The organism is Streptomyces sp. NPDC127117 (genome assembly GCF_042677325.1).
Taxonomy (GTDB): domain Bacteria; phylum Actinomycetota; class Actinomycetes; order Streptomycetales; family Streptomycetaceae; genus Streptomyces.
The window spans coordinates 1-55,865 of sequence record NZ_JBHXTM010000013.1 but is presented as its reverse complement, the minus strand read 5'-3'; the positions used below and the strand labels follow the sequence as shown (position 1 = coordinate 55,865).

At 71.3% G+C, this 55,865-nt stretch carries 48 protein-coding genes, 3 pseudogenes and 1 riboswitch (1 of these 52 running past the window's edge); of the genes and pseudogenes, 36 read left to right on the top strand and 15 right to left on the bottom strand.

What is annotated here, in order from left to right; translation table 11 throughout:
* The 12 genes from ACFVH0_RS14135 to ACFVH0_RS14080 form a co-directional block, all read left to right on the top strand.
* Positions 1–1,406, top strand: the 3' portion of a protein-coding gene (locus ACFVH0_RS14135; protein WP_385819836.1) for a beta-N-acetylglucosaminidase domain-containing protein. The gene continues 1,279 nt to the left of window position 1, outside the view; only the last 1,406 of its 2,685 coding nucleotides appear in the window; the start codon falls outside the window, past its left edge; its stop codon occupies positions 1,404–1,406.
* Between the two features lie 197 nt (positions 1,407–1,603).
* Positions 1,604–2,572 (top strand): NADPH:quinone oxidoreductase family protein, encoded by a 969-nt coding sequence (locus ACFVH0_RS14130; protein ID WP_385819834.1) that lies wholly within the window; start codon positions 1,604–1,606, stop codon positions 2,570–2,572.
* The gene (locus tag ACFVH0_RS14125; protein WP_385819832.1) at positions 2,569–3,756 is read left to right on the top strand and encodes an acyl-CoA dehydrogenase family protein; all 1,188 of its coding nucleotides are present in this window, start codon (positions 2,569–2,571) and stop codon (positions 3,754–3,756) included. The genes ACFVH0_RS14130 and ACFVH0_RS14125 overlap by 4 nt, the downstream gene beginning before the upstream one ends.
* Positions 3,753–4,892 carry an acyl-CoA dehydrogenase family protein gene (locus tag ACFVH0_RS14120; RefSeq protein WP_385819831.1) on the top strand — a complete coding sequence of 380 codons (1,140 nt, stop codon included), beginning with the start codon at positions 3,753–3,755 and terminating at the stop codon, positions 4,890–4,892. Before ACFVH0_RS14125 ends, ACFVH0_RS14120 begins: the two co-directional genes overlap by 4 nt.
* A 157-nt stretch (positions 4,893–5,049) precedes the next feature.
* The gene (locus ACFVH0_RS14115; protein WP_385819829.1) at positions 5,050–6,654 is read left to right on the top strand and encodes an ABC transporter substrate-binding protein; all 1,605 of its coding nucleotides are present in this window, start codon (positions 5,050–5,052) and stop codon (positions 6,652–6,654) included.
* A gap of 23 nt (positions 6,655–6,677) precedes the next feature.
* Positions 6,678–7,643, top strand: coding sequence for an ABC transporter permease (locus ACFVH0_RS14110; RefSeq protein WP_385820025.1), 966 nt, complete (start codon positions 6,678–6,680; stop codon positions 7,641–7,643).
* Entirely contained in the window at positions 7,636–8,493 is an 858-nt protein-coding gene (locus tag ACFVH0_RS14105) for an ABC transporter permease (protein WP_385819827.1), read from the top strand. The genes ACFVH0_RS14110 and ACFVH0_RS14105 overlap by 8 nt, the downstream gene beginning before the upstream one ends.
* Before the next feature lie 92 nt (positions 8,494–8,585).
* Positions 8,586–9,503 (top strand): ABC transporter ATP-binding protein, encoded by a 918-nt coding sequence (locus ACFVH0_RS14100; protein WP_385820023.1) that lies wholly within the window; start codon positions 8,586–8,588, stop codon positions 9,501–9,503.
* Entirely contained in the window at positions 9,496–10,191 is a 696-nt protein-coding gene (locus ACFVH0_RS14095) for an ABC transporter ATP-binding protein (protein ID WP_385819825.1), read from the top strand. The genes ACFVH0_RS14100 and ACFVH0_RS14095 overlap by 8 nt, the downstream gene beginning before the upstream one ends.
* A gap of 87 nt (positions 10,192–10,278) precedes the next feature.
* On the top strand, positions 10,279–11,394 hold the full coding sequence (locus ACFVH0_RS14090; protein ID WP_385819823.1) for a ricin-type beta-trefoil lectin domain protein: 1,116 nt from the start codon (positions 10,279–10,281) through the stop codon (positions 11,392–11,394).
* 134 nt (positions 11,395–11,528) lie between these two features.
* Entirely contained in the window at positions 11,529–12,410 is an 882-nt protein-coding gene (locus ACFVH0_RS14085) for a phosphatidylinositol-specific phospholipase C/glycerophosphodiester phosphodiesterase family protein (protein ID WP_385819822.1), read from the top strand.
* A gap of 166 nt (positions 12,411–12,576) precedes the next feature.
* Entirely contained in the window at positions 12,577–12,771 is a 195-nt protein-coding gene (locus ACFVH0_RS14080) for a hypothetical protein (RefSeq protein WP_385819821.1), read from the top strand.
* A gap of 36 nt (positions 12,772–12,807) precedes the next feature.
* On the opposite strand, the gene ACFVH0_RS14075 is transcribed toward ACFVH0_RS14080, so the two are convergent.
* The gene (locus ACFVH0_RS14075; protein ID WP_385820021.1) at positions 12,808–13,797 is read right to left on the bottom strand and encodes a LacI family DNA-binding transcriptional regulator; all 990 of its coding nucleotides are present in this window, start codon (positions 13,795–13,797) and stop codon (positions 12,808–12,810) included.
* A gap of 286 nt (positions 13,798–14,083) precedes the next feature.
* On the opposite strand from ACFVH0_RS14075, the gene ACFVH0_RS14070 reads away from it, so the two are divergent.
* From ACFVH0_RS14070 to ACFVH0_RS14045, 6 genes are all read left to right on the top strand, one after another.
* Complete coding sequence (locus ACFVH0_RS14070; RefSeq protein ID WP_385819820.1) at positions 14,084–15,010, top strand: carbohydrate ABC transporter permease; 927 nt, start codon at positions 14,084–14,086, stop codon at positions 15,008–15,010.
* A gap of 5 nt (positions 15,011–15,015) precedes the next feature.
* A complete protein-coding gene (locus ACFVH0_RS14065; protein ID WP_385819819.1) occupies positions 15,016–15,957 on the top strand; it encodes a carbohydrate ABC transporter permease in 942 nt (313 codons plus the stop codon).
* Positions 15,958–16,071: 114 nt separating this feature from the next.
* The gene (locus ACFVH0_RS14060; protein WP_385819818.1) at positions 16,072–17,412 is read left to right on the top strand and encodes an ABC transporter substrate-binding protein; all 1,341 of its coding nucleotides are present in this window, start codon (positions 16,072–16,074) and stop codon (positions 17,410–17,412) included.
* 43 nt (positions 17,413–17,455) lie between these two features.
* Entirely contained in the window at positions 17,456–19,510 is a 2,055-nt protein-coding gene (locus tag ACFVH0_RS14055; protein WP_385819817.1) for a beta-galactosidase, read from the top strand.
* A 40-nt stretch (positions 19,511–19,550) separates the two neighbouring features.
* A complete protein-coding gene (locus ACFVH0_RS14050) occupies positions 19,551–20,063 on the top strand; it encodes a hypothetical protein (RefSeq protein WP_385819816.1) in 513 nt (170 codons plus the stop codon).
* A complete protein-coding gene (locus ACFVH0_RS14045) occupies positions 20,021–20,131 on the top strand; it encodes an RICIN domain-containing protein (RefSeq protein ID WP_385820019.1) in 111 nt (36 codons plus the stop codon). Before ACFVH0_RS14050 ends, ACFVH0_RS14045 begins: the two co-directional genes overlap by 43 nt.
* A gap of 51 nt (positions 20,132–20,182) precedes the next feature.
* Here ACFVH0_RS14045 and ACFVH0_RS14040 read toward each other — a convergent pair whose 3' ends face one another.
* Both ACFVH0_RS14040 and ACFVH0_RS14035 read right to left on the bottom strand, forming a co-directional pair.
* Complete coding sequence (locus tag ACFVH0_RS14040; RefSeq protein WP_385819815.1) at positions 20,183–20,506, bottom strand: DMT family transporter; 324 nt, start codon at positions 20,504–20,506, stop codon at positions 20,183–20,185.
* Entirely contained in the window at positions 20,503–21,153 is a 651-nt protein-coding gene (locus tag ACFVH0_RS14035; protein ID WP_385819814.1) for an FMN-dependent NADH-azoreductase, read from the bottom strand. Before ACFVH0_RS14035 ends, ACFVH0_RS14040 begins: the two co-directional genes overlap by 4 nt.
* Before the next feature lie 95 nt (positions 21,154–21,248).
* Between ACFVH0_RS14035 and ACFVH0_RS14030 the strand changes: the two genes are divergently transcribed.
* Entirely contained in the window at positions 21,249–21,803 is a 555-nt protein-coding gene (locus ACFVH0_RS14030; RefSeq protein ID WP_385819813.1) for a TetR/AcrR family transcriptional regulator, read from the top strand.
* 44 nt (positions 21,804–21,847) lie between these two features.
* Here the strand turns inward: ACFVH0_RS14030 and ACFVH0_RS14025 are convergent, their stop codons facing one another.
* Positions 21,848–22,546 (bottom strand): response regulator, encoded by a 699-nt coding sequence (locus ACFVH0_RS14025; protein WP_385819812.1) that lies wholly within the window; start codon positions 22,544–22,546, stop codon positions 21,848–21,850.
* On the bottom strand, positions 22,543–24,141 hold the full coding sequence (locus ACFVH0_RS14020) for an ATP-binding protein (protein WP_385819811.1): 1,599 nt from the start codon (positions 24,139–24,141) through the stop codon (positions 22,543–22,545). Before ACFVH0_RS14020 ends, ACFVH0_RS14025 begins: the two co-directional genes overlap by 4 nt.
* 219 nt (positions 24,142–24,360) lie before the next feature.
* Here ACFVH0_RS14020 and ACFVH0_RS14015 point away from each other — a divergent pair, with 219 nt between their 5' ends.
* The 3 genes from ACFVH0_RS14015 to ACFVH0_RS14005 are packed head-to-tail and all read left to right on the top strand — an operon-like array spanning position 24,361 to position 27,116.
* Positions 24,361–25,176 (top strand): ABC transporter ATP-binding protein, encoded by an 816-nt coding sequence (locus ACFVH0_RS14015; RefSeq protein ID WP_385819810.1) that lies wholly within the window; start codon positions 24,361–24,363, stop codon positions 25,174–25,176.
* Positions 25,166–26,029: an ABC transporter permease gene (locus tag ACFVH0_RS14010; RefSeq protein WP_385819809.1), complete on the top strand. Its 864-nt coding sequence runs from the start codon at positions 25,166–25,168 to the stop codon at positions 26,027–26,029. Before ACFVH0_RS14015 ends, ACFVH0_RS14010 begins: the two co-directional genes overlap by 11 nt.
* A 52-nt stretch (positions 26,030–26,081) precedes the next feature.
* A complete protein-coding gene (locus ACFVH0_RS14005) occupies positions 26,082–27,116 on the top strand; it encodes an ABC transporter substrate-binding protein (protein ID WP_385819808.1) in 1,035 nt (344 codons plus the stop codon).
* Between the two features lie 62 nt (positions 27,117–27,178).
* Here the strand turns inward: ACFVH0_RS14005 and ACFVH0_RS14000 are convergent, their stop codons facing one another.
* Together ACFVH0_RS14000 and ACFVH0_RS13995 are read right to left on the bottom strand one after the other, a co-directional pair.
* On the bottom strand, positions 27,179–28,465 hold the full coding sequence (locus ACFVH0_RS14000) for a hypothetical protein (RefSeq protein WP_385819807.1): 1,287 nt from the start codon (positions 28,463–28,465) through the stop codon (positions 27,179–27,181).
* Between the two features lie 11 nt (positions 28,466–28,476).
* Positions 28,477–30,510 (bottom strand): transglycosylase domain-containing protein, encoded by a 2,034-nt coding sequence (locus ACFVH0_RS13995; protein ID WP_385819806.1) that lies wholly within the window; start codon positions 30,508–30,510, stop codon positions 28,477–28,479.
* 490 nt (positions 30,511–31,000) lie between these two features.
* Between ACFVH0_RS13995 and ACFVH0_RS13990 the strand changes: the two genes are divergently transcribed.
* The 4 genes from ACFVH0_RS13990 to ACFVH0_RS13975 are packed head-to-tail and all read left to right on the top strand — an operon-like array spanning position 31,001 to position 36,990.
* Positions 31,001–32,035, top strand: coding sequence for a pyridoxal-phosphate dependent enzyme (locus tag ACFVH0_RS13990; protein WP_385819805.1), 1,035 nt, complete (start codon positions 31,001–31,003; stop codon positions 32,033–32,035).
* 2 nt (positions 32,036–32,037) lie between these two features.
* The gene (locus ACFVH0_RS13985) at positions 32,038–33,261 is read left to right on the top strand and encodes an MFS transporter (RefSeq protein WP_385819804.1); all 1,224 of its coding nucleotides are present in this window, start codon (positions 32,038–32,040) and stop codon (positions 33,259–33,261) included.
* 55 nt (positions 33,262–33,316) lie between these two features.
* Positions 33,317–34,726, top strand: a complete 1,410-nt coding sequence (locus ACFVH0_RS13980; protein WP_385819803.1) for an AMP-binding protein — start codon at positions 33,317–33,319, stop codon at positions 34,724–34,726.
* Complete coding sequence (locus ACFVH0_RS13975; protein ID WP_385819802.1) at positions 34,723–36,990, top strand: M20/M25/M40 family metallo-hydrolase; 2,268 nt, start codon at positions 34,723–34,725, stop codon at positions 36,988–36,990. Before ACFVH0_RS13980 ends, ACFVH0_RS13975 begins: the two co-directional genes overlap by 4 nt.
* Positions 36,991–37,042: 52 nt before the next feature.
* On the opposite strand, the gene glpK is transcribed toward ACFVH0_RS13975, so the two are convergent.
* The 3 genes from glpK to ACFVH0_RS13960 all read right to left on the bottom strand — a co-directional run bounded on the left by glpK (position 37,043) and on the right by ACFVH0_RS13960 (position 40,063).
* The gene (gene glpK, locus ACFVH0_RS13970) at positions 37,043–38,560 is read right to left on the bottom strand and encodes a glycerol kinase GlpK (RefSeq protein ID WP_385819801.1); all 1,518 of its coding nucleotides are present in this window, start codon (positions 38,558–38,560) and stop codon (positions 37,043–37,045) included.
* A 46-nt stretch (positions 38,561–38,606) separates the two neighbouring features.
* Positions 38,607–39,452, bottom strand: coding sequence for an MIP/aquaporin family protein (locus ACFVH0_RS13965; RefSeq protein ID WP_385819800.1), 846 nt, complete (start codon positions 39,450–39,452; stop codon positions 38,607–38,609).
* Between the two features lie 137 nt (positions 39,453–39,589).
* Entirely contained in the window at positions 39,590–40,063 is a 474-nt protein-coding gene (locus ACFVH0_RS13960; protein ID WP_385819799.1) for a MarR family winged helix-turn-helix transcriptional regulator, read from the bottom strand.
* 57 nt (positions 40,064–40,120) lie between these two features.
* Here ACFVH0_RS13960 and ACFVH0_RS13955 point away from each other — a divergent pair, with 57 nt between their 5' ends.
* Positions 40,121–40,945, top strand: a complete 825-nt coding sequence (locus ACFVH0_RS13955) for an alpha/beta fold hydrolase (RefSeq protein WP_385819798.1) — start codon at positions 40,121–40,123, stop codon at positions 40,943–40,945.
* Positions 40,946–41,065: 120 nt separating this feature from the next.
* On the opposite strand, the pseudogene ACFVH0_RS13950 reads toward ACFVH0_RS13955, so the two are convergent.
* Positions 41,066–41,247 (bottom strand): annotated as a pseudogene (locus ACFVH0_RS13950) (amino acid permease); the annotation flags it as partial.
* Between the two features lie 173 nt (positions 41,248–41,420).
* Between ACFVH0_RS13950 and ACFVH0_RS13945 the strand changes: the two are divergent.
* Both ACFVH0_RS13945 and ACFVH0_RS13940 read left to right on the top strand, forming a co-directional pair.
* Positions 41,421–41,864 (top strand): hypothetical protein, encoded by a 444-nt coding sequence (locus ACFVH0_RS13945; protein ID WP_385819797.1) that lies wholly within the window; start codon positions 41,421–41,423, stop codon positions 41,862–41,864.
* A 103-nt stretch (positions 41,865–41,967) separates the two neighbouring features.
* Positions 41,968–42,639 carry a DUF305 domain-containing protein gene (locus tag ACFVH0_RS13940; RefSeq protein WP_385819796.1) on the top strand — a complete coding sequence of 224 codons (672 nt, stop codon included), beginning with the start codon at positions 41,968–41,970 and terminating at the stop codon, positions 42,637–42,639.
* Positions 42,640–42,729: 90 nt separating this feature from the next.
* On the opposite strand, the gene ACFVH0_RS13935 is transcribed toward ACFVH0_RS13940, so the two are convergent.
* Positions 42,730–44,394 (bottom strand): ABC-F family ATP-binding cassette domain-containing protein, encoded by a 1,665-nt coding sequence (locus tag ACFVH0_RS13935; RefSeq protein WP_385819795.1) that lies wholly within the window; start codon positions 44,392–44,394, stop codon positions 42,730–42,732.
* Between the two features lie 541 nt (positions 44,395–44,935).
* A riboswitch (cyclic di-AMP (ydaO/yuaA leader) is annotated at positions 44,936–45,122 on the top strand.
* A gap of 4 nt (positions 45,123–45,126) precedes the next feature.
* Here ACFVH0_RS13935 and ACFVH0_RS13930 point away from each other — a divergent pair.
* Positions 45,127–45,615 (top strand): transglycosylase SLT domain-containing protein, encoded by a 489-nt coding sequence (locus ACFVH0_RS13930; RefSeq protein WP_385819794.1) that lies wholly within the window; start codon positions 45,127–45,129, stop codon positions 45,613–45,615.
* A gap of 55 nt (positions 45,616–45,670) precedes the next feature.
* Here the strand turns inward: ACFVH0_RS13930 and ACFVH0_RS13925 are convergent.
* Positions 45,671–45,919, bottom strand: a pseudogene (locus tag ACFVH0_RS13925) (FAD-dependent oxidoreductase); the annotation flags it as partial.
* Positions 45,920–45,924: 5 nt separating this feature from the next.
* On the opposite strand from ACFVH0_RS13925, the gene ACFVH0_RS13920 reads away from it, so the two are divergent.
* On the top strand, positions 45,925–46,518 hold the full coding sequence (locus ACFVH0_RS13920; RefSeq protein ID WP_385819793.1) for a TetR/AcrR family transcriptional regulator: 594 nt from the start codon (positions 45,925–45,927) through the stop codon (positions 46,516–46,518).
* Positions 46,519–46,529: 11 nt separating this feature from the next.
* Here the strand turns inward: ACFVH0_RS13920 and ACFVH0_RS13915 are convergent, their stop codons facing one another.
* Positions 46,530–46,847, bottom strand: a complete 318-nt coding sequence (locus ACFVH0_RS13915) for a hypothetical protein (protein WP_385819792.1) — start codon at positions 46,845–46,847, stop codon at positions 46,530–46,532.
* Positions 46,848–47,206: 359 nt separating this feature from the next.
* Here ACFVH0_RS13915 and ACFVH0_RS13910 point away from each other — a divergent pair, with 359 nt between their 5' ends.
* The 4 genes and pseudogenes from ACFVH0_RS13910 (at position 47,207) to ACFVH0_RS13895 (ending at position 51,183) form a co-directional block, all read left to right on the top strand.
* The gene (locus ACFVH0_RS13910) at positions 47,207–48,604 is read left to right on the top strand and encodes an APC family permease (RefSeq protein WP_385819791.1); all 1,398 of its coding nucleotides are present in this window, start codon (positions 47,207–47,209) and stop codon (positions 48,602–48,604) included.
* Between the two features lie 190 nt (positions 48,605–48,794).
* Entirely contained in the window at positions 48,795–49,907 is a 1,113-nt protein-coding gene (locus ACFVH0_RS13905) for an NAD(+)/NADH kinase (protein ID WP_385819790.1), read from the top strand.
* 38 nt (positions 49,908–49,945) lie between these two features.
* A pseudogene (locus tag ACFVH0_RS13900) lies at positions 49,946–50,059 on the top strand (diguanylate cyclase); the annotation flags it as partial.
* Between the two features lie 251 nt (positions 50,060–50,310).
* A complete protein-coding gene (locus tag ACFVH0_RS13895) occupies positions 50,311–51,183 on the top strand; it encodes an EamA family transporter (RefSeq protein WP_385819789.1) in 873 nt (290 codons plus the stop codon).
* A gap of 28 nt (positions 51,184–51,211) precedes the next feature.
* On the opposite strand, the gene ACFVH0_RS13890 is transcribed toward ACFVH0_RS13895, so the two are convergent.
* Positions 51,212–52,228: a LacI family DNA-binding transcriptional regulator gene (locus ACFVH0_RS13890; RefSeq protein ID WP_385819788.1), complete on the bottom strand. Its 1,017-nt coding sequence runs from the start codon at positions 52,226–52,228 to the stop codon at positions 51,212–51,214.
* A 226-nt stretch (positions 52,229–52,454) separates the two neighbouring features.
* Here ACFVH0_RS13890 and ACFVH0_RS13885 point away from each other — a divergent pair, with 226 nt between their 5' ends.
* Entirely contained in the window at positions 52,455–55,817 is a 3,363-nt protein-coding gene (locus tag ACFVH0_RS13885; RefSeq protein ID WP_385819787.1) for a glycosyl hydrolase, read from the top strand.
* Positions 55,818–55,865 lie beyond the last annotated feature (48 nt).

Here is a 55,865-nt window from a genome sequence, read left to right as displayed (position 1 = left end):
GCCCGTTCAGCGGACGCGAGAAAGGCCTGCCCGGCAAGCTGGCCGGGATCACGGCGAACCCGATGATCCAGCCGTACGCCTCGAAGCTCGCGCTGTACACCGTCGCCGACTACGCGTGGAACGACGCCGCGTACGACCCCCGCACCTCATGGGGCGAGGGGCTGAAGGAGTACGCGGGCGGCGACCCGCGCACGCAGAAGGCGCTGCGGGCCTTCGCCGACGTGAACTACAGCTCGGCGCTCAACAAGGACCAGGCCCCCGAACTGGCGGCGGAGTTCGCCCACTACTGGAAGTCCGGTGACTCCTCGCGGCTCGCCCGGGTGCTCGGCGACCTCGGCGCGGCCCCCGGCCGGCTGCGCGACGGCCTGACGGACCGCGGCTTCGTCGCCGACTCCGGACCCTGGCTGGATGCCACCGGGGCCTGGGCCACCGCGGCCCGCACCGCCCTGCGCATGGTCGAGGCGGCCCGTGCCGGAAAGGGCGCGCAGGCCTGGCAGCTGCGACAGCAACTGCCCGCGCAGGTCACCGAGGCGAAGTCCTTCACCTACACCGGGCTCGACGGGCGCAAGGTGCCGGTCCTCGTCGGCGACGGCGTCCTGGACCGGTTCATCGAAGCGGCGAACGCCGAGCACGACCGGATCCTCGGAGTGAGCGGTCGCCCCACGGCCTCGACGAACCTCGGCACGTACCAGAGCAACTCCGTCGCCCGGATGCTGGACGGCGACGACTCCACCTATTTCTGGAGCGACGGGGCGCCCGCCGCGGGTGACGCGGTCACCGTGGACCTCGGCCGGGTCCGGGACATCGGCTCCGTGACCCTCGCCATGGGCAAGCCCGGCAGCGCCGAGGACTACCTCCACGAAGGGGTGCTGGAGTGCTCGGCCGACGGGCAGAGCTGGCAGCAGCTCACCGCCTTCTCCGGAAAGCCGGACGTCACCGCGACCGCCCCCGCCGGGACCGAGGCACGCTACGTACGCGCCCGGGCCACCGCCGGCCAGGACAGCTGGCTCGTCGTACGGGAGTTCAGCGTCCCGACCGAGGACGGCGCGGTGACCGGGGGACCGCCCGCCGAGGCCGGATCCGCGCTGCGCGCGGCGTCCGACGGGGACCTGGGCACCGTCTACCGGGCGGCCCGCGCACCGGAGGCCGGGGAGACGCTGGAGCTGGGGCTCGTCGCGGCGCGCGCCGTGCCTGCCGTCACCGTCCTCCAGCCGGCCGGGTCCGCGGCCCGCGCCGACATCCAGCTGCGCGGCACCGACGGAACCTGGCGGACCGTCGGCACGCTCGACGGCCCGTACACCCGGGTGGACACGGCGGGCCGCACGGCCGACGCGGTGCGGCTCGCCTGGCGCGCCGGGTCGCAGGCACCGCGGATCGCCGACATCGTGGTGGCCGGCCAGGACTGACCCCCGCGCCGGCCAGGGCTGCCCCGCCGGCAGCCGCCCCGCGCCCGGTCCGGACCGAGACTCCTCGGTCCGGACCGGGCGCACCCATGTCCGCAGCCGGCGGAAACCGGCACCGGCAGGTTGTTCCCAGACGGGCAAGCGACCGCTTAGTATGCGCCGGAGCAGTGGTAATGCCGACAGTGTTGTGGAGGCCCCTCATGCAGGCATGGCGAGTGCACCGGAACGGCGAGCCGAGCGAGGTGATGCGGCTGGAGGAGAAGGACCGGCCCACGCCCGGCGACGGGCAGGCGCTCATCGAGGTGCTCGCGGCGAACATCAACTTCCCCGACGCGCTGCTCTGCCGCGGCCAGTACCAGGTGCGGCCGCCGCTGCCGTTCACCCCCGGCGTGGAGATCTGCGGCCGGACCGCCGACGGGCGGCGGGTGCTCGCCACCCCCGCCCTGCCGAACGGCGGGTTCGCGGAGTACGTCGTCGCGGACGAGGCGGCACTGCTGCCCGCCCCGGACGCCCTCGACGACGCCGAGGCCGCCGCCCTGCACATCGGCTACCAGACGGGATGGTTCGGCCTGCACCGCAGGGCGCACCTGCGGGCGGGCGAGACCCTCCTGGTCCACGCGGCGGCCGGCGGGGTCGGGAGCGCCGCCGTGCAGCTCGGCAAGGCCGCCGGTGCCACCGTCATCGGCGTGGTCGGCGGGCCGGAAAAGGCCAGGACCGCCACCGAACTCGGCTGCGACCTGGTCATCGACCGCCGCACCGAGGACATCGTCGCCGCGGTCAAGGAAGCCACCGGCGGACGCGGCGCCGACGTGGTGTACGACCCGGTCGGCGGCGACGCCTACGCCAAGTCCGTGAAGTGCGTCGCCTTCGAGGGCCGGGTGATCGTCGTCGGTTTCGCGAGCGGCGTCATCCCCACCCCGGCGCTGAACCACGCACTCGTCAAGAACTACTCGATCGCCGGACTCCACTGGGGCCTGTACAACACCAAGGACCCGGCCGCCGTCCGGGCCTGCCACGACGAACTCACCCGGCTCGCCGCCCAGGGCGTCGTCAAGCCGCTGATCAGCGAACGCGTCGAGCTGTCCGGGGCCGCTTCTGCCGTCCAGCGGGTCGCCGACGGCACCAGCACCGGCCGGATCGTCGTACTTCCGACCGGAGCCGCCCGATGACCACGCCCGACGCGGCCGAACTCCGCCGCCGCACCCAGGAACTGCTCGCAGCGCACCCCCCGGCCGGCACCGGACGCACCGAATTCCTCAAGGCCCGCTTCGACGCCGGACTGGCCTGGGTGCACTACCCGGCCGGCCTCGGCGGGCTCGACGCGCCACGCTCCCTGCAACCCGTCGTCGACGCCGAACTCGCCGCGGCGGGCGCCCCCGACAACGACCCGCGCCGGATCGGCATCGGCCTCGGCATGGCCGCCCCCACCGTCCTCGGCTACGGCACCGAGGAGCAGAAGCAGCGCTTTTTGAGGCCACTGTGGGTCGGCGAGGAGGTCTGGTGCCAGCTCTTCAGCGAACCGGGCGCCGGCTCCGACCTCGCGGCACTGGGCACCCGCGCCGTCCGCGACGGCGAGGACTGGGTGGTCGACGGGCAGAAGGTCTGGACATCCAGCGCCCATCTGGCCCGCTGGGCGATCCTCATCGCCCGCACCGACCCGGACCTGCCCAAGCACCGAGGCATCAGCTACTTCATCTGCGACATGACCGACCCCGGCGTCGAGGTCAGGCCGCTGCGCCAGATCACCGGCGAGGCCGAGTTCAACGAGGTCTTCCTGACCGGCGTACGCATCCCCGACAGCATGCGCCTCGGCCCGGTCGGCGAGGGCTGGAAGGTCGCACAGACCACGCTGATGAACGAGCGGGTCTCCATCGGCGGAGCACGCGTCCCGCGCGAGGGCGGCATGATCGGCCCGGTCGCCCGCACCTGGCGCGAACGCCCCGAACTGCGCACCCACGACCTCCACCAGCGGCTGCTCACCCTCTGGGTCGAGGCCGAGGTGGCCAGGCTCACCGGCACCCGGCTGCGCCAGCAGCTCGTCGCCGGACAGCCCGGCCCCGAGGGCTCCGCAATGAAGCTGGCCTTCGCCCGGCTCAACCAGGAGATCAGTGGCCTGGAAGTCGAACTGCTCGGCGAGGAAGGGCTGTTGTACGACGACTGGACCATGCGCCGGCCGGAGCTCGTCGACTTCACCGGCCGGGACGCCGGCTACCGCTATCTCCGCTCCAAGGGCAACTCCATCGAGGGCGGCACCAGCGAGGTGCTGCTCAACATCGTCGCCGAGCGCGTCCTCGGCCTGCCCGCCGAGCCGCGCAACGACAAGGACGTCCCCTGGAAGGACCTGGCCCGATGACCGCACCGAACGAAGAGTCCCACGCCCCCGATCTGCTGTACTCGCAGGCCGAGGAAGATCTGCGGGCAGCGGTCCGCTCGCTGCTCGCCGACCGGGGTGACGCGCCGACGGTGCTCGCCCGCGTCGAGTCCGGCACGCCGTACGACCCGCAGCTCTGGGAGGCCCTCGCGGTCGGCATCGGCGCCGCCGGGCTGCTGGTGCCGGAGAAGCTCGGCGGGCAGGGCGCGAGCCATCGCGAGGCCGCGGTGGTGCTGGAGGAGCTGGGCCGGGGCGTCACCCCCGCGCCCTATCTGACCAGCGCGGTCGTCGCGACGGAGACCCTGCTCGCACTGACGGCGCAGGAGGGTCCGGCCACCGGACTCCTCGGTGAACTCGCCGCCGGCCGCAGGGTCGCGGTGCTCGCCGTGCCGTTCGCCGCCGCGCGGCCCGGCGCCGCGCAGCCGGTCGGGGTGGTGGCCGACACGCTCGACGGCACGGTGACCGGCGTCGCCGACGCGGCCGCCGCCGATGTGCTGCTGGTGCCCACGACCGACGGCCTGTACGCGGTCGATACGGGTGCCGAGGAGGTCGCCGTCGAGCCGCTCGTACCGCTCGACCTGACCCGGCCGCTCGCCGCCGTCACCCTTCGCGCGGCGGCCGGAACCCGGCTGGCCGACGGCGCGTCCGCGGTCGCAGCCGTGCGCCGGGGCCTGCTGACGGGCGCCGGACTGCTCGCCTCGGAGCAGCTCGGACTCGCCGAGTGGTGCCTGACCGAGACGGTCCGGTACACCCGGGAACGGCACCAGTTCAACCGGCCGGTCGGCTCGTTCCAAGCACTCAAGCACCGTATGGCGCAGCTCTGGCTGGAGGTCGTGTCGGCCCGCGCCGCCGCGCGCAACGCCGCGGACGCCCTCGCGGCAGGCAGCCCCGACGCGCCCCTGGCGGTGGCCGTCGCGCAGGCGTACTGCTCCGGGGTCGCCGTGCACGCCGCCGAGGAGTGCGTCCAGCTGCACGGCGGCATCGGCATGACCTGGGAACACCCGGCGCACCTGTACCTGAAGCGGGCCAAGGCCGACTCGATCGCCTTCGGCACGGCCGGACAGCACCGCGACACCATCGCCGGTCTCGTGGAACTGCCGGCACCACAGGGACGGTAACAACCGGCGGAAGCCCGGGACTTGGAGCGGAGGCGCGCGGAGGCGCACCTCCGCTCCGCCGTTTCTCCGTACGGCGGGGTACCGAGCACCCCTTTACCTGCTGTTTAATTGCGATCGTTTTGCAATAGCATTCGATCTTCAACAAGGGGTGCAGAGTATGACGGCCCGATCGATACGGGGAGCGGCCGCCGCGACGCTGACGACCGTGCTGTTGTCGACCGCGACGGCCTGTTCGCAACCGGGAGGCCCGGACGGCGGCGGCTCCGGATCGGGCGCGGCGGACTCGGCGGTGGTCGGCATCGCCTACGAGCCCGACAGCCTCAGCCCGCTGCTCGGCTACGGCAAGGACGGCAACTCCAAGATCTTCGACGGGCTGCTCACCCTCGACGCCGGCATGAAACTGCGGCCGGCGCTCGCCACCGCCCTGCCCGAGGTGAGCGACGACGGACTGACGTACACGTACCGGCTCCGCGAGGGTGTGAAGTTCAGCGACGGCGAGCCGTTCGGCGCGAAGGATGTGGTCTTCACCTACCGGACCATCCTCGACGAGAAGACCAACAACGCCTCCCGCACCGAACTCGACGCGGTGAGGAGCGTCGAGGCGGCCGGCGACGACACCGTCGTCTTCACGCTCAAGTACCCCTACGCGCCCTTCGCCCAGCGCACCGTCCTGCCCATCGCCCCCGAACACATCGCGGGCAAGCAGGACGTCAACACCGGCGAATTCACCACCCACCCCATAGGCACCGGACCGTATCTGCTCACCAAGTGGTCCAAGGGCGAGAAGATCGCCTTCAAGGCCAACCCCGGCTACTGGGGCGGCGCGCCGAAGGTGAAGAAGTTCACCATGGCGATCATCAAGGACGACGACGTGCGCGCCACCCGGCTGCGCTCCGGCGAACTCGACGGCGCGATCCTGCCGCCCAACCTGGCCAAGGGCTTCGCCCGCGGCAGCGGCACCCGGACGTACGCCGCCACGACGTACGACTACCGCAACGTGACCCTGCCGACCCACAACAAGGTCACGGGCGACATCGCCGTCCGCCGCGCGCTCGATGTCGCCGTCGACCGGAAGGCCATGGTCGACTCCCTGCTCAACGGCGAGGGCAGGCCCGCCTACGGCCCCGTCCCCACCGACAGCGAATGGTTCACCAAGGGCACCGAACGCCCCCACGACCTCGCCGCCGCGAAGAAGATCCTCGACGATGCCGGATGGAAGCCCGGCAAGGACGGCATCCGCACCAGGAACGGCGAGCGCGCCGCCTTCCCGCTCTGGTACCTCACCGGCGACAAGCTGCGCCAGGACCACGCGCTCGCCTACGCGTCCGATGCCAGGAAGGCCGGCATCGACATCACCACCGAAGCCGGGACCTGGGAGGTCATCGAGCCGCGGATGAAGCAGGACGCGGTCCTGGCGGGCGGCGGATCGCCCGCCGACCCCGACTTCGACCAGTACACCCTGCTGAAGTCCTCGCTCGCGGGCGACGGCTTCAACAACATGGCGTGGTACGACAACAAGGCCGTGGACCGGGCCCTGGAATCGGGCCGCAGAAGCGGTGACAGCGCCGAACGCAAGGCCGCCTACGACACCGTCCAGCGCGAACTGGTGAAGAACCCCGGCTACACCTTCCTCACCCACATCGACCACCTCTACGTGGTGAAGGACCGCTTCGGCCCGCTCACCACCCAGGTCGAACCGCACGACCACGGACTGGCGTCAGGCCCGTGGTGGAACGTCGAGGACTGGACGCCGAAGAAGTGAACCACCGCCTCCCCTGGGGGCCGATGGGCAGGATGGCGGGACGGCGGGCACTGCTCGCCGTCCCCGTCCTGGCCGCCGTGACGTTCGGTGTCTTCGCCGTCGCCGCCGCCTCCCCCTTCGACCCGGTCAAGGCGTACGCGGGCACCGCCGGCCTCACCGCCTCGCAGGAGAACCTCGACCAACTGCGGGCCAACCTCGGCGTCGACCAGCCGCTCGTCGCCCGCTGGTGGAACTGGCTGACCGCCGCGCTCGGCGGCGACCTCGGCGACTCCGCCGTGATGCGCCAGCCGGTCGCCGACGTCATCGGCGAACGCCTGGGCTGGTCCGTACTGCTCGCCGCGACCGCCTTCGCCGTCGCGGTCGTCCTCGGCACGGGTCTCGGCGTGCTCGCGGCTCGCAGGCCCGGCCGCCTGCTCGACCGTTGCGTCAGCTCCGCCGCGTACACACTCGAAGCCGCCCCGGCCTTCTGGCTCGGACTGCTCGCCATCTGGCTCTTCGCCCTGGAACTCGACGTGCTCCCGGCCGGCGGCCTCACCGACGCGGCCAGCGACACCGTCACCCCCGGTCAGGTCGCCACCCATCTGGTGCTCCCGGCGGCCGTGCTCGGGATCTCCCAGCTGCCGTGGTTCTTCCTCTACGTGCGCCAGGGCGTCGCGGACGCGCTCGACGAGGACCCGGTGCGCGGCGCCCGCGCCCGCGGACTGCGCGAACGCACCGTACTGCTCGGCCACGCACTGCGCTCCGGAATGCTGCCCACGCTCACCCTCATCGGCTCCCGCGTCCCCGAACTCATCACCGGCGCCCTGCTCGTCGAGACGGTCTTCAGCTGGCCGGGCATCGCCGCCGCCACCGTGCAGGCCGCCACCTCCGTCGACTTCCCGCTGCTCGCCGCGCTCACGGTGCTCGCCACCGCGGCCGTCGTGCTCGGCAACCTGCTCTCCGATCTGCTGTACGCGATCGCCGACCCGAGAGTGGGCTTCGATGGCTGACATCGCTCCGGCATCCGCACGCCGGACCACCCGCCGCGTCCGGGTGGCCGCCTCCGCCGGGATCGTCGGCGCGGTACTGCTCGCGGTCCTGCTGGTGCCGCCACTGGTCCAGCTCGACCAACAGGCCGTCGACCTCGCCGCAAAGCTCCGGCCACCGTCCTCGGAGCACCCGTTCGGCACCGACGACGTCGGACGTGATCTGCTGCTGCGCTGCGTCTACGGGCTCCGCGTCTCGCTGCTCGTCGGCATCGTCGCCGGGCTCACCGCGACCGTCATCGGGACCGCGGTCGGCGCCCTGGCCGCGGCGTTCGGCGGCTGGACCGATCGCGTCGTCATGCGGCTCGTGGACACCTTCTCGTCCGTGCCGCATCTGCTGCTCGGCATCTTCATCGTCGCGATGTTCCGGCCCGGCGTCGGCCCGGTGATCGTGTCCGTCGCCCTCACCCACTGGCTGTCGACGGCGAGGATCGTCCGCGCCGAGGTGTTGTCACTGCGCTCCCGCCCGTTCATCGACGCGGCGGTCTCCGGCGGCGCCTCGCGCGGCCGGGTCGTCGTGCGGCACCTGCTGCCCGCCGTGCTTCCGCAGGCCGGCCTCGCCGCGGTGCTCATGGTGCCGCACGCCATGTGGCACGAGTCCGCGCTCTCCTTCCTCGGGCTCGGACTGCCCACCCATCAGGCGAGCCTGGGCAACCTCGTACAGACGGCCCGGGGCTCGCTGCTCGCGGGCGACTGGTGGCCGACGCTCTTCCCCGGCCTGTTCCTGATCGTCCCGACCCTCGCGCTGGCCGGCCTCGCCGGAGCCTGGCGGGAACGGATCAACCCGCGCCGCCGATCGGAGCTGATGCTGTGAGTACCGTCCCCGGCCCCAAGGCGCCGGTGAGTGCCGCCCCCGTCACGAAGGCGCCGGTGCTCTCCGTGCGCGGGCTCTCCGTGCGGTTCCGGATGCGCGGCGGCCGCCACATCGCCGCCGTCAGCGACGCGCACTTCGACCTCGCCGCGGGGGAGTGCCTGGCCCTGGTCGGCGAGAGCGGCTGCGGCAAATCCGTACTGGCCTCGGCGCTGCTGGGACTGCTCCCCGGCAATGCGCGGACCTCGGGCTCGGCGCTCCTCGGCGACGGCACCGAACTCCTCACCGCCGGTGAACGGACCCTCGCCCGAATGGTACGGGGCCGCCGCATCGGACTCGTCCCGCAGAGCCCCGCCGCAAACCTCACCCCGGTCCGCACCGTCCGCTCCCAACTGCAGGAGACCTTGCGCGAGCTGACCGGCACCCGCGGTTCCGCCGTGCGCCCGGCCGCCGAACGGGCCGCCGCACGCGCCTCCTTCCCGGCCGGACACCTCGACCGGTATCCGCACGAACTCTCCGGCGGCCTCGCCCAGCGGGCCGCGACCGCGCTCGCCCTGATCGGCGAGGCGCCCCTGCTCCTGGCCGACGAGCCCACCACCGGACTCGACCGCGACCTCGTCGAGCGGACCGTCGACGAACTGCGGCGCCACACCGACGGGGACCGGGCGCTCCTGCTCATCACCCACGACCTCGCGGCGGCCGAGCGGATCGCCGACCGGGTCGCCGTGATGTACGCGGGACGCATCGTCGAACTCGCCGACGCCGAGCGGTTCTTCGGGGAGCCGGGACCGCGCCACCCGTACGCGCGCGGCCTCCTGGACGCGCTGCCGGAGCGCGCCTTCGTACCGATCCCCGGCATGCCGCCGGAGCTCGGGGCGCTCCCCGAGGGCTGCGCGTTCGCGGCCCGCTGCGGCCACGCCGACGACCGGTGCGCCGTACTGCCCCCGTTCGACGGCCGTCTCGCCTGCCACCACGAGGTGCGGGCGGACGGGGAGGAGCCGGTCCGTGCTTGAACTCACCCGCGTCACCGCCGGATACGACCCCCGCGATCCCGTCGTACGCGAGGCGTCGCTGAGCATCGCGCCGGGGGAGTCGGTCGGACTGCTGGGCCCGAGCGGCTGCGGCAAATCCACCCTGGCCAGGGTCGCCGCGCTGCTGCACCGCCCGTACGCGGGCACGGTCGTGCTCGACGGCGAACCGGTACGCGGCTGGCGGCACGCCGCCCCGCGTGCGCAGCGCACCGCCGTCGGCGTCGTCTTCCAGCAGCCCCGGCTCTCCGCCGACCCCCGGCTCACCCTGCGCGAACTCATCGCCCAGCCGCTGCGGGCCACCGGCCGCCGCGCGGAGGTGCCGGACCGGGTGGCCGCACTGGCGCCCGCGGTCGGGCTCACGGCCGAACTGCTCGGCCGTCGCCCGCACGAGGTCAGCGACGGTCAGTTGCAGCGCGCCTGCCTGGCGAGGGCGCTGGTCCTGCGGCCGCGCTGGCTGATCTGCGACGAGATGACCGCGATGCTCGACGCCTCGACGACCGCCGCGCTGGTCGCGGTGGTGGAGACCTACCGGCGGGAGTCCGGGGCCGGACTGCTGGCCGTCGGACACGACCGGGTGCTCCTGGAACGCTGGTGCGACCGCACGGTCGGCTGGCGGACGGTGTGCGGCGCGGACGGCAAGGCGCGGGAGTCCATGAGCCCGACCCCGTAAGTCCATACCCCGGCACCTGACTCCCCGTCACCCTTGTGGACGAGTCCATGACAAAGAAGTCCACTCGTCCGGTGAAGGAGCAGGGAAATGCAACGAGCACGCGCCACCGTCGTGGTGGTGATTCTCGCGGTCGCCGTCTGCCTCGGTCTGGCCGGCCCGTCCGGAGCTGCCGGCCAGACCCCGGGTTCGTACAGCAACTACACCTTCCCGTCCGGGACGGCCCCCCTCGACGAGGTCACCTTCGGCACCACCGTCCAGTCCGACCCGGGCCGGGCGAACGTCTTCTGGTCCCACCAGTTCGGCTTCACCAACGGGGTCGGTGGCTACATCGGCATGCAGCGCAACCGCTCCGGCGGCGGCCTGTTCCTCTTCTCGCTCTGGGACTCCACCGGGGGCCGGGCGGGCGACTCCGGTACGTACTGCCAGACCTTCGCCGAGGGCGGCACCGGCTACACCTGCCGGCTCGCCGAGCGCTTCACGGCCGGGCACCACTACCGCTTCCGCGTCGCGCCGGACACCGCCGCCGGCTGGTACCGGGCCACGATCACCGACGCCACGGCCGGGACGTCCTTCGTCCTCGGCAGCCTGCAGATCGGCACCGGCGCGAAGGTCGCCACCGGCGGAATGGTCGACTGGGTCGAGTACTTCGACTGGAACAACAACGCCGCGACCTGCGCCGACTCGCCGTACTCCAAGGCCCTGTTCGACCTGCCCGGCGGCACGGCGGGCGGCGCCGACGTCACCGCCGCACTCGGCGCCACCAGCGTGAGCGGCACATGCTCCGGCGACGCCGCGGTGAAGGGCCAGAGCGGCGGCAGTGTGCACGAGGACGGCATCGGCAACTCCTCGTCCGGATCCGTCGTCGGAGCCGCCGGCGCCTGCGTCGACATCCCCGGCGGCACCACGGGCACGCAGCTGAACCTCTGGAGCTGCACCGGCGGCAACAACCAGAACTGGGTACGGGCCGCCGACGGCACCCTCCGCGCGCAGTTCCAGTGCATGACCGTGAGCGGCACCACCGTACGGACCGCGGCCTGCGACGGCTCGGCCGCGCAGCAGTGGCGGACCGACGGACCGGCCCTGGTCAACCCGGCCACCGGTAAGTGCCTCGACGCCTACGGCGGCGGCAGCGCCAACGGCACCCCGCTCGGCATCTACACCTGCAACGGCGCCGCCAACCAGCGCTGGACGCTCCCGGCCTGATCAAGAAAACGGCAGTCGACGGTCGGACGACGACCGGGGCAACTCTTGTGCGGGCCCTGCCCGCAGAGGTGATCACCGTCGCATACTCGGTCGCGTCCGCCCGTCCGGTCCACCACGCTCTCCCGGGAGAATCCATGGCGTTCCCGACCCGCCGAACCGTCGTCACCACCGCACTCGCCGCCGCGGCCGCAGGTGCGCTCCTGCCTTCCCAGGCCGCCGCCTCCGACGGCGCCGCCACGTCCCCGGCCGCACGGCACCACCGCACCCGCGCCCTGCGCAGGGCCCACGCGCACAACGACTACCTGCACCCGCGCCCCCTGCACGACGCGCTCTCGCACGGCTTCACCAGTGTCGAGGCCGACATCTTCCTGGTGGACGGGGAACTGCTCGTCGCCCACGAGGCCACCGACCTCGACCCCTCCCGCACCCTCGCATCGCTCTACCTCGACCCGCTGCTCGCCAGGGTCCGGGCCAACCACGGCACGGTCCACCCCGGCTACCGCGACCCGGTGCAACTGCTGATCGACATCAAGACGGACGGGGCCGCCGCCTACCTCGAACTCGACCGGCAGCTCCGGCACTACCGACGGATGCTGACGTCGTACCACCACGGCCGGGTACGGCCCGGCGCGATCACCCCCGTCATCTCCGGCGACCGCGCGGCTCGCGTCCCGATGGAGACGCAGAGCACCCGGTACGCCTTCTACGACGGCCGGCCCGAAGACCTCGGCACCGCGGCCGGCGCCTCGTTCATCCCGCTCATCAGCAGCAGCTGGACCGACGGCTTCAGCTGGCTCGGCGCGGGCCCCTTCCCCGCCGCCGAGCGGGACAAACTGCGCGCACTCGTCGCCACGGCCCATCGCGGCGGTCAGCGGATCCGCTTCTGGGCCACCCCCGACACGCCGGGACCGGAGCGGGAAGCACTCTGGACGGAGCTGCTGGCCGCCGGGGTCGACCACCTCAACACCGATGATCTGGCGGGTCTGGAGCGCTTCCTGCGCACCCACGACCGGTAGGGCCGGACCGGGACGGCCCGTCCCCGCGGCCGGCCGGACGTGACACCCCGAGCGTGACAGCCAGTCAACACCCGGATGGCGGACACGCCAGTCGTCCGGATGGCTCCTCCGCTGCGCCACACTGGCGGCCGAATGCCGCATTCCGGCGCGGCGGAGGAGGTTGGCCATGGCCATTTCGATCTCACTGGTGCTGCTTCTGGTGATCCTCGCGGTGATCTTTCTCCGCAACGGGGGGCTGAAGCTCTCGCATGCGCTGGTCTGCGCCATGCTCGGGTTCTTCCTCGCGGGTACGAGCATGGCGCCGACCATCCAGGACGGCCTGGCGGCCACGGCCGACGTCGTCAGCAGCCTCAAGCCCTGAGGCCACCGGACACCGTGTGACGCGCCGCCGCTCCGGCTACCGGACCGGCGGCGCAGCCGTGCTCCTCCGCACCACGAGCCGCGTGGGCACGAGCGTGGTGCCGCGCTCCGTCCCGCTCTGGCGGACCTGCCGCAGAACACCCTCCACACAGCGGCGCCCCACCTCGGCGAAGTCCTGGTGGACGGTGGTCAGCGGCGGCAGGAACGAACCGGACTCCGGAATGTCGTCGAAGCCGATGACGGACACGTCCTGCGGCACCCTGCGGCCGCTCTCCTGAAGCGCCCTCAACAAACCGAGCGCCATCTGGTCGTTGGCGGCGAACACGGCCGTGCAGTCGTCCTGTCCGGCGAGGTGGAGACCGGCGCGGTAGCCCGAGTCGGCCGACCAGTCGCCGCGTACGAGCGGGGGAGCGTCGCGTCCCTCGTCGGCGAGGGCGGCGCGCCAGGCGTCGGCCCTGCGCTGGGCGGCGTACGACTCCTCGGGGCCCGCGAGATGCCACACGGTACGGTGCCCGAGGCCCAGAAGGTGGCGTACGGCGTCGCGGGTACCGCCCGCCTGGTCGGTGTCGACCACGGTGTGACGGTCCCCGGCGTCCGAGTCCGCCACCACGACCTTGACGTGCGGCGGCAGGGACAGGCGGGCCGTGTCGAGGAGGTGGACCTCCATGATGACGATGACCGCGTCGACGGCGAGCTCGCCCAGCCGGGAGAAGGCGCCGCGGACCTCGTCCTGCGTGGGCACGGCGACCGGCAGCAGTGTGACCGCGTAGCCCTCGTGCGCGGCCGACGTGGCGATGGCTTCGAGGGTGCGGACGTTCCCGGTGGTGGAGAGCGAGAAGGTGATGACACCGATGGTGCGGAACTCGCCGCGCTTGAGGGCGCGGGCGGCGCTGTTGGGCCGGTAGCCGAGCTCCTTCATGGCGGCGAGCACCTGCCGGCGGGTCTCCTCGTTCACGCCGGGGAAACCGTTCGAGACGCGGGAGACGGTCTGTGACGAGACGCCCGCGATCCGGGCCACATCGGCCATGGACACGCTCTGCTTCCGGCGGGCCGCCCGGGGCGTGGTCCCCGTCCCGGCTCCTGGAGCGCCCTGCTCCGGGGTGCTGTCCGCTGCTTCCACCGTCTCCCTCTCCAGCTGCCGTCGCCCGGAACGGCTCTTGACCGTCGCCCTGGGGCAGTGTAGACATTCCGCCATCAGATGTTTACGTAAACATAGCACCTCACGGGCCTTTGAAGGCTGCCATGTTTACGTAAACATCGGCCCAGTGCACGGCGCCCGGCGCCGGTCTTGAGATGGACGAGCGAGGAACGACATGACGACGCTTCACCCGCCGGCGGCCGCCCGGCGGCGCCCGGCCCGGCCGCCGGCACGGCGCCGCCGCCGGTCCTGGACCGGCTGGGGCTTCATCGGCCCCTTCGTGGTGGTCTTCGCCCTGGTCTTCCTGGCTCCCCTCGGGTACTCCGTCTACCTCAGCCTCTTCCGCGACCAGCTCATCGGCGGCACCCACTTCGTGGGGCTGGACAATTACCAGCAGGCCCTGCAGGACGCCCGGTTCTGGGACGGGGTGATGCGGGTCGGCCTGTTCCTCCTCGTCCAGGTGCCGATCATGCTGGGGATCGCCCTGCTGGTCGCGCTCGCCCTGGACAGCGGCCGCCTGTACGGCAAGAACTTCTTCCGGATCTCGGTGTTCCTGCCGTACGCGGTGCCCGCCGTCGTCGCCTCCCTGATGTGGGGCTTCATGTACGGCACCCGGTTCGGGCTCGTCGGCGACATCAACGAAGCGTTCGGCGTGGACCTGCCCGACCCGCTCTCCTCCGGCCTGGTCCTCGCCTCGATCGGCAACATCGTCACCTGGGAGTTCGTCGGCTACAACATGCTGATCTTCTACTCCGCGCTGCGCGTCGTCCCGCACTCGCTCTACGAGGCAGCCGCGATCGACGGCGCCGGCCAGTGGCGCGTCGTGTCGGCGATCAAGCTTCCGGCCATCCGCGGCGCCCTCGTCATCGCCACGATCTTCTCGGTCATCGGCAGCTTCCAGCTCTTCAACGAACCGGCCATCCTCCAGAAGCTGGCGCCCAACGCGATCACCACCGACTACACCCCGAACTACTACACGTTCTCGCTGTCCTTCTCCGGCCAGCAGCACAACTACTCCGCGACGGTCGCCATCGTCATGGGCGTGATCACGATGGTCGTCGCCTATGTCGTCCAGCTGCGCGGCATGCGCAAGGGAGCGTGAGCCCGATGACGGGACCGAGCACCACCACCGCCACCCGGCCCACGACACGGCCGAGGACCACCGTCCCGAGGCTGCGCACCCCGGGCCGCCTCCACAACCCCGCCCGCCCCAGGCGCAGCGTGCTGCTGACGGTGCTCACCGCCGTCGTGCTGCTCTACAGCCTGGTGCCGCTGCTCTGGCTGCTGATCAGCGCCACCAAGACGCAGAACGGCCTCGCCCACTCCTTCGGCCTGTGGTTCGACGGGGACTTCGCCCTGTGGGACAACATCACCTCCACACTCACCTACCAGGACGGCGTCTTCGTCCGCTGGCTCCTGAACACCCTGCTCTACGTGGTGGTGGGCGCGGGTGGCGCGACCCTGCTCGCGGTCCTCGGCGGGTACGCGCTCGCCAAGTTCGACTTCCCCGGCAAGCGGGGCGTGTTCGCGGTCGTCATCGGCGCGGTCGCCGTGCCCGGCACGGCCCTCGCCGTCCCGACCTTTCTGATGTTCAGCAAGCTGGGCCTGACCGACACCCCGTGGGCGGTCATCGTCCCGTCGCTGATCTCACCGTTCGGCCTGTACCTGATGTGGGTGTTCGCCACCGAGGCGATCCCCACCGAACTGATGGAGGCCGCCCGCATCGACGGCGCGAGCGAGCTGCGCACCTTCTTCCGGGTCGCCCTGCCGCTGCTCGCGCCCGGCACCGTCACCGTCCTGCTCTTCACCACGGTCGCGACCTGGAACAACTACTTCCTGCCGCTGATCATGCTGAAGGACCCCGACTGGTACCCGCTGACCCTCGGCCTCGACAGCTGGAACAAACAGGCGTCCACGGCGGGCGGCGAGGCCGTCTTCAACCTGGTCATCACCGGTTCGCTGCTCACCATCGTGCCGCTGATCGCCGCTTTCCTGCTGCTCCAGAAGCACTGGCAGTCCGGACTCGCCGCCGGAAGCGTCAAGGAGTAGACCCAGGGTCTTTCGTCTGGATCACGCGAGCCCGGCGTGATCCGAACGAGAGGCCCCAGCCCCGGAGTCCGCTCCCGCGCCTCCGAAGAACCACGACGAAGTGGAAGCATCGCCATGCCCAAGAACACCCGCCGCATCGTGCGCGGCATCGGTCTCGTCTGCGTCCTGGCCCTCGGTGTCACCGCCTGCGGCGGCTCCGACGACGAAGGATCGAGCCGGACGCAGGTCTCCCCGGCCGACGTCCAGGCTGCGCTGAAGAAGGGCGGCACCGTCACCGTGTGGGCCTGGGAGCCCACCCTGAAGCAGGTCGCCGCCGACTTCGAGAAGAAGTACCCGAAGGTCCACATCGATCTGGTCAACGCCGGCACCAACAACGACCAGTACAAGGCGCTCCAGAACGCCATCTCCGCCGAGAAGGGCGTTCCCGACGTCGCGCAGATCGAGTACTACGCGCTCGGCCAGTACGCCCTGACCAAGTCCGTCACCGACCTGAAGCCCTACGGCGCGGACAAGCTCGCCGACTCCTACTCGCCCGGCCCCTGGAACTCCGTGAAGTCCGGCGACGGCGTCTACGGACTGCCCATGGACTCCGGCCCGATGGCGCTCTTCTACAACAAGAAGGTCTTCGACAAGTACAAGATCGCCGTGCCGACCACTTGGGACGAGTACGTCGAGGCCGCCCGCAAGCTCCACAAGGCGAACCCGAAGGCGTACATCACCAGCGACCTCGGCGACGCGGGCCTCACCACCAGCCTGCTGTGGCAGGCGGGCTCGCACCCGTACAAGGTCGACGGCACCGAGGTCGGCATCGACTTCACCGACGCGGGCGCCAAGAAGTACACCGACACCTGGCAGAAGCTCATCGACGAGAAGCTCGTCGCGCCCGTCGCGGGCTGGAGCGACGACTGGTACAAGGGCCTCGGCGACGGCACCATCGCCACCCTGCCCACCGGCGCCTGGATGCCCGCCAACTTCGCCTCCGGGGTGAAGGACGCCGCCGGTGACTGGCGCGCCGCCCCGATGCCGCAGTGGACGAAGGGCGCGGACACCGGCGCCGAGAACGGCGGCAGCTCCCTCGCCCTGCCCACGCTCGGCAAGGACAAGGAACTCGCCTACGCCTTCGTCGAGTACGCCAACTCCGGTGCCGGCGTGCAGACCCGCATCAAGAACGGCGCGTTCCCCGCCACCACCGAGGACCTGGGCTCCGAGGCGTTCCAGAACATCGCGTTCCCCTACTTCGGAGGCCAGAAGGCCAACAAGATCTTCGCCGAGGCCGCCCGGAACGTTCCCACCGACTGGAAGTACCTGCCCTACCAGGTGTACGCCAACTCGATCTTCAACGACACCGTCGGCAAGGCCTACATCTCCGGCACACAGCTGTCGCAGGGCCTGAAGACATGGCAGGACGCCTCGGTCAAGTACGGGACGGAGCAGGGCTTCACCGTCCAGAAGTGACCACGCGCCCGTCCGCCGCACCCGTTCCACCGGAAGGACCCGCATGACCTCCCCCCTCCCGTCCCGATTCCCGTACGCACCGGGCAGCGACGGCACTCCACGCCTCGTGTACGGCGCCGACTACAACCCCGAGCAGTGGCCGCGCGAGGTGTGGGAGGAGGACGTCCGGCTGATGCGCGAGGCCGGCGTGAACACGGTCTCCGTGGGCATCTTCTCCTGGGCCCGCCTCCAGCCCGCCCGGAACACCTGGGACTTCGGCTGGCTCGACGAACTCATGGAGCTGCTGCACGCGGGCGGCATCGGCGTCGACCTGGCCACCGCCACCGCCTCCCCGCCACCCTGGCTCACCACCGCGCACCCGGAGATCCTGCCGGTGACCGCGTCCGGCGAGACGGTGTGGCCGGGGGCGCGGCAGCACTGGCGCCCCACCTCGCCCGTCTTCCGGACCCACGCACTGCGCCTGGTCCGGGAGCTGGCGACGCGCTACGCGGACCATCCGGCCCTGGTCGCCTGGCACATCAACAACGAACTGGGCTGCCACAACGCCTACGACTACTCCGACGACGCGGCCCGCGCCTTCCGCACCTGGCTGCGCCACCGCTACACCACCCTCGACGCGCTCAACCACGCCTGGGGCACCGCCTTCTGGTCCCAGCGCTACAGCGACTGGGAGCAGATCCTGCCGCCGCGGCTCGCGGCCTCGCACCCCAACCCCACTCAGCAGCTGGACTTCAAGCGGTTCTCGTCGGACGCGCTCAAGGAACATCTGCGCGCCGAGCGCGACGTGCTGCGCGAGATCACCCCGGACATCCCCGTCACCAGCAACTTCATGGTGATGGGCGGCACTAAGGGCATGAACTACGCCGACTGGGCGGCCGAGGTCGACTTCGTCTCCAACGACCACTACACACAGCCCGGACCGCAGGACCGGGACGAGCTCTCGTTCTCCGCCAACCTCACCAGCGCGATCGCCGGCCACCGGCCGTGGTTCCTCATGGAGCACTCCACCAGCGCCGTCAACTGGCAGCCCGTCAACCTGGCCAAGAAGCCCGGCGAGCTGGCCCGCGACTCGCTGCTGCACCTCGCGCACGGCGCCGACGCCATCTGCTTCTTCCAGTGGCGCCAGTCGGCCGCCGGCGCCGAGAAGTACCACTCCGCGATGGTCCCGCACGCCGGCCCCGACAGCGAGGTGTTCCGTGCGGTCACCGATCTCGGGCGGACGCTGGAGGCACTCGCCTCCGTGGCGGGCGCCGCGCGCGAGCCGGCCCGGGTCGGCATTCTCTTCGACTGGGACTCGTGGTGGGCGAGCGAACAGGACTCGCACCCCACCGCCCGTCTCGACTACCGCCAGGAGGCGCTGGACTGGTACTCCGCGCTCCTGGCCCTCGGCGTACGGGCCGACGTGATCACACCGGCGACCGACCCCGGTGCGTACGACCTGCTGATCGCGCCCGTCCTGCACGTGGTCCCGGAGGCCCTCGCCAAAGAGCTCACGCGCTACGCCGAGACCGGCGGCCACCTCGTCACCACCTACTTCTCCGGCGTCGTCGACGAGAACGACCACGTCTGGCTCGGCGGCTACCCGGGCGCCCTGCGCGAACTGCTGGGCATCCGCATCGAGGAGTTCGGGCCGCTGCTCGACGGTGACACGGTCGAGCTGGACAACTCCACCACCGGCGGACTGTGGACCGACCGGATCACCGTCGACGGACCGGAGGTGGAGGTCCTCGCCCGCTACCGCAGCGGTACGTACGCGAACCGCCCGGCCGTCACCCGCCGCCCGACCGGGCGGGGCTCGGCGACGTACGTCTCCACCCGCCTCGGCACCGACGGGCTCGCCGCGCTGCTGCCTGAACTCCTCGGCCGGGCAGGGGTGGAGAGCGAGCTGCCCGAGTCCGCGCGGGGCCGCGTCGAGACGGTGGTCCGACGCGACACCGAGAGCCGCTATCTGTTCCTGGTCAACCGGACCGAAGAGCCGGTACCGCTGCCCGGCCTCACCGGGGACCTCCTCGCGGGCGGCGCCGAACAGGGCGCCGGGGCGGAACTCGTCCTGCCGCCGCGGGGCGTGGCGGTGCTGCGAAGCCCCGTCACTTCCTGACCGCTCCACTCTCCGTACAGCGCCACCCCATGACGGGCCCGTGCCGTGCCGCCCGCACGCGGCACGGGCCCTTCTCGCCGTACTCGCCTTCTCCACCAGCGAGTTGGAGGCCCGTCTCGGCGCGCCGTACCCGCACCCCCGGACTCCTCGGAGCCGCCACCACCGCACTGGTCACCGCGGCCGCACTGCTCGGTGCGCCGGCGTCGACGGCGCCACGGCGCCCGGTGACGTCACCGGGCGGCCTGACCCCTCCTGCCGACAGCAGCCGTTCGAGGGCGGGGGCACCGGCCTCGTCCGGTTCGCCAACGCCACCGGCGGCTACCCCGAGGAGATCCGGCAGAAGCCGGCCGGCCTCCTCTTCGACGACGACGGCCTCGCCCTGAACATCGCCTGCTACAACATCGGCGGCGGCAATGCCCCCTGGGTCGACCGGATCGCGGCCACGCAGTTGATCACGCCGACGACCGGCGACGGCACCTGGACCTCGTCCACGCCGCCACCGGCAGTCTCCTGGAGGTCGGCGGCCAGGCCACGCACGACGGCGACGCGGTGACGACCTGGCAGCCCGACTCGGGCGGGAACCAGCGGTGGAGGGTCACGGACCTGACCGGGACCGGCTGAGCCGGGCGCCCGCCCTCCCCACTGGTGTCGGGGAGGGCGGGCACCCGCCGGTCACGCGGACGGTGTCGTCATCCGCGCCAGCGCCACACCGCCGACGATCAGGGTGACCGCCGCCAGCCGCCCCGGACTCACCGGATCGTGATGGACGAGGACGCCCAGGGCGATGGCGCCGATCGCGCCGATGCCGGTGAAGACCGCGTACGCCGTGCCCACCGGCAGCCCCTCCATGGCCCGGGCGAGCAGATATACCGCGCCGATCATGAGCACGGCGCACACCAGCGTCGGCAGCGGCCGGGTGAAACCTTGCGTCGGCCTGATGCTCTGGGACCAGGCGATCTCGACCAGCCCGGCGCAGATCAGCAGCAGCCAGCTCATCGGATGCCTCCGCCCAGTTCCCGTGCGGCCGTCAGGGCGGCCGCACGCGACTCGTCGTGCTGTGGGCGGCGGGCGGCGAGCGAGGGGTCGATCCGGGAGTTCACGAGCTCGGTCGAGAGGAAGACCGGGTCGTCGACCGCGAAGTGGCCCGCGAGGAAGTCCCGCAGATAGCGCTCCTGGTGGTCGTACGGTTCGCGCGGGGTGCCAGGGCCGTAGGCCCCGCCCCGGGCGGAGGCGATCACGAAGCGGCGCCCCGCCAGCGACATCCTGGGGAACGTCACCTGGTCGATCCACGCCTTGAGGGAGGCGGGGACGGAGAAGTTGTACATCGGTGTCGTGATGAGCACGACGTCGGCGGCGGTCAGTTCCGCCAGCAGCGGTCGCAGCACCTCCCAGGCCCGTGCCTGGTCCGGGGTGCGCACCGCCTCCTCGTACCGGGCGATGTCGGTGATGCCGTGCCGCAGGACGTGGTCGCAGAGCTCGGTCCAGGCCTCGTCGATCTGCGGCGCCGGGTCGGTGCGCAGATCGCGGAGCACATAGGTGCCGGACGGATTCGCGCTCCGCCAGGCGGCGGCGAAGGCGTCGCCCAGTTCCCGGCTGAAGGAGTCGCGCCGCGCGCTCGCGGCGATGTGCAGCAGTACGGACATGGGTACCCCCTGGAATCATTAAGTGGACATTGTGTCCGCTTAGCTCGACCAGGTTAACCGGACGTCGTGTCCACTTATTCCTGTACGGTTGGACCATGGAACGGGCGGACGCAGCAAGGAACCGGGCCAAGGTGCTCGCCGCGGCGAACCGGCTCTTCGCCGCGGGCGATCCGCGCAGGGTGACGATGGATGCCATCGCCCGTGAGGCCGGCGTGGGGCGGGGCACGCTCTACCGCCGGTACCCCGACATCGCGTCCATCGCCACGGCACTCCTCGACGAACACGAACGCGCGCTCCAGGAGAAGCTGCTCGGCGGTGAGCCGCCGCTGGGGCCCGGAGCTCCGCCCGCGCGGCGGCTGGCCGCCTTCTACGCGGCGATGGCCGACCTGCTGGAGCAGCACATCCACCTCACCCTGGGCGCCGAGTCCGGCTCCGCGCGGTTCGCCACCGGGGCATACGGCTTCTGGCGCGCGCATGTCCGCATGCTCGTCAAGGAGGCGGGCGTGCCCGGCCCGGACGCCCTCAGCGACATCCTGCTGGCCCCACTGGAGCCCGAACTCTTCGCGTACCAACGAGGACGGGGCCGCGGCATCGACGAGATCAAGTCGGCGCTGGAAACGCTCGCGGAACGGACGCTCGTCGCCGGCTGAGATCTGCCGGGGTCAGCGCCCGGCCGATCCGGCCGGAACGCCCCTCAACTCGCCTTCGCCCACGCGTAACGGTGCTCGGGACGACCAGTGTCGCCGTACTTGAGGCTCAGGCTGATGCGGCCCGCGCCCTCCAGATACTTGAGGTAGCGCTGGGCGGTTGAGCGGCTGAGACCGGCCCGGACGGCGACCTCGTGCGCGGACAGCGGCCCCTCGGCGGCCGACAGCACATGGCGGATGACCTCCGCGGTGGGCGCGGAGTGCCCCTTGGGCAGTCCGGCCGCGGAGCCGGACTCCGTGGTGCGCAGGGCGCCGAAGATCTGGTCGACCTGCTCCTGCCCGGCCTCGCCCCGGCCGCCGCCCACCCCTTCGAGGGTCCGCCGCAGGGCCGCGTAACTCTCCAGCTTGGCGCGCAGACCGCTGAAGCTGAACGGCTTGACCAGGTACTGGAGCGCGCCGTACCGCATGGCGGTGCGGACGGTCGCCACATCGCGGGCCGCGGTCACCATGATCACATCGGCCGGGTGGCCGAGCTGGCGCAGCCGCCGCACCAGCGTCAGCCCCGTCTCGTCCGGCAGATAGTGATCGAGCAGCACCAGATCGACATGGCCGCGCTCCAGGAACGACAGCGCCTGGGCGGCGGTGTGCGCACGCGAGACGACCCGGAAGCCGGGAACCTTGGCCACGTACGCGGCATTGATCTCCGCCACCCGGAAATCGTCGTCCACCACCAGGACATCGATCATCGCGACTCTCCCACTTCTGTCAGCGGCCGGACGTCGAGCGCCTCGGGCAGGACCACGGTGAAGACCGCGCCGCCGCCGGCCCGGGCCGTGACGCGGGCCGCGCCACCGTAGCGCTCGGCCAGCCGGCGCACCAGCGCCAGACCCAGGCCGCGTCCGCGGTGCGCGGGGGACTCCTTGGTGGACCAGCCCTCGGTGAAGATCTGCTCACGCATCCCGGGAGGCACCCCCGGCCCGTTGTCGCTGACCCGCAGCACCGCCGTACTGCCCTCGGCCAGCAGCTCGACCTCGATGAGCGTGGCGACGTCCAGCGCGTTGTCGATCAGATTGCCGAGTGCGGTCACCAGATCGCGCGGGTCCACCACCACGTCCGGGAGCCGGGTGCCCGGCGAGATGCGCAGGGACGCACCCCGCTCCGCCGCGATGGCGGACTTGCCCACCAACAACGCGGACAGCAAAGGGTCGTTGACGCGCTCCGCGACCTGTTCCGCCGAGGCCCGGTGACCGCTGGTCACCTCCTCGACGAACTCCACCGCGGCATCGTGCCGGCCCAGCTCCAGCAGCCCCAGCAGCGTGTGCAGCCGGTTGGCGTGCTCGTGGTCCTGGGCCCGCAGCGCGTCCAACAGGCCGTGCGTGGAGTCCAGTTCACGGCCCAGCAGCTCCAGCTCGGTGCGGTCGCGCAGGGTTACCACCGCCCCGCCGTCGCCGGTGGGCATGCGGTTGGCTATCAACACCCGGCCCCGGCAGACGGTGATCAGGTTCGCCCCGTCCACCCGACCCGCCAGTACCTGCGCCGTACGCCCGGGCGGCAGCACCTCGCCCAGCGCACGTCCGACCGCGTCCTGGTCCAGTTCGAGCAGCCGCTGCGCCTCGTCGTTGAGCAGCCGGATCCGGCCCCGTGCGTCCAGTGCGAGCACTGCCTCACGGATGCTGTGCAGCATCGCCTCGCGCTCGTCCAGCAGTGCGGAGATGTCGGCGAAGGCGAGCCCGTGCGTACCGCGCCGGAGCCGCCGCGACACGGCCAGGGCGGCCAGCACCCCGACGGCGAGCGCCGCTCCGGAGTACAGCAGCAGACCCGGAATCGCGCCCAGCAGCCGGTCGTGGACGCTGTCGTAGGCGATGCCCACCGACACGGCGCCCACGATGTTCTGCCGCTGGTCGCGGAGCGGGACCTTCGCACGCGCCGACCGGCCCAGGGTTCCGTCGTCGATCTGCATGATCTCCCGGCCGCCCAGCGCCGTGCTGGGGTCGGTCGAGACATGCCTGCCGATCTGCGCGATGTCGGTGTGCGACCAGCGCACCCCGCGGGTGTCCATCACGACGATGTACAGCGCCCCGGTGGCCCGCCGGATCCGCTCCGCCTCGGCCTGCACCGGTCCGCCGGGGCTCGGATCGGTGCCTCGCAGATCGCGGACCAGACCGGGTTCGGCGGCGGTGGTCTGGGCGATGGACAGCGCCTGGTGCATCGCCTGGTTGTCGAGCTGATGGCTGAGCGGGGCGAGGAAGAGCCCCGTGACGAGCATGATCACACCGGTGGTGATGACCACCTGGGTGAGGAGGACCTGGGCGGAGACACGGCGCGGCCAGTGAATGCGCATCTGCTCGCCCTCTGCCTTCCGCCTGCCAGGAACATGATGCTCCGTTTCGTCCTCGTGTGAACGCAACGTAAACGTCGCGCGAGCCGATGACCAGTCCTCGTGGGGCATTCGTTGCCGGGGCCGTGAGCAGAACGAGCAGAACCCCGGGATATGAGCAGAACCCGGAGTTGTGGGCGCAAGGGTGCCCGCGTCCTCGGGGCGCCTCTAGCGTCCCGCCCCATGAAGAGCGAAACGAGCCCCGCCATCGAACTGCGGGGCGCGAGCAAAGCGTTCCGGACTCCGTCGGGGGCGCTCCACACCGCCGTACGGGATCTGGACCTCACCATCGGGCGCGGCGAGTTCGTCGCCGTGGTCGGCCCCACCGGATGCGGCAAGTCGACCACGCTGACTCTGGTCAGCGGCCTGGAGGAGCCCACCGAGGGCGAAGTGCTGGTGGCCGGCGAGCCGGTGCGCGGCATCGGCGACAAGGTCGGTTTCGTCTTCCAGCAGGACGCCGTCTTCCCCTGGCGGACCGTGCTGTCCAATGTGATGGCGGGCCCCCGCTTCCGCGGCGTGCCCAGGCCCGAGGCGAAGGAACGGGCCCGGGAATGGCTCGCCAGGGTCGGTCTCTCCTCCTTCGCGGACCGCTACCCCCATCAGCTGTCCGGCGGTCAGCGCAAGCGCGTCGCCCTCGCGGCCACCTTCGTCAACGACCCCGAGATCCTGCTCATGGACGAGCCGTTCTCCGCGCTCGATGTGCAGACCAGGGCCCTGATGTCGGACGAACTGCTGGAGCTGTGGGCCGGCACCGGTGCCTCCGTGGTCTTCGTCACCCATGACCTGGAGGAGTCCATCGCGCTGGCCGACAAGGTCGTGGTCATGACCGCGGGACCGGCCACGGTCAAGGAGGTCTTCGAGATCGACCTGCCCCGTCCCCGCAAGGTCGAGCAGGTGCGGCTGGAGCCCCGGTTCGTGGAGATCTACCGGGAGATCTGGTCCTCGCTCGGCGATGAGGTCCGCATCACCCGCGAGAGGGGTGCCCTCGATGTCGCCTGAAACCATCACCGCGGGCGCCGCCGTGACGAAGACCGGGCGGACCCGGGAGCGGGCCAGGGCCGCCAGGAACCGCAAGTACCTGGTGACCGGGTGCCGGATCGCGGTGCTCCTCGCGGTCGTCGGGCTGTGGGAATGGCTGGCCCGTACCGCGGTCATCGACCCGTTCAACTTCTCCATGCCGTCCAGGATCTGGGACCAGATCCGCACCTGGGTCGTCGACGGAACCGCCCAGGGCTCCCTCTGGGAGCAGATCTGGTACACGCTGTACGAAGCGCTGCTCGGCTGGGTCATCGGTGTGATCGCCGGTGTGCTGCTCGGGATCGCGCTCGGCCGTGTCCGGTTCGCCGCCGATGTGCTCGGCCCGTACATCAAGGTGCTCAACGCACTGCCCCGGATCGTGCTCGCCCCGATCTTCCTCATCTGGTTCGGACTCGGCCCGGCGTCGAAGGTCGCCTCGGCGGTCGTCCTCGTCTTCTTCCCCGTCTTCTTCAACGCCTTCCAGGGCGCACGGGAGGTCGACCGCAACCTCGTCGCCAACTCCCGCATCCTGGGCGCCGGCAACCGCCAGGTCACCCTGCAGGTGGTCATCCCCTCCGCCACCTCGTGGATCTTCACCAGCCTGCATGTGAGCTTCGGTTTCGCACTCATCGGCGCGATCGTCGGGGAGTACATCGGGGCCACCAAGGGGCTCGGCCTGCTGGTCGCCGCCTCCCAGGGCACGTTCAACGCCGCCGGTGTCTACGCCGCGATGGTGATCCTCGCGATCGTCGCGCTGCTCGCCGAAGGCCTGCTGACCTTCCTGGAGAAGCGGCTCTTCCGCTGGAAGCCGGCCGACGCCGACACCGCCCGCTGAAGCTCCGTCACCATCCCTGCTCCGACCGTTTCTTCACAAGGACGTGAATCAGATGCGCACATCCACCCGGCTCCCGGCCCTCGTCGTTGCCGGCGTACTCGCCCTGACCAGCCTGACCGCCTGCGGTGCCGGCGACTCGGCCTCCGGTGGCAAGGGCGACAAGGTCAAGATCATGGTCGGCGGCCTCGACAAGGTGATCTACATGCCGGCGATGCTGACCGAGCGGCTCGGCTACTTCGAGGAGGAGGGCGTGTCGGTCCAGCTCCTCACCGAACCCGCCGGCGTCCAGGCCGAGACGGCCCTGGTCTCCGGTGATGTCCAGGGCACGGTCGGCTTCTACGACCACACCCTCGACCTCCAGGTGAAGGGCAAACAGGTCGAGTCGGTCGTCCAGTTCTCCCAGGCCCCCGGCGAGGTCGAGATCGTCTCCGTCGAGGCGGCGGGGGAGGTCCGTTCGGCGAAGGACTTCAAGGGCAAGAAGCTCGGCGTCACGGGCATCGGCTCGTCGACCGACTTCCTGACGAAGTACCTCGCCGTGAGCAACGGCGTGAAGACCAGCGAATTCACCCCCGTGGCCGTCGGAGCGGGACAGACGTTCATCTCCGCCCTCCAGCAGGGTTCCATCGAGGGCGGCATGACCACCGATCCCACGGTCGCCACCATCCTCGACAAGAAGCTCGGCAGGATCCTCATCGACATGCGGACCCCCGAGGGCTCCGAGCAGGCGCTCGGCGGGCCCTACCCGTCGTCCAGCCTCTACATGCAGACCGAGTGGGTCGACAGCCACAAGGAGACCGTCCAGAAGCTGGCCAACGCCTTCGTCAGGACGCTGAAGTGGATGTCCACGCACAGCGCCGACGAGATCGCCGCGAAGATGCCCGCCGACTACGCCCAGGGCGGCGGCAAGGCCCTCTACGCGCAGGCGATCAAGAGCACACTGCCCATGTTCACCAAGGACGGCGTCATGCCCGCCGACGGACCCGCCACCGTCGAGCGGGTCCTGAAGGCCTTCAACCCGAACCTGAAGAACGCCGAGGTGGACCTCGCCAAGACGTACACCACGGAGTTCGTCGAGAAGGCGAACTGACCGCAGGCGTCCCGGCGCCCGGCCGGTGCGGCTCCCGGAGCCGTCCCGGCCGGGCGCGCCGCCTACTGCTTCCAGCTCGGGGGCTGGGCGGGGTCGAGGGTCCGCCACTGCGCGAGGACCTTGGGGTCCTGCGCGTCGAGCCAGTCGGTCAGTTCGCGGAAGGACACACAGCGGACCTCCTTGCGGGGGCAGACCTCCCGCATCGTGTCCTCGGCGGCGTCCATGTATATCCCGCCGTTCCAGTCCTCGAAGTGGTTCCCGATGAACAGCGGTGCGCGGCTGCCGTGGAACACCCGGTTGAAGCCCGCGACGTACGCGTTCCGTGCTTCCTTGCGCCACGTCTCGTACTTGGCGGGATCGCCCTCGGTGCTGCCCTCGGACTGGTTGTAGAGGAAGTTGAAGTCCATGGACAGCACCTGGAAGTCCTTGCCGGGGAACGGCAGCATCTGCAGCGGCAGGTCCCAGATCCCGTTCTTCTTGGACGGCCAGACCTGGAAGTCGCCCGGGGAGCTCGCGTCGTAGCGCCAGCCGAACGGTTTGGACGCCGGCAGCAGGGTCTTCTGGCCCTCCAGACAGGGGGCTCGCCCGCCGACGACCTCACGGGTGGGGTCGAAGGGGAGCGGGTCGAGGTCCTTGTAGCCGGTGTTCGTCTTCCAGTTCTGCACGAAGGAGTAGAACTGTCCGATCTCGCTGATCCACTCGTCCTTGCTCCAGTCCCCACCGCCCTTCTTCTCGCAGAAGTGGCCGTTGAAATGCGAGCCGATCTCGTTGCCCTCCCGCCAGGCGTCGCCGAGCTGTTCCAGCGTCATCCGGATGTGCTCGCGCGTCGGGTACGAGATGGCGGCGGAGCCGGCCTTGTGCTGCGGCGGGTGGTAGAGGTCCCGCTTCTCCTTCGGGAGCAGATAGATGCCGGTGAGGAAGAACGTCATGTGCGCGTTGCTCTCCTTCGCCGCACGGCGGAAACGGGAGAACATGTGGTCGTCGCCCTCCAGCGCGCCGTCCCACGAGAACACCACGAACTGCGGCGGCCGCTCACCCGGCTTGAGCCGCTCGGCCTTCAGCTGGGACGGCTGCGGACCGGTGTACGACGTGGAGCCGTCGCCGAGGATCTTGACCTTTCCGTCCCACTCCTCCTCCTCGGTGCCCCCGCCGCTCCCGCGGTGCTCCCGGGCGGTCGGCGTCGGCGCGGCGACGGTTCTGGCGCTCTGCTCCGGGGTGTGGGCGTCCGAGGTCTCGTCGGACATCAGCGGCACCAGCGCCGCGGAACCCGACACCACGAGACAGGCCGCGAGCCCCAGGACGATACGGGGCGTCAGACGGGCCCGTATTCGGCGTGCGGTCGACTTCACTCTGGTATCCGTCACTTCGTCATGGCCTTCGTGTATGTGTTCCAGATCAGGGCCGGGAGCTTCCCGTCGTCCTCGGTGCCACCCGCCAGGCCCTTGAGCGGCAGCGGGGCGAGGCTCTTCGTCAGGTCCATGCGGTAGACGACGACGGCGGTGGACGCGGTCGGGCCGTACCCGACGTACCAGCGCGCGGTGTCGTCCTCGGTGGTTCCGGCCTTGACCGCGACCGGGCCGGCCGGCGCGACTCCGAGCTCGCCGGGCCGGCTGAGCGATCTGGTGATCTCGTCGGCGACATCGGACCGGACGGCGCGTCTCGGCTTCGGCAGGTCGAGCCGGACCGGTTCGCCGTTGCGGGTGATCTTGGCGACCGAATACGGATCGGTGTGCATCCCGCGCGCCGCGAACGTGCCGTACGCGTCGGCCATCCGGATGGCGCTGGGGGTGGAGCTGCCCATCGCGAACGCCGGGACGGGCGGGCCGAAGCTGGAGGGCAGCAGCCCCGATGCCTCGGCCGTGCTGCGGACCAGCTTGAGCCCCGTGTCCATGCCGAGCTGGAGGAAGGGGGAGTTCACGGAATTCGCCATGGCGTCGTGCAGGCTGATCCGGCCGAAGGACTCGTCACCGTCGTTGTCGCCCTTGACCATCTTCCCGCTGCGGTCCCAGTACGGGCCTTCGGGTGTCATGACGGGTATGTCGTCGTCGCCGTCGTACTCGGTCTGCGGTGTGACGGTGGAGCGCGGTCCGTTGCGTTCGTGTGTCACGCCGTGCTGGAGGCCGGCGGCGTAGACGAAGGGGGTGAACGCCGAGCCGGCCGGGACGGTGCCCGCGTTGGATTCGTTGAATGCCTGCTTCTCGAAGTCCGGTCCGCCGTACACCGCGAGGATCCGGCCGTCCGCGGCAACGGTCGACGCGCCGAAGCGGACGGAGCGGTCGGCCTTGCGCCGCTTGGGATCGAGGGCCTTGCGCGCATCGCGGACGGACCGGGTGAGGGCGGTCATCCGCGGCTTCTCGAACGTCGTGTAGATCTGGTAGCCGCCGAGGTCGAAGCGTGCGTCGGAGATGTGCCCGGCCCGCTTGGCGTACGACTCGGCGAGCTGTACGAGATAGCCGTTCTGCCCGCCCGCGCTGTTGGGCCGGTGCGGGGGCTTCGGCTCGGGGAAGGTGGTGTACGTGGCCCGTTCGGCCGGGCTCAGCCTGCCGATCTCCACCATGCGGTCCAGCGTCCACCGCCAACGCTCGACGGCCCGTTCACGGTTGCCGGGGTTGACCGCCGGATCGTACAGCGAGGCCCCCTTGAGCAGGGAGGCGAGGAAGGCGCCCTCGCTGGCGTTGAGCTGGGTGACCTCCTTGCCGTAGTAGGCCTGCGAGGCGCGCTGGAGACCGTAGGTGCCACGGCCGAACCAACTGGTGTTCAGGTACTCCTGGAGGATCTTGTCCTTGCTCAGGCGGCTGTCCAGTTTGACCGCCAGCAGCATCTCGGTGAACTTCCGCGAGAAGGACTGGTCCTGCGACAGATAGACGTTCTTCACGTACTGCTGGGTGATGGTGGACCCGCCCTGGGTGTCCCCGTCGCCGACCGTGCGCCACAGCGCGCGGGTGATCCCTTGTACCGATATGCCGTGGTCGGAGTAGAAGTCGGCGTTCTCGGCGGCCAGTACGGCCCATCGGACATGGTCGGGGATCTTCGACAGTGGCATTTCCTGGCGGCTCACCCAGCCGGTCCGGGCCATCGGGGTGCCGTCGGACCAGTAGTAGACGGTGTCCTGCTGGGTGGCGAAGGCATTGAGGTCCTCGGGTATGTCCGTACGGGCGTAGGCGATGCCCACCACCGTCGCCAGTGTCGCGGTGAACATCAGGACCGAGCCCAGGGCCAGCCGCCACGAGGGCACCCATCTTCGCCAGCCGCGCCGGCCCGCGCGTGGGTAGTCCGGTCTGCGCGGCCTGCGGGCGAGCGGGCGCTCCTTCTTCTGCTTCCGGCGCCCCGTCCCCGGGACCAGCACCGCTCGTGCGGCCCGTGCCGCCCTGCTGAATCTGTTGTGCTGTGTCATTCCGTCCAGCCATGACAGGCCGGGCCGGCCGCAGACCGCGACCGCGCCCGTGCAGTGGTCATTGAACGTCCGCCGCCACACGCCGGCACATCGACGCCAACAGATCAAAGGCCAAAGCATGACCGAGAGTTCTGTCGCGAAGTCACGTAAAGATAACAGGCCTCGGGAGAGGGGGTGCCGGTCACCTCCTTCGGGGTCGCGGCCCGTCCGCCGTCCGCCCTGTCGCAGGGGCGGCCCGGCAACGAACCGGCCAATTCGACCCGGCGCGGTTTCCCCGGCCCCGCCGCCGCCCCGGACCGTTCCTCAGCCTTCACCGGATCTCGGACGGAAACGACGGAGCGTCAAGCGCTGTTCTGGCCAACGGCGACACGCGTGCGCCGCAGTGCCGTGGTGACACCGGGGCCGCCCGCCTATGGTCTGAGAGCGCGCAGCCGGGATGGCCGGTCGCTCCATCGCCTTGGTCGAACGACGCATCGCACAGGGAGAAGCCGTGTCGCGTGTCAATCCCGTAGTGGCACGGGCCCTTCGCGCAACTCCCCTGCACCGTCCGGACGTCGCCCACCGGGGCCGGGTCCGGCGGCTGGGACTGAAACCGGAAGAACACGGCCCCACCGGATCGGTGAAGGACCGCAGCGCCGTCGGCCCGTTGCGGTCACTGCACGACGAACGGCCGCTCACCCCCGGCACGGTGGTGGTGGAATCCACCTCGGGCAACCTCGGCCTCGCCCTGGCCCGGCTGCTGCCGGCGGTCGGCTGTGAATTCCTCGCCGTGGTCGACCTCAAGACCCCGCACGTCACCCGCCGCAGCCTCGCCGACAGCGGAGCGCGGGTGATCGTCGTCGACCGGCCCGACGGACCGGGCGGCCATCTGCTCAGCCGGCCGCGCCTGGTGCGCGAACTGTGCGCGGACAACCCCGGATACCGCTGGCCCGACCAGTACGAGAACTGGGCCGCCCCCGAGATCCACCGGCGCACCACCGGACCCGAACTCACCGAGCAGGCCGGACCGGAACTCGGCGCGGTGTACGTACCGGTCTCCACCGGCGGCACGCTCGCGGGCATCAGCGCCCATCTGCGCGAGCACCGGCCCGACGTCACCGCGACAGCCGTGGACGTGCGCGGCTCACCGGCCGTCTCGGGCAGTGCCGGACGGCGCCTGGTCCCGGGCATCGGAGCCGGCCGGCCGTCCGTCTTCCCGAGGACACCGCACAGCTACGACCGGGCGGTGCACGTCGACGACATCGAGGCGATCGCCGTCTGCCGGATCACCGCCGAGGACATCGGGCTCGCACACGGCGGCTCCAGCGGCTGCGCGGTCCGCGCGATGCTGACCGATCAGGAGACGGCCGGGACCGACGGCCGGCTCGCGGTCTGCCTGGCCGCGGACGGCGGCGCCAAGTACCGCGACACCCTCTACTCCGACAACTGGGCCGACGAACGGGGTGTCGCCAAGGAGATCACCTCCGCCGTGGAACAACTGCGCAGCGAAGGACTCTTCTTCGACCGGAAGCACCAGGAGCACTGAACATGGGCACCAGCACCACCCTCGACCGGCAGCGAACGCGCCCCGGCCACCGGCAGTTCCTGCCGCTGGTGCAGGCCGCCACGCTGATCGAGTGGACCGGAACGGGACTCTTCCTCGCCGTCTCGACCATCTACTTCGTCAAGGTCGTCCATCTCAGCACCGCGTCCGTCGGTACCGGCCTGACCATCGGCGGAGCCGTGGCCGTCGCCGCCGCCGTACCCATCGCCCGGCTGGCCGGACGCCACGGGCCGAAGCCGGTGCTGATCGGTGTGATGCTGCTGCGCGCCCTGGCGACCATCGGCTACCTGTGGGTCGACGGCTGGTGGAGCTTCCTCCTCGTCGTCGCCGTCATCGCCGTCACCGAGCAGTCCTCGCCCCCACTGGTCCAGTCGTACGTCGGCGCGCGCGCCCCGGAGAGCCTGCGCGCGAAGGTGATGGCCGTCCAACGCACCGTCGTCAACCTCGGCATCAGCCTGGGCGGGCTGATCGCCGGGGTCGCGCTGGGCTCAGGAGCGCCCGAAGCCTTCCGGCCACTGCTGATCGGCGGCGCGCTCGCCTATGTCGCGGTGGCCGCGGTCTACGCCACCGCGCGGCGCGAGGAAGCGACGACCGCGGCCGGCGGCGGGGTGGCGGAGCTGCTGAAGGACCGCAGGCTGCTCGGCTTCACCGCGTACAACGCACTGGTGTCGCTCTGGATGCCGGTCCTCAACGTGGCCTTCCCGCTCTGGCTCGTCACCGCGACCGACGTACCGGAGCGCTACGTCGGCATCCTGTACGCCGTCAACACCGTGCTGTGCATCGCCCTGCAGTACCCGCTCAACCGCTGCTACCGCACCACCCGCCGGGCCTGGTTCTCCTACGCCGCCGCGGCGCTGCTGCTCAGCGGCGGCGCCCTGGCCTTCGCCGCCGCTCCAGGCTTCGGGGCACGGCAGGCACTGCTGGTGCTCGGCGCGGCCGTCGTCCTGCTGACCTTCGCCGAACTGCTACAGGTGGGTGCCTCGTGGACCCTCTCCTTCGATCTGGCACCGGAGGGGGCGCGCAGCGCGTACCTGGTGCTGTTCAACACCAGCCGCACCGTGGCCAACCGGGTCGCGGGCCCGGTGCTGATGACCGGCGTCGTCCTCGCCCTCGGCACCGCCGGCTGGATCGTGCTCGCCGGTGTGCTGCTGCTCGGTGCGCTCGTCCCCTTCGTGATGCTCCGCGCGGCACCCGCAACCGGCGACTGAGTCCGCCCCGCACCGTCCCCACCGCCACCCCCTTCGCCAAGGAGCCCCGCCCGCCATGGACTTCGAGCAGTACCCCGACCGCCACTTCCGCTGTCTGACCCGAGCGGACGTCATCGAGGCCGCCCGCGACGTGGACATCGTGGCGACGGTGGCCCAGGCGCTCAGGCTGCACTCCGCCGGACACTCCGTCCTTCCCGAGGAGGCCCACCTCGGCTGGACCACCCCGCAGGGCGACGCGGCCAGGCTGCCGGCCATGCCCGGGGCGCTCACCGAGGAGGGACGGGCGCCGGTCATCGGCATGAAGACCATCAACGCCTCGATCGGCAACCCGGCGCGCGGCATACCCCGCTCCCAGGGCTTCACCCTGCTCCTCGACCCGGCGCTCTTCGCCGCCACTGTCCGGCAGGAACGGATCACCCACCTCTTCCTGACCCCGCAGCTGCTCGACGGACTGCTGGCGGAGAGCGCCGGACACTCCGGCGGACACCGGCCGGTCCTGGTCACCAGCGGCGCCGACACCCTGCCCGTGGAAACCGTCCGGCGCTTCCGCGAGGTCTGGCCCGACGCCACCCTGCTCAACCTGTACGGCATGACGGAGACCGCCTCCAACGTCGCCGCCTACGACACCGCCCGACTGCCCGCCGACGCCGAACGTGTCCCCGTCGGCAGCCCCGTGGCGGGCGCCTCGCTCTCGGTCCGCGACCGGCTCGGCCGGCGGCTGCCGAACGGCGTGTCCGGCGAGGTGTGGGTCTCCGGACCACCACTGGCCCTCGGCTACGTCGGCGGCGACGGCGAGGACCGCTTCACCACCGACGGAGCCGGAATCCGGCAGTACCGCACGGGCGACCGGGGCCGCAAACTCCCGGACTCCGTACTGGAGATCACCGGCCGCGCCGACAACCAGATCAAGGTGCGTGGCTACCGCGTCGAGCTGGAGGAGATCGAGGCCACTCTGCGCAAGGCACCGGACGTCACCGACGCGGGGGCCTACGCACAGAGCGAGGACCGCGAAACACGCATCGTCGCCTGCGTCACCTCCGATGAGGAGACATCCCCTGCCGCACTGCGCGCATATCTGCGCGACCGGCTGCCCGACTACATGCTGCCGGCCCGCATCCAGCAGTTGCCGCGGCTCCCGCTGAGCACCAACGGCAAGCTGGACCGCACCGCCCTGCGGACGCTCGTGGCGGACATCGGGCAGGAACGGGCCGCCGGATTCATCCCGTCCGACGCCACCGAGGCCGCCGTCTCCGCACTCTGGCAGGAGCTGCTCGGCGCACCGCCCGCATCGGCGGACCAGAACTTCTTCGACGCCGGGGGCCACTCCCTGCTCGCCGTACGGCTCGCCAACCGGCTCGCGGCGACGGCGGGCCGCCGCATCCCGCTGCGCCGCATCCTCGGCGCACCCACCGTCACCGCGATCGCCGCACTGTGCCGCGAGATCCAGCAGGAGGAGCAGATATGAACGACCCATGGCTGACCGTCCCGGGCGAGCAGCCGCAGGGCACCGGCACCCTCGCCGTCTGCTTCGCACCCACCGGCGCCCACGGCTCCACGTTCGCGGGGTGGCACGGCCGGCTGCCCGAGGACACCACCCTCGCGTTCGTCGCACCACCGGGCCGCGGCACCCGGATCGACGAGGAACACGTCACCGACATGGCCGTCTACGCCGACGCCGTGGCGGCCGGGATACGTGAACTGCTGGGCGGACGACGGCTGGTACTGATCGGCGTCAGCCTCGGAGCCCTGCTGGCGTACGAGACCTGCCGCCGGCTGCTCGACGCCCGAGTGCCCGTCACGAGGCTCTGCGCCGTGGCCGGACAGTGCCCCGGCGACTTCGACGGCCGGGGCGAGGACGTGACCGTCGAGGACGCCCGTGCCTTCGTCGCCGGAACCGGACTGACCGACCCGGAACTCCTCGCGGACCCCGAGTTCGAGGAGGTGCTGCTGCCTCCCGTCATCGCCGATCTGCAACTCGCCGCCCGCTACGACGGCCGCCGTGGAGCCGTTCCGCAGGTCCATCTGCGCGCGGTGTGGGCCACCGACGACCCGCACGTGCCCGAGGTCACCGTGCGCCGCTGGGCCGAGTGGACCAGCGGTGAATGCTCCCTGACGTCCGTCGAGGGCGGCCACTACGCCCACCAGGAGAACCCGGCCGCGGTCATCTCCGCCTGCCTCGACGGCCTCCCCGGAACCCGGCCGTCCCGGCGCTCGGTGCTCGGCGCCGGGGCGACGGCCGTCGCCTCCACGGTGCTGGGCCTCGGCGCGGTGGCGTCGGCGGCCCCCGCGGCGCGGGCCGCCGGGGCGACCGGAACCGCCACCGTCCCCTACGACGGCGACCCCACCGACCCCGTCGGCCTGGCCGTCGCCATGATCCGGCAGAACACCAGCAACCCCGGGGACGGCGCGGTCACCCTGCCGCTCGCCCGGATGCTCCAGGGGATCTTCGGCGCCGCCGGGGTCGGCACCGAGATCGTGCCCACCCCGAAGGACGGCAACGTCCACTTCTTCGCCCGGATCCCCGGCCGCGGACCGGCCACGAAGAAACCCCTGGTCCTGCTCGGCCACTCCGACGTGGTGCCCGCCGTCGGCGACCGGTGGGAGACGGACCCCTTCGCCGGAGAGATCAGGGACGGCAAGCTGTACGGGCGCGGCTCCCTGGACATGAAGGGCGTCAACGCCGCCTTCGTCGCCGCACTGCTGCGCCATGTCCGGGAGGGGACTTCCTTCGACCGCGACATCGTCTTCTGGTCCGACTGCGACGAGGAGCAGGGACCGTACGGCGCGCGCTGGTTCCTCACCGAACACCCCGGCAGGGTGGCGGCGGGCGCAGTCATCACCGAGGGCGGCTGGGTGCTCAACCAGCGCGACGGCTCCACGCCCATGATCGCCTCGCTGACCTGCAACGACAAGCGATCCCTGCTGCTGCGCCTGGAGACCTCCTCGTACGCCACCCACACCTCCAAGCCCTTCTCCGGGCAGGCGGTGATCCGGCTGGGCGAGGTGCTCGAACAACTCGGCCAGTGGCGTGCCCACATCCGCCCCAACGCACTGTCCCGGAGGTACTTCGCCGAACTGGCCGAGGCCACCACCGACCGGCACTTCGCCCAGGCGTTGCGGGAGATGCTCGACGCCCGCACGGACCGGCAGCGGGACCGGGCGGGGGAGAGCGTGGTGCGGCTCAGCGAGACCCCGGAGCTGCACAACGCGATGCTGCGGACCACGCTCGCCTTCACTGCGGCCCGGTCCGGGTACTACCCGAGCATCGTGCCGGGCACGGCGACCGCGGAGTTCCGGGCCGCCTTCCTGCCGGGCGCCGAGGACCCCGGACGCACCGTCGCCGAACTGCGCTCGCTGATCGGCAGCCGGGCGACGCTGAGCGTGGTCGGCAACCCCGGTGAGAGCGAGCAGCAGGCACTGGACCGGCTGCGCGGCTATCTGGCCACCCCCGACTCCGACCACGACACCGATGTGTTCCGCGCCTGGCAGAGCGCCGTACGCCGGACCCATCCCGGAGTACGGGCCACCGCCTGCCAGTTCGAGGCGGTCACCAGCGCGGTGCCGTTCCGGGAACAGAACGTACCCGTGTACGGCATGTACCCGTTCACCGTGAACCGCGACATGCTCAAGCGCATGCACGGCACCGACGAACACATCGGTGTCCAAGCACTGCGCCAGGGCACCGAGACGGTCTACCAACTGCTGGCCGGACTGCGATCGAAGGACTGAGCCGCGGACTGTCCGTGCGGGCGAACCCGGCAGGGCACGCCCGCACGGACCCTCATCCCACGCTGACCCAGTCGAGAGTGCGCTCCACCGCCCGCTTCCAGTTCGCGTAACCCTCCGCGCGCTGCGCCTCGCTCCACTGAGGCTGCCAGCGCTTCGACTCCTGCCAGTGCTCGCGCAGTTCGCCCAGGTCCTGCCAGAAACCGGTGGCCAGACCGGCGGCGTAGGCGGCACCGAGCGCGGTCGTCTCGGCGACGACCGGACGGCTGACGGGGACACCGAGCACATCGGCCTGTATCTGCATGCACAGGTCGTTGGCCGTGACCCCGCCGTCGACCTTGAGCACATCGAGATGGACACCGGAGTCCTGCTCCATCGCCTCCACCACGTCCCGGCTCTGGTAGCAGATCGATTCCAGAGTGGCCCGCGCCAGATGGGCGTTGGTGTTGTACCTGGCCAGCCCGACGATGGCGCCCCGGGCGTCGGAGCGCCAGTACGGGGCGAAGAGCCCCGAGAAGGCCGGCACGAAATACATCCCGCCGTTGTCGGCGACGGACCGGGCAAGCCGCTCGCTCTCCGCCGCGTCGGCGATGATCTTCATCTGGTCCCGCAGCCACTGCACCGCCGACCCGGTGACAGCGATCGACCCCTCCAGGGCGTAGACCGCCGGACTCTCCCCGAACCGGTAGGCGACCGTGGTGAGCAGCCCGTGCTTGGACCGGATGAGCTTCGTACCGGTGTTGAGCAGCAGGAAGTTGCCGGTGCCGTACGTGTTCTTCGCCTCGCCCGGCTCGAAGCACACCTGCCCCACGGTGGCCGCCTGCTGGTCGCCGAGCACCCCGGTGACCGGGACCGCGGCCCGCAGCGGGCGGGAGGTGCGGGTGCGGCCGTACGCCTCCGCGTCGGAGGAGGGGTTGATGGCGGGGAGCATCGACCGGGGGATGCCGAAGATGTCCAGCAGCTCGTCGTCCCAGTCGAGCGTCTCCAGATTCATCAGCATCGTCCGGCTGGCGTTGGTCACATCGGTGGCGTGGGTGCCGCCGTCGGGGCCGCCGGTAAGATTCCACAACACCCAGCAGTCCGTGTTCCCGAACACCGCGTGCCCCCGCTCCGCGGCCTCGCGGACCCCCTCGACGTTCTCCAGGATCCACTTGATCTTCCCGCCGGAGAAGTAAGTGGCCGGAGGGAGACCCGACTTGCGCCGGATGACCTCGCCGTGCCCCTCGTCCTCCAGGGCCTTGGCGATCGAGTCGGTGCGGGTGTCCTGCCACACGATGGCGTTGCAGTACGGCCGGCCGGTACGGGGATCCCACACGACGGTCGTCTCGCGCTGATTGGTGATCCCGATGGCGTCGAGATCCGTGCCGCTGAGACCACCGGCGCGCAGGGCGTTCTGCATCACCGAGTTGGTGCGCTCCCAGATCTCCACCGGATCGTGCTCCACCCAGCCCGGGCGGGGCAGGATCTGTTCGTGCTCCAACTGGTGTCTGGCCACCTCGTTGCCGCCGTGATCGAAGATCATGAAGCGGCTGCTGGTGGTGCCCTGGTCCACTGCGCCGATGAAGTCCGCCATGGCCTGCTGCCTCTCCTGGGTCCGCGCTCGGTGATGGAACCGGGCGTCACTTCTCCGGCGGTACGGGGATGGTTCCCTCCGGTTCCGCTTCCACCGAGGGGAGGAAACGGCTGATGAAGACCTTGTAGACGAACGCCCCCAGCGGGCCGCCGACCAGCGGGCCCACGATCGGCACCCAGAAGTAGAAGTTGCCGTACTGATCCCGCCACGCCCCGCCGTAGCCGGTGAGGAAACTGGCGAGCCGGGGGCCGAGGTCGCGGGCCGGGTTGATGGCGTATCCGGCGTTGGTGCCGAACGCCATACCGATGGCCACCACGATGAGACCCACGATGAACGGGCCGAGATTGGAACCCGGCGGGGTGTTGAGGAGATCGGTGACCGCGAAGATCAGCAGCACCAGGATCGCGGTGCCGATGATCTGGTCCCGCAGCGCACCCCATTCGTGCACCGGGAGCGCGGGGTTTCCGTTGGCCGGCAGGGTGGAGAACACGGTCTGCGTCTTGATGGTGTGCCCCGGGTCCGCCTTCGCCAGCGCCTCCGTGTAGTTCCACCGCACCAGCAGCGCCGCGACGAACGCCCCCGCGAGCTGGGCGAGCGAGTACGGCGCCACCTTCTTCCAGGGGAAATCCTTGAACGCGGCAAGGGAGAGGGTCACGGCGGGGTTGAGATGGGCTCCGCTGAGCCGGCCCGCCACATAGACACCCAGGGTGACTCCGAGACCCCATGCCCAGGCGATGCTGTCGTGATTTCCGAGGCCGCCCGGCGGATCGGTCAGGGCACCGCCCGCCGCGACCTGGGCCACCACACCACAGCCGAAGAGGATGAGGATCATCGTGCCCAGGAACTCCGCGGAGAGTTCCCCGGCGAGTCCCGACCGCTTGAGCCGCTCCATGTGGATCTCGCTTCCTGTCGATTCACGACCTCTGCGGCACAGATCCACATCCGAGCGTAGACGGGGGCAGTTGGTTCCGCATTCGGTGGCGGATACGCCGGTTCCCGCCCCTTCCCGGGCTGGAACCGTGCCGGGTCTCAGTCGACGTCGACATGGTCGAAGGCCTCCAGCATCCGGCCGAGCACCCGTACGCAGGCCGTCACATCGGCGTCGGTGAGCTCCCCGTCCACCCGGCGCAGCAGCGACGCCTCGCGGGCCAGGGCCGCTGTGATCGCCGCCCGTCCGTTGCCGGTCAGCCGGATCAGCGACGACCGCTGGTGCGCGGGGTTGGGGATGGTCTCGGCCAGTCCTGCCGCGGCGGCGTCGTTGACCATGCGCTGCACGAACTGACGGCTCAGCGCCTGTGCCCGGCCCATCTGCGGGACCGTCATGGGCCCGTTCTCGCGCAGCAGATCCAGTACGGCGCGCACGCCGACGGAGAGGCCCTCGATCGGTGCGGCCTGCTCCACCTTGCGCTGCACACGCCGGTAGAGCGGGCCGACCAGGGCGAAGACCTCCGTCAGCCGGTGGGCCAGTTCCTCGGGTGCCAGGGGTGGGTCGATGTCGGTCATCCGGCAATGATGACACCTTGGTTGTCATTGCGGCGAGAGAATGGCACCTTGGTTGTCATGAATGCTGCTTCCGAGCTGAACTTCATCGAGACCGGGGACGGGCGCCTCGTCCACCGCGACACCGGCGAGGGCCCGCCGCTGGTACTGCTGCACGGCGGCTTCCTGGACCACGGGATGTGGGACGACCAGGTGCCGGAACTCGCCCGGAACCACCGCGTGATCGTGCCGGACGCCCGCGGACACGGTGGATCGGCCAACGCGACCAGGCCCTTCCGGCACACCGACGACGTGGCCGCCCTGCTGCACCGGCTCGACGCCGGGCCCGCGATCCTGGTCGGACTGTCGATGGGGGCTGCCACCGCGGTCGACACGGCGCTCGAACACCCGGATCTGGTGCGCGCGCTGGTCGTCAGCGGGGCGGGGACCAGCGAGCCCGCATTCGACGACCCCTGGTCCCGGCGGGTCCTGGCCGCGCAGGCCCGCGCCCTGGAAGAGGGTGACATCCAGGGGTGGCTCGACGCCTTCATGCTCTTCGCGGCGGGCCCGCACCGCACACTCGACGACGTCGACGGCGCGGTCGTGCGGCGGGTGCGCGAGATGGCGGCCCGGACGCTGTCCAAGCACCGCGGCGACGAACCCGACCTGCGGGTGCCCGTTCCCGATACCTGGGCGCGGGCGGCGGGGATCGAGATCCCGGTCCTGGCCGTCAACGGAGGCATCGACGGCGCGGACCAGCTCGCCATGGCCCGGCGCCTGGTCCGGACGGTCGCCGACGGGCGGGAGGCGATCGTCGAGGGCGCCGCCCACTACCCCAACATGGAGAAACCGGACGTCTTCGGCGAGATCCTCGGAGACTTCCTGGCGGCCGTGCGCCCCCGGTAGGGCGGTGCCGGGGTCAGCGGGAGGCGGCGGCCAGCGCGTCGTCCGCCTCCCGCGGCGGCCCGTGCCGGGGCGTCGTGCGGCCCCAGGCGCAGGTGCTCGACGTGGAAGGTGCCGCCGGACTCCGGACTCCGGACGGCGGGCGGCCGGCCGGAGTGAGGGCGTCGCGGTGCAGTACGCCACCGGCGCGGCCACCACCGGCCCCAGCGGCAGCCCGACCCGGCCGCGCCCGCGGCGGGCGACGGCGCGACGAAGACAGCCGCCCCGATCATCGAGCCCAGACCGATCACCACGGCGTCGAACACACCCGGACGGCGCTTCGGTCCACCCGTCGCCGCCGCTGCCGACGTGGTCGTCGCCCCCTCCGGTCGCCAGCGGTGCACGGTGACCGAGCGAGGTGTCCGGCAGGGGGCGGGGCGTCGACGGGAAACCCGGTGGGGGTATCGTCGGGCGCGCACCGCAGGACCCATCGACCCGTATGACCGAGCAATTCGAGGCAGCCGTGGATCGCGAACGGACACGCACACCGGGAGCCTCCCGGATGCTGCTGCTCTGCGCCGTCCTGCTCGGGCTGTTCCTCATGCACGGAGCACCCGCGAGCGCCGCGGACGGCTGTCATGACGCGATGGCCGTGACGGCGGCCCCACCGGGGCCCACGGCGGTGAGCGCCGGCCACTCCGCCATGCGGGGCGAGCACGCTCCCGTCCGGGTGGCGGACGCGATGTCCGCGATGAACGGCGAGTCATGCGTGTTCACCCATGCCCGTGACCGGGTGCTGCCGCTGCTGATGGCGCTGGGCCTGGTGCTCCTGGCCGTCCGGGGGCTCACCGGGCGCCGTACGGCCGTACGCGGTCCGGCCCGGCGGGGACCGCCGTTCGCCGGAAGAGAGCTGCTGCTCCGGGTGTGCATCGCGCGGACGTGACAGGACTCCGCCGCTCCACGGCCCTTCGAGGCCGGACCGGCCGGACGAACCTGCCCCTTTCGCGCGCCACGGACGTGGCGCATCCACCCGGAAAGAACCTGTGATGTCCGCTTCCCGTTGCTCCACCGCCCGGCGCCGCACCCTCGCGGCGGCCGGCACCGTCGCAGTCCTCGCGCTGGCACTGACCGCCTGCGGCTCCTCCGACGGCTCGAAGTCCGACGGTTCGTCCATGCCCGGCATGGACCACGGCTCGGCCGGCGCCTCCGCACCGGCCACCCCCGGCGGCAAGTTCAACGATGCCGACGTGAAGTTCGCGCAGCAGATGATCCCGCACCACCAGCAAGCCATCGAGATGGCGAAGCTGGCCGACGGCCGCGCCGCCGACCCCGAGATCAAGAAGCTGGCCACCGCGATCGAGAAGGCCCAGGACCCCGAGATCAACACGATGAAGGGCTGGCTGACGTCCTGGGGCAAGCCGCTGCCCTCGTCCTCCGCGATGGACGACATGCCCGGGATGGACCACGGCCCGGACGGTTCGGGGATGCCCGGAATGATGTCCGGCAAGGACATGGGTGACCTGGCCGCCGCCAAGGGCAAGGACTTCGACAAGAAGTTCGCCCAGCTCATGATCGGGCACCACCAGGGCGCCGTCACCATGGCCGAGGACGAGCAGAAGAACGGCGCCGATGCCGAAGCGAAGAAGCTCGCCGGTGCCGTCGTCACGGCCCAGATCGCCGAGATCGAGCAGATGAACAAGATCATCGACAGGCTCTGATCCCGGCAGGGGTGCGGGCCCGCGCCGTGCGGCGGCCCGCACCCCCCTCTCCCGGTGCGGCCGGTACGGGAGACACCCGCCGCCGACCGCTCAGCCTGCGGCCTCCGGCGCCGCCAGCAGCTCGGCCACCTCCTGTGCGCTCGTCTCCCGCAGCTCCTCCCCGACCAGCAGCCACCTGGTGATGCCGACCGATTCGAGGAAGGCCAGATCGTGACTGGCGATCAGGAGCGCCCCCTCGTAGGAGTCGAGCGCACCGGTCAGCTGACGCACACTGGCGATGTCCAGGTTGTTGGTCGGCTCGTCCATCATCAGCAGCTGCGGGGCCGGTGCGGCGAGCATTGTCGCCGCGAGCGCGGCACGGAAGCGTTCCCCGCCCGACAGGGTGCCCGCCGGCTGCTCCGCGCGCTTGCCCTGGAACAGGAAGCGGGCGAGCTGGGCACGGATGTGGTTGTCGGTGACCCCGGGAGCCATCCGGGCCACGTTCGCCGCGACGCTCAGTTCCTCGTCCAGTACATCGAGCCGCTGCGGAAGGAACCGCACCGGCACGAAGGCCCTGGCCTCGCCGGACAGCGGGGCCAGCTCACCGGTGAGCGTGCGCAGCAGCGTCGTCTTCCCGGCGCCGTTGCGGCCGACGAGCGCGATCCGCTCGGGCCCGTTCACCTGGAGGCTGCCCTCGCGCAGTCTGCCGAACCGCGGGCGCAGGCCGTGCAGGCTCAGCACGGTGCGTCCGGTGGGCACCGCCGTGTGCGGGAGGCTCACGCGGATCTCGGCATCGTCGCGGACCGCGTCCGCGGCCTCCTCCCGGCGTTCGCGCGCCTCGCTGAGACGTTCCTCGTGGACACCGCGAAGCCTGCCCGCCGACTCCTGCGCCGATCGCTTCCGGCGGCCGGCCAGGATCTTCGGCAGGCTGCCCTCGGCCTCCGCCTTCCGGCCGTTCTTCTGGCGCCGGGCCAGCTTCATATGGGTCTCCTCCAGTTCGCGCTTCTGGCGGCGCACATCGGCCTCGGCGGCCCGCAACATCCGCCCGGCGGCCTCCTGTTCGGCAGCCACGGCCTCCTCGTACGCCGACCAGCCGCCGCCGTACCAGTTCACCGAGCCGGTGCGCAGTTCGGCGATGCGGTCCACGCGCTCCAGCAGTTCGCGGTCATGGCTGACCACGATCAGCACCCCCGAGCGCCAGGTGTCGACCGCCTCGTAGAGCCTGCGGCGGGCGAACGCATCGAGGTTGTTGGTGGGCTCGTCCAGGAGCAGGACGTCGGGGCGCTCCAGCAGCAGCGCGGCCAGCCGCAGCAGGACGGTCTCCCCGCCGGACAACTGGCCGACGGTGCGGTCGAGTTCGACGCCGCCGAGGCCGAGCGAGCCCAGCGTCGCCAGGGCCCGTTCCTCGACGTCCCAGTCGTCGCCGATCGTCTCGAAGTGCTTCTCGTCGACATCCCCGGCCTCGATGGCGCGCAGTGCCGCACGCCGCTCGGCGATGCCCAGTGCCCGGTCGACCCGCAGTGTCGTGTCGAGGGTGATGTTCTGCGGAAGGTGGGCGAGGCTGCCGCCGACGGTCACCGTCCCCTGGGCCGGGCGCAGTTGACCGGCGAGGAGTCGCAGGAGTGTGGACTTGCCCGCGCCGTTGTTGCCGACGAGGCCGACGCGGCCCCGGCCGATGCTCAGCGAGAGCCCGTCGAAGACGGTGGTGCCGTCCGGCCACCGGAAGGTCAGGGCGGAGCAGGTGAGGGAGGCGTGAGGGGTGGGGGGAGTCGCCATGGTGTTCCTCGCATTCGCAAGCGCAGAGATGGGGGCTTCGTATGCGAGCACCACGCAGCGACCGGACAGCGGAAGGAGGTGCGACGGTCCTGGAGATCGAGGGACGGCTCATGCACCGAGGTCGCATCCACGCGGAGTCACGGGCAGTGCGGGGCACTGCTACGGCGTGACGGGCGTACGGGCGAAGCCGTACGGCGCGATGTTCGCGAACCTCAGATGCGCAACGTCCACCTCAATCGGAGACAACAGGACTTCAGAACTGTAAACGACGGAGTGAAGGAAAGGCAATGTCATCGGGTGCCGGGGCGGGCGCCGGAATAGTTGGGCGAAATGCCCGCTTTTGTGAATTCGTGGCGCGAGTCACGTCCTGCCTGTCGCGTGCCGCACCCCGCGGTTCGGTTCCCTTTCCCCGCAAGTGGAGCGGGTTGTGCGATGTGAGGTGGATTACTGAAATTCCGGTAAATCGATCTTGTGGGTGAATTGCATTCGGAAAATGGGGTCTTGTCCCTTCCGGCTCTTCTCGCCTACGGTCACCGTCAATCCGGACGGAACGCCGAATCCTGCCGCTGTCCGGCAATCCGACCCACTCATGCACGGCAGGAGCGGGGAACCCAGGTAAGCCGCCGGTCCGGAATCCGGAACGGCTCGGGGTGAAGCCGCGCTGGTGCGCGGCCAGGCATCTCCAGCCTGAACCCGACAGCTCACCTCGCAGGCGACGGAGAGGAATCCACCATGTCCGCAACGGGTACGTACCGTCGTCGCAAGTCCACCACACTGACCCGCGGTTTCATCGCCGTGGGCACGGGCGCGGCCGCCCTGCTGCTTCCGCTGCTGGGTGCCCACACCGCCTCGGCGGCTCCGGCGCAGACCGCCGCCGCACCGGCCGCGCCGTCGGCGTACACGAACGATCTGGACGGCTGGATCAAGCAGTCGCTGGCCGTGATGGCCGAGCACGGTATCCCCGGCAGCTACGAGGGCATCCACCGCAACGTCATGCGCGAGTCGTCCGGCAACCCCAGGGCGATCAACAACTGGGACTCGAACGCCGCCGCCGGGACGCCCTCCAAGGGCCTCCTCCAGATCATCGATCCGACGTTCCGGGCCTATCACGTGCCCGGGACCGCGTCGGACAGCTACGACCCGGTCGCCAACATCACGGCCGCGTGCAACTACGCGGCCGCCAAGTACGGCTCCATCGACAACGTCTTCGGTGCCTACTGACGTGACCGCACCGCCGGCGTGACCCCACCACCGCCCGGCCCGGGCCGTCCCGAGGTCAGCCCAGGCGCGGGGGTGTCCGGTCGGCATGGCGGAGGATCGCGCGGACGGTGAGGCGGGACGGCGCGAGACGCAGGGCCGTAGTGCGCAGGGCGACGGCCGGCGGACGGGACAGCCGCCGGCCCATCCGCCCGGCCTGCCTGGCGGCCCGCGCGACCGCCTGGCTGCGGGGCCGGCGCTCGGCGTCGTAGCGGCCGAGCGCCGACTCGACGGTGGCTCCGGCGGAGAGCGAGGCGGCCAGTGTCAGGGGTGATGACCGCAGACCGACGGACCGTCCTCGCCGATGCCGCCATCCATGTGCTGGCCGATGAGGGGATGCGGGGCCTGACCCACCGGGCCGTGGACCGGGCGGCCGACCTGCCGCCGGGCACCACCTCGGCGTACTTCCGCACCCGGCAGGCACTGCTCACCGCACTCGTCCGACGGCTCGTGGCGCAGGACCAGGCGGAGTTGCAGGCGGCCGGCGAGCAGGCGCAGGTGCCGCGCGCCGCCGCCGAACTGACGGACGGGCTCGCCGGCTTCGTCGAACGGCGGCTGACCGGCGAGGGGCGGCAGCGGTCGCTCGCCCGCTACGCCTGCGCGGTCGGGAGCGTGCGCCACCCGGAGCTGCGCGAGATTCTCGTACCCCGACAGAACACGGCCCGTGACGTGGTGCGGGCGTTCCTGCGCGCGCAGGGCGTCGCCGACGCCGAGGGCCGCACGCTCACACTGCTGACCTGTGTGGACGGACTCGTCTTCGACCGGCCGGTGGGCGGCGGGGGAGTGCCGAGGGGCGAGATCGCGGGGCTGGTCGCCGCGGCGCTCCGCGACTGCGGCGAGGAAGCCGGCGCGACCGGCCCGGGGTGATCCCGTACGCGTTACTCCTGGGCGGGTTCCGCCGCCTGCTCCGGCTCGGAGCGGGGCAGTACGGGCACGGTCGCCGCCGCCCCGTTGCGGACCGACTGCACCACCGCGTCGTGCAGTCGGCGGCTGTCCTCCTCCGAACAGCACGGCACCGGACTGCCCGACATGGTGAACCAGTCGATCGCACCGCTGTACTGCACGGTGACCTGGGCCGTGTCGTCCGCCCAGGTCGTGTGAACGGTCAAGTCCCCGGACAGCACGCCGACCTCGTCCGTGAGCACGCCGCCGCGCCCCGAGAACACACCGCAAGTGGTCCATGACGCCCAACCCATGACTCCAGGCTGGCACCAAGACCGCGGATCCGCGACCCGCGGGCTCCGTGCCTCGCCCGCACCCCGGCCGCCCGGGGTGCCGTTCCACCCTTCCGGATGCTGGAAATGGGGAAACTTTCCCACGGGCCGGGCTGCGGTTCCCGCACCCCCCGATCCCTGGACATTGACGCGTTGTTAGCGCCAAATCGTCGGATCAGCCCTTCAGAACAACGAATTCCGAAGGTGAACACCTCTTGACCTGCGGAACACGTCAGGATTGCATGTCGCGCTGGGAGCGCCGAAACCACTCACCACGTCCTCGTCTGGAGGCGATACCGCTCCCGTGCTCGGACACCGCACCTGTTGATCGGAACCGCACGATGACCGAAACGCTCAGCGCTCCCCAGGCGCTCGCACCAGCGACCGGCCCCACTCCACAGAAGCTCAAGCGTTCCATCGGCGTCGTGGGCGGAACACTGCTCACGCTCTCCTGCGTGACGCCCGCCTCGACCCTCTTCGTGGTCGTACCGGACCTGTTCTCCAGCCTCGGCACGTACACCGCCCTCACCATCGCCATCGGCTCGCTGCTCTGTATCGCGGTCGCCTTCTGCTACTCGGAGCTGGGCACGCTCATCCCGAGTGCCGGCGGTGAGTACGCCATGGTGTCGACGATGGCCGGGCGGCTCGCCGGGTGGCTCGTCTTCGTGCTCTCGCTGCTGGTCGTGATGATCGTGCCCCCGGTCATCGCCATGGGTACGGCCGACTACCTCGCTCCCATCGTGCACATTCCGGCCTCCGTCGCGGGCGCCGGCGTGATGGTGCTCGCCACCCTCGCCGGTCTGCTGGACCTGCGCGCCAACGCGTGGATCACCGGCATCTTCCTCGTCCTCGAAGTGATCGCGGCGGCCGTCGTCGCCGTTCTCGGCTTCGCCCACTCCGAGCGCGGCGCCTCGGCGCTGGTGCACGGTACGGTTGCCTCGTCGGGCGGCGGGAGCTCGACCGTCACCGCGATGATGGTGGTCTCCGGGCTCGCCATCGCGCTCTTCATCACCCAGGGCTTCTCCACCGCCGTCTACCTCTCGGAGGAGCTGGAGAACCCGCGGCGCAACGTGGCCCGCACCGTGCTGGCCACCCTCGCCATCTCCAGCGCGGTCATCCTCGTCCCGGTCATCGCCATCACGCTCGGCGCTCCCGATCTGGCGGCCCTGACCTCGGGCGACCTCAACACCATGGTCGCCGCCTGGTCCAACTCGGCCGTCGGCACCTTCGTCAGCCTCTGCGTCGCCCTCGCGATCATCAACGCCGGCATCGTGATGGTCATCCAGAACTCGCGGGTGCTGTTCGCCTCCGCCCGTGACAAGGCATGGCCCGGACCGGTCAACAACGCCCTGTCCCGGCTCGGCCGGTTCGGCTCCCCGTGGGTCGCGACCCTGGTCGTCGGCGTCCCCGGCGCGGCACTCTGCTTCGTCAATCTCGACACCCTGTACGGCGTCACCGGCGTCTCCGTCACCGCGATGTACCTGCTGGTCGCCGTCGCCGCACTGCTCTGCCGCCGCGGCGCGCACCGTGAGGCGGCGGCCTGGCGGATGCCGCTGTGGCCCGCGATCCCGGTGCTGCTGATCGCCGTGCTGGCGTACATCCTGACCCAGCAGGAGACCGAGTACCTGCTGTGGACCGGCGGGATCACCGCGGTCGCCACGCTCTACTGGGCGTTCTACCTGCGGCCCCGCCGGGAGACCCGCTGGCTGGTCAGCATTCCGGAGGACGCGCAGTCCTGACCCGTACGTTCTCCGTGCCGTGCCCGGCCCGTCGGCGGTGACCCACCGCGGACGGGCCGGGCACCTTTCGGGCCGGGCCCGGTCGCCCGACCGGGCGCCGTACCGGCCCGACGACGGGCGGACCCGCCCCCGGCTCCCGCACAGTGGGGTGAGGGCAGTCCGTCGTCGGAACGCGGGGAGTCGAAGCGGGATGAGTGTGAAAAGGGTCGGAGTCGTCGTACACCAGGGCCGCCCCGAGGCCATTGTCGCGGCGGGCGTCGTACGTGACTGGTGTGCCCGCGAAGGCATCCCGTGCACCGACATCGACGTGTGGCGCGACGACGAACGCAGGCGCGGTGGGCGTGAGGAGGCCGATGTCGCGGGCAACCCCGATCTCATCGTGACGCTCGGCGGCGACGGGACATTCCTGCGCGGCGCCCGGATCGCCGCCAAGAACGACGGCGCCGTCCTCGGGATCGACCTGGGCCGCGTCGGCTTCCTCACCGAGGTTCCGGCGAAGGACGTGGTCCGGGCGCTCGACGCCGTCCACCGGGGCCGGGCGGCGGTCGAGGAACGCATGACCCTGACCATGCGGGCCTCCCGCGTACTCGAAGTGCCCAAGGACATCGGCGCCCTGATGGGCTACGGACGACGCCCGATGCTGCCGCCCCCGCAGGTCGACCTCGACGCGGAGGCCGCGGCGGAGGACTGGGGCGTGGCACTGGACGTCACCGCGCTCAACGACGTCGTCGTGGAGAAGCTCGCCCGCGACCGGCAGGTGAGCCTCGGCGTGTACATCGGCGGCCGGCTCCTCGCCTCGTACTCGGCCGACGCGGTCATCATGGCCACCCCCACCGGCTCGACCGCCTACAGCTTCGCCGCGGGCGGCCCGGTGGTCTCGCCACGCATGGACGCCGTCCTCTTCACACCCGTGGCGGCACACATGACCTTCGACCGCACCGTGATCGCCGCGGCCGACGAACCGATCGCCGTCCGGGTCCTGCCGCACTCGGGGCAGGGCGCGGTGACCATCGACGGCCAGTTGCGCGGCGTGCTCGACGCCGGGGACTGGGTCGGGGTGTACGCGGCACCGCACCGCCTCCGGGTCATCAGGCTCGGCCCGCACGACTTCTACGGACGGCTGCGCACCCGCCTCCGCCTCACCGACGCCCCGGCCACGGCGGCCGACGGGGCGAGCGCACCCCTCTTCCGCCCCGACGGGCCGGTCCCGCACGACCTGGCCCACCTCCACCTTCCCCCGGCGGACCGGGACGAGGCCGACCGCGCCCGACCGCGCCGGGAGTCCCCCGGACCGCGCCCGTGACCCGGGGCCGCGAAGAATTCACCGCAGCCATCGAAGCCAAGCCGCACACCACCTTCGGCGAAGTGAAGGCCGATGTCCTGGAGCGTCACGTACCCGGGTTCGAGCCGGGCGACTTCGTGGACACCATCCCGGACTCCGCCCGGCCCGGGTGAGATTCCGGCGCACGCCCGGAGCGACGGGGAGGAGCGGCCCCGCCCTCGCGGTGCCCCGGCGGGAGCCCGGGTGGAGCAGGCCCCCGTCGCTATAGTTGGCGCCTACAGGAAAGTGACCGTGCAGAGGCGCTCGGTGCGCCACGGGCCCGTCCCGCGGCCCCGAAGGACACCGCTGCCACGCGGAAGGTCCGGCGGCCGAACGGCTCCGCGCCCGCTGCCCGTTCCTCCACCGTCCACGGAAAGGGCGAGCGATGCCGGCCGTCCTCGTACTGCTGCTCGCCGGAACCTGGCTGCTCTCCGGCGCCCTGGTCACCGGAACCGACCCGCTGATCGTCGCCGTGGGCCGCACCGCGGTGTGCTGCCTGGTCCTCACCGCCGTCGCCGTCACCACCGCGGAAGGCAGGGCCGACCTGCGCCGGGCCGCCGCCAGGCCGGGCACCGTCTGGCTGCTGGGCCTGCTCGGCTTCGCCGGGTACGCGGCGGGAACCCTCCTCGCCATCCCGCGCATCGGGACCTCACTCACCAATCTCGTCGTCGCGCTGATGCCCTGCGCCTCGGTCGCCGTGGGCGCGCTGTTCTTCGGCGAACGGTCCGGGCCGCGCAAGGTGGCCGGGGCGGTGCTCGCCTGTGCCGCCGCCGTCGGATACGCGGCGCTCGGTGCGGACGCGGGCGACGCCGACGGGGTGGGGCTGCTGCTCGTGGCGGCGGCGACCGTCGCCTTCGCCGGGTACGGGTTCCTCTACCGGGAACGGCTGTCGGGGCTGCCGCCCCTCGCCGTGCTGCCCGTACTGCTCGCGGCAGCCACCTGTCTGCTGCTCCCGATGGCGCTGCCCGCCCTGATCTCCCACCCCCCGACCCCCGCCGCGATCGGCGGCACGGTCGTGCTCGGCGCGGGCGTGTACGCGCCCGCCTACCTCGTGCAGCACCGGCTCATCCTGCTGCGCGGACCGGTCTTCACGGCCGCCGTGCAACTGGCCGTTCCCTTCACCGTGCGCCTGGGCGACTGGGCACTCGGCACCGCGTCCGCCCCTTCCATGGCGGAACTGCTGCTCCTCGCCGTGTGCTGCGGGGGCATCGCCCTCGTCACCGTCCAGCCGGCCGCCCGGCTCGCCGTCGCCGACTGACCGTGGAGGCCGCGCCGGGCGGACCGGATCAGGGCTCCGGCTGCGGTCCGGCCGTCGTCGCGCCGACCACCAGTGTGCACGGGTGGGCGTGCAGTCCGGGGGCTTCGCGCCCGTCGGCAACCTGAGCGGCGGCTGCGGCGCCCAGCGCGGCCAACCCGGTGTCGACGGTGGTGAGATGACGGGTGTGCTGACCGCCGATCACGTACTCCCAGTTGTCCACACCGACCAGCGCGACATCGTCCGGGACACGCCTTCCCGACTGCCGCAGTACGGACTCCGCGCCCAGCGCTATCTGGTCGTTGCCGCAGAACACGGCGTCGAACCGGGCGCCGGACTCGATCAGCCGGCGGCAGGCCGTGGCCCCCCAGGCCCGGCTCCAGTCCCCCCGGAGCGTGTCGGTCGCGGGCGGCAGCCCGGCATCGGCGAGCGCGGCCAGCAGCCCCTGCTCACGTCCCGTCGCGGCGGTGTCCGCCGCCTCGCCGGTGATGTGCGCGATGCGCCGCCTGCCCAGCGACAGCAGATGCTCGCCCGCCAGCCGCCCGGCCATCCGGCTGTCGGGGACGTAACAGGAGTCGCCCTCCCGGTCGGTGAGCCCGAAGGCATAGGCGACCGGGACGGAGAACTCGGCCGTGACGGAGCGCATTTCGGCCCGGAGACCGTCACCGAGCACCAGCAGCCCGTCCACGCGCCGGGCCAGCAGCCTGCGGACGCTCTCGGCCATCGTGTCCGGGTCGAGGCCCGTGTCGTAGAGCAGACACGCCTGCTCCCGGCTGCCCAGGTGGGCGACCGCCCCGACCAGCACCGGCTCGGTGAACGCTCCCCGGGCGTTCTGGGCGAGAATGCCGATCGTCCGGCTCCGGCCCAACGCGAAGGACTGTGCCAGGGCGTTGGGCCGGAAGTCCAGTCTGCGCGCGGCCTCCGCGATGCGCGATCTGGTCGCCGTCGAGACCCGGCCGCCGCCGTTCAACGCCCTTGATGCCGTGGAGAGCGAAACCCCGGCGACCGCCGCGACATCGCTCAGTGTGACCCTGCCCCGTTCCGTCATGGCCTCAGCCTAGCCATGCAGCGCAACTGCTTGTGCAATTCCGGTGGTTGCTGTGTGAACCCTTGACAGAGTTTGTTTACGGGGCCAGTGTGTGCCGCGCTTGAGCAAGCGGTTGCGCAACGGTCCGGAGCCGCCTCCGGGGCCGGCGCGGACAGGCTCTCCGCAGTGACCGCGTGCAGCACTCCGCGCAGCACCCCCGCGCCCGATGATCAGGGAGTTTCTCGCCATGCGACATCGACCACGCAGACGCCTGTCCCGAGCGGCGGTGGCCTTCTCCACACTGCTCGGCCTCCTGGCATTCGGCCCGGCCGCCGCCTCCGCCGAGCGACCCGGAACGGTCGCGGACGGCGACGACTCCGCAATTGCCGTGCTCGGGAAGACACTTGAGTCCCGAAACGTCACCATCGACGCGTCCCCCGGCAGCGACGAGGCGAGCGTCAACACCCGTGCGTACGGTGGCCGCGACTGCTGGGAGATCGGCCCCGGCCGCCCCAGCCAGTACCTGTACGTCACCCTGGACGCCCGCCTCAAGCACTACGGGGCGAACCACGCGGCCGTCGACATCGACTACTTCGACGCACCCGGAACCAAGTTCGCACTGGTCTACGACGCGGGCGCGAACCCGTGGCGTACCTCACGGATCGTGCGGACGACCGGCACCAACACCTGGAAGACCGCGCACTTCTACATCCCGGACGGGGCGTTCGCCGGCGGGCAGTACGGCCGGGACATGCGCATCGCCACCTGGGCGCAGGACATGGGGTCCAGCGAGAAACCGGTCTGTTTCGCCCGTTACGCCTTCGAGCCGTCCCCGGTCGACACCGATGACGTACAGGTCGATGTGACCACTCCGGGCAACCTCTTCGACCCCGGCGAGCGGGCGACCTTCGGGGTCCTGTCCGCCCGCGACCGCTCCGTGCCCTGGAGCGTCCGCGACTACCGGGGACGCACTGTGCGGCAGGGGGCCGCCGCCATCGACCCGGCCATCCGCGAAGGCTCCGTGGATGCCGGTGAACTTCCCCTCGGCTACTACACGTTGACGCTTCGCGGAACCGCCGCCGACGGGGCCCCCGTCGCCCGCACCGCCGGTTTCGCGGTGCAGCACCCCGGGCCCGACCCGAAGCGCACCACCGACTCCTTCTTCGGCGTCAACCACCACCATCGTTCCGCCCCCGGCGACGCCTGGGACGACAGCACGAAGCTCGCCGCCCGCGCCGGGGCCGACGGACTGCGCGTCGACTCCGTCTACTGGAGCAGCATCGAACACCCCAAGGGCGAGTACCAGTGGCCCGAGGCCAGTGAACGCGTCACCGCGGACTTCGGGGCGCGCGGCCAGAACGGCCTGATGCTGCTGGGCTTCGGCAACTCCGACTACGGCAACATCCCGAGCACCGACGAGGCGTACCGGGCGTTCGGGAAGTACGCCGGACAGGTCGCGGCGAAGGCGGGCGGCCGGATCGAATCGCTGGAGGTCTGGAACGAGTACTACGGCGGTTTCTCCAACGGCGTGTGCTCGCAGAGCGCGAAGTGCTACGCCAAGATGCTGGCCGCCGCGTACTCGGGGGTCAAGACCGCCGACCCGAAGATCACCGTGGTCGGCGCCTCGTCGTTCAAGGTGCCACTGGACTGGTTCGAGGAACTGTTCAGGCTCGGCGGACTCAAGCACATGGACGCGATCTCCATCCACCCCTACCGGGCCCCGGGCGACCCCGAGGGCGTCGAACTCGACATCGCGGGCCTCAAGCGGCTGATGCGGCAGTACAACGACGGCAGGGAACTGCCCATCTGGATCACCGAGCAGGGCTGGACCTCCGCGGACCGGGACGGCATCGGCGTCGACGAGCAGACCCAGGCACAGGCCACCGCCCGTGCCCTGCTCGCCGCCAAGGCCGCGGGCGTCGCCCGCTACTACTGGTACGACCTGATCAACGACGGCAACGGTCCGAGCAACGGGGAACACAACTTCGGACTGCTGCGCAAGACGGGCCCGGAGGCCAACGGGCTCAACCCGAAGCCCGCCTACCTCGCCTACTCCACCACTGCCCGCGAACTGACCGAGGCGCGGTTCACCGGCCGAGTGCACACCGGCGACCCCGACCTGCACGCGTACTCGTTCAGGTCCGCGGCCGGCTCGCCCGGCGGCGGAGCGGTGACCACGGCCCTGTGGAGCAGTGACCGCACCGGCAAGCCGGTCCGGGTGCGGACCGGGAAGCCCGTCACCGTGGTCGACATGCTCGGCGCGGAGCGGGTCCTGGAGCCGGTGGACGGCTGGGTGCACCTCACGGCCACCGGTGCCCCGGTCTACCTGCGGGCCGCGGCCGACCGGATCGAGGAATCACCGCTGCTGTCGCTGTCCGCGCCCCGGGACATCGTGGCCGGTACGGGGATTCCGGTGACCGCCACACTCGACAACCGGGCCACCGGCCACGGCGACGGGGCGTCCGCACACAGGCGCACCGCGGTCTTCGAGATCGAGGGCGAGCGGGTCACCGTCTCGGCGGCCCCCGGCCGACGGGCGAGCGCCGTGCTGAAGGTCCCGGCCGGTGACACACCGGGCAACCGTGGCCTGGCCGCAGCGGTCACGCTCGACGGGAAGCGGGCCGGCGCGGTCGCGGCCGGCACACGGGTGACGGCGAACCCCGTGACGGTCGACGTGTCCCCGGAGATGTCGGTGAAGGGCGCCACCCGCACCGACCGGCTCGCCGTGACCGTCACGAACCACTCGCCGGACACACCGGCCGGGGTGACCGGCATCGACTGGTCCTTCGGCGACCTCAGCGGAACGATCGCGGGCCGGGGAATCGGCGACAGGGGCACGGTCCCACCGCTCGCCACCCGAACCTTCCGCACCACGGTCGACGGAGCCGCCGCCTACGCCGTCGAGCCCGTCGGGGTGACCGCCAGACTCGCGGACGGACGCACCGCACAGGACAGCGACTCCTTCGGCTTCAGCCCGATCGCCAGGGCCACCCCGCACCTGGTGGACGGAGAACTCACCGGCCTGGGCGATGTACCGAAGGTGGACCTCTCCGAGGTCGGCTCGTACAGCGGCATCGAACCCTCCGTCGCCGACGGCGACATGTGGGCGACCTGGGACGACAGGAACCTCTATGTATCCGCGGTCGTCCGGGAGAAGGACCACCGGACGGCACGGAAGGTGGCCTGGCTGCCTGCCGGTGACAGCATCGGCATCGGCGTGCAGCCGGGCAAACCGGGGGAGGGACTGGGGCGTTGGGGTGCCGACTGGTACATGCTCTACGCCGGTGACACCGTGACCGAGGGGCCGGGTGTCTTCGTCGAATCCCTGCCGAAGGACTACCCGGTGGGGCCGGTGGCGGGCGCAGATGTCCGAGTGGCCCGCGACGAGGAGGCCGGCACCACGACCTACCTGGTCGCCGTGCCGTGGAAGCGGATCGCCCCGCTGTCGCCCGAGGACCCCGCGTTCTCGCTGACCCTGACGGTCAACAAGAGCGACGGCGTGCAGCGGGACAACTACCGCTCGCTCGGTCTCGACGGATGGCAGACCTGGGGCGACGGGCTCAACAACTGGAAGCTGGTGCGCTATCAGCAGGTGCAGCTGACCCGCTGACCCGTGTGCCCACTGATCCACCACCGGGCCGGTGGGCGCCGCGACCCC

What these genes read in the sequence shown, in the direction of transcription:
- ACFVH0_RS14110 (WP_385820025.1), top strand. Translation starts at nt 6,678, where the DNA reads ATGGGCAGGATGGCGGGACGGCGGGCACTGCTCGCCGTCCCCGTCCTG.
- ACFVH0_RS14025 (WP_385819812.1), bottom strand. Translation starts at nt 22,546, where the DNA reads ATGATCGATGTCCTGGTGGTGGACGACGATTTCCGGGTGGCGGAGATC.
- ACFVH0_RS13975 (WP_385819802.1), top strand. Translation starts at nt 34,723, where the DNA reads ATGAACGACCCATGGCTGACCGTCCCGGGCGAGCAGCCGCAGGGCACC.
- ACFVH0_RS14040 (WP_385819815.1), bottom strand. Translation starts at nt 20,506, where the DNA reads ATGAGCTGGCTGCTGCTGATCTGCGCCGGGCTGGTCGAGATCGCCTGG.
- ACFVH0_RS13930 (WP_385819794.1), top strand. Translation starts at nt 45,127, where the DNA reads ATGTCCGCAACGGGTACGTACCGTCGTCGCAAGTCCACCACACTGACC.
- ACFVH0_RS14115 (WP_385819829.1), top strand. Translation starts at nt 5,050, where the DNA reads ATGACGGCCCGATCGATACGGGGAGCGGCCGCCGCGACGCTGACGACC.
- ACFVH0_RS14035 (WP_385819814.1), bottom strand. Translation starts at nt 21,153, where the DNA reads ATGTCCGTACTGCTGCACATCGCCGCGAGCGCGCGGCGCGACTCCTTC.
- ACFVH0_RS13905 (WP_385819790.1), top strand. Translation starts at nt 48,795, where the DNA reads ATGAGTGTGAAAAGGGTCGGAGTCGTCGTACACCAGGGCCGCCCCGAG.
- ACFVH0_RS14065 (WP_385819819.1), top strand. Translation starts at nt 15,016, where the DNA reads ATGACGGGACCGAGCACCACCACCGCCACCCGGCCCACGACACGGCCG.
- ACFVH0_RS13960 (WP_385819799.1), bottom strand. Translation starts at nt 40,063, where the DNA reads ATGACCGACATCGACCCACCCCTGGCACCCGAGGAACTGGCCCACCGG.
- ACFVH0_RS14070 (WP_385819820.1), top strand. Translation starts at nt 14,084, where the DNA reads ATGACGACGCTTCACCCGCCGGCGGCCGCCCGGCGGCGCCCGGCCCGG.
- ACFVH0_RS14105 (WP_385819827.1), top strand. Translation starts at nt 7,636, where the DNA reads ATGGCTGACATCGCTCCGGCATCCGCACGCCGGACCACCCGCCGCGTC.
- ACFVH0_RS14080 (WP_385819821.1), top strand. Translation starts at nt 12,577, where the DNA reads ATGGCCATTTCGATCTCACTGGTGCTGCTTCTGGTGATCCTCGCGGTG.
- ACFVH0_RS14015 (WP_385819810.1), top strand. Translation starts at nt 24,361, where the DNA reads ATGAAGAGCGAAACGAGCCCCGCCATCGAACTGCGGGGCGCGAGCAAA.
- ACFVH0_RS14120 (WP_385819831.1), top strand. Translation starts at nt 3,753, where the DNA reads ATGACCGCACCGAACGAAGAGTCCCACGCCCCCGATCTGCTGTACTCG.
- ACFVH0_RS14060 (WP_385819818.1), top strand. Translation starts at nt 16,072, where the DNA reads ATGCCCAAGAACACCCGCCGCATCGTGCGCGGCATCGGTCTCGTCTGC.
- ACFVH0_RS13895 (WP_385819789.1), top strand. Translation starts at nt 50,311, where the DNA reads ATGCCGGCCGTCCTCGTACTGCTGCTCGCCGGAACCTGGCTGCTCTCC.
- ACFVH0_RS14005 (WP_385819808.1), top strand. Translation starts at nt 26,082, where the DNA reads ATGCGCACATCCACCCGGCTCCCGGCCCTCGTCGTTGCCGGCGTACTC.
- ACFVH0_RS13955 (WP_385819798.1), top strand. Translation starts at nt 40,121, where the DNA reads ATGAATGCTGCTTCCGAGCTGAACTTCATCGAGACCGGGGACGGGCGC.
- ACFVH0_RS13945 (WP_385819797.1), top strand. Translation starts at nt 41,421, where the DNA reads ATGACCGAGCAATTCGAGGCAGCCGTGGATCGCGAACGGACACGCACA.
- ACFVH0_RS13965 (WP_385819800.1), bottom strand. Translation starts at nt 39,452, where the DNA reads ATGGAGCGGCTCAAGCGGTCGGGACTCGCCGGGGAACTCTCCGCGGAG.
- ACFVH0_RS13885 (WP_385819787.1), top strand. Translation starts at nt 52,455, where the DNA reads ATGCGACATCGACCACGCAGACGCCTGTCCCGAGCGGCGGTGGCCTTC.
- ACFVH0_RS14090 (WP_385819823.1), top strand. Translation starts at nt 10,279, where the DNA reads ATGCAACGAGCACGCGCCACCGTCGTGGTGGTGATTCTCGCGGTCGCC.
- ACFVH0_RS14100 (WP_385820023.1), top strand. Translation starts at nt 8,586, where the DNA reads ATGCGCGGCGGCCGCCACATCGCCGCCGTCAGCGACGCGCACTTCGAC.
- ACFVH0_RS13890 (WP_385819788.1), bottom strand. Translation starts at nt 52,228, where the DNA reads ATGACGGAACGGGGCAGGGTCACACTGAGCGATGTCGCGGCGGTCGCC.
- ACFVH0_RS13915 (WP_385819792.1), bottom strand. Translation starts at nt 46,847, where the DNA reads ATGGGTTGGGCGTCATGGACCACTTGCGGTGTGTTCTCGGGGCGCGGC.
- ACFVH0_RS14130 (WP_385819834.1), top strand. Translation starts at nt 1,604, where the DNA reads ATGCAGGCATGGCGAGTGCACCGGAACGGCGAGCCGAGCGAGGTGATG.
- ACFVH0_RS13940 (WP_385819796.1), top strand. Translation starts at nt 41,968, where the DNA reads ATGTCCGCTTCCCGTTGCTCCACCGCCCGGCGCCGCACCCTCGCGGCG.
- ACFVH0_RS13920 (WP_385819793.1), top strand. Translation starts at nt 45,925, where the DNA reads ATGACCGCAGACCGACGGACCGTCCTCGCCGATGCCGCCATCCATGTG.
- ACFVH0_RS13985 (WP_385819804.1), top strand. Translation starts at nt 32,038, where the DNA reads ATGGGCACCAGCACCACCCTCGACCGGCAGCGAACGCGCCCCGGCCAC.
- ACFVH0_RS14085 (WP_385819822.1), top strand. Translation starts at nt 11,529, where the DNA reads ATGGCGTTCCCGACCCGCCGAACCGTCGTCACCACCGCACTCGCCGCC.
- ACFVH0_RS14055 (WP_385819817.1), top strand. Translation starts at nt 17,456, where the DNA reads ATGACCTCCCCCCTCCCGTCCCGATTCCCGTACGCACCGGGCAGCGAC.
- ACFVH0_RS14075 (WP_385820021.1), bottom strand. Translation starts at nt 13,797, where the DNA reads ATGGCCGATGTGGCCCGGATCGCGGGCGTCTCGTCACAGACCGTCTCC.
- ACFVH0_RS13935 (WP_385819795.1), bottom strand. Translation starts at nt 44,394, where the DNA reads ATGGCGACTCCCCCCACCCCTCACGCCTCCCTCACCTGCTCCGCCCTG.
- ACFVH0_RS14030 (WP_385819813.1), top strand. Translation starts at nt 21,249, where the DNA reads ATGGAACGGGCGGACGCAGCAAGGAACCGGGCCAAGGTGCTCGCCGCG.
- ACFVH0_RS13995 (WP_385819806.1), bottom strand. Translation starts at nt 30,510, where the DNA reads ATGACACAGCACAACAGATTCAGCAGGGCGGCACGGGCCGCACGAGCG.
- ACFVH0_RS13910 (WP_385819791.1), top strand. Translation starts at nt 47,207, where the DNA reads ATGACCGAAACGCTCAGCGCTCCCCAGGCGCTCGCACCAGCGACCGGC.
- ACFVH0_RS13980 (WP_385819803.1), top strand. Translation starts at nt 33,317, where the DNA reads ATGGACTTCGAGCAGTACCCCGACCGCCACTTCCGCTGTCTGACCCGA.
- ACFVH0_RS14020 (WP_385819811.1), bottom strand. Translation starts at nt 24,141, where the DNA reads ATGCGCATTCACTGGCCGCGCCGTGTCTCCGCCCAGGTCCTCCTCACC.
- ACFVH0_RS14125 (WP_385819832.1), top strand. Translation starts at nt 2,569, where the DNA reads ATGACCACGCCCGACGCGGCCGAACTCCGCCGCCGCACCCAGGAACTG.
- glpK (WP_385819801.1), bottom strand. Translation starts at nt 38,560, where the DNA reads ATGGCGGACTTCATCGGCGCAGTGGACCAGGGCACCACCAGCAGCCGC.
- ACFVH0_RS14010 (WP_385819809.1), top strand. Translation starts at nt 25,166, where the DNA reads ATGTCGCCTGAAACCATCACCGCGGGCGCCGCCGTGACGAAGACCGGG.